Annotated in this window: 50 protein-coding genes and 2 tRNA genes (2 of these 52 cut by a window edge); 13 read left to right on the forward strand and 39 right to left on the reverse strand. The window is 67.2% G+C overall.

All coding sequences use genetic code 11. The features are described from left to right. The 6 genes in view from ACP7A3_RS14700 to ACP7A3_RS14725 are tightly spaced (at most 12 nt apart) and all read right to left on the reverse strand, a layout consistent with a single transcriptional unit that may run on beyond the window. Positions 1-523: the 5' portion of an XrtA system polysaccharide deacetylase gene (locus ACP7A3_RS14700; protein ID WP_426256376.1), read on the reverse strand. 332 nt of this gene lie to the left of the window's left edge; only the first 523 of its 855 coding nucleotides appear in the window; it begins with the start codon at positions 521-523; its stop codon lies beyond the left edge, outside the window. Then, positions 513-1943, reverse strand: coding sequence for an AAA family ATPase (locus tag ACP7A3_RS14705; RefSeq protein ID WP_426256375.1), 1431 nt, complete (start codon positions 1941-1943; stop codon positions 513-515). The genes ACP7A3_RS14700 and ACP7A3_RS14705 overlap by 11 nt, the downstream gene beginning before the upstream one ends. A gap of 12 nt (positions 1944-1955) precedes the next feature. Next, positions 1956-3557: a hypothetical protein gene (locus ACP7A3_RS14710; protein WP_426256374.1), complete on the reverse strand. Its 1602-nt coding sequence runs from the start codon at positions 3555-3557 to the stop codon at positions 1956-1958. Then, positions 3557-4588 carry an AAA family ATPase gene (locus ACP7A3_RS14715; RefSeq protein WP_426256373.1) on the reverse strand — a complete coding sequence of 344 codons (1032 nt, stop codon included), beginning with the start codon at positions 4586-4588 and terminating at the stop codon, positions 3557-3559. The genes ACP7A3_RS14710 and ACP7A3_RS14715 overlap by 1 nt, the downstream gene beginning before the upstream one ends. A gap of 10 nt (positions 4589-4598) precedes the next feature. After that, positions 4599-6110 carry an XrtA system polysaccharide chain length determinant gene (locus tag ACP7A3_RS14720; RefSeq protein ID WP_426256372.1) on the reverse strand — a complete coding sequence of 504 codons (1512 nt, stop codon included), beginning with the start codon at positions 6108-6110 and terminating at the stop codon, positions 4599-4601. Positions 6111-6114: 4 nt separating this feature from the next. After that, positions 6115-6762, reverse strand: a complete 648-nt coding sequence (locus tag ACP7A3_RS14725) for an XrtA/PEP-CTERM system exopolysaccharide export protein (RefSeq protein ID WP_017978189.1) — start codon at positions 6760-6762, stop codon at positions 6115-6117. 161 nt (positions 6763-6923) lie between these two features. Between ACP7A3_RS14725 and ACP7A3_RS14730 the strand changes: the two genes are divergently transcribed. Next, the gene (locus tag ACP7A3_RS14730) at positions 6924-7361 is read left to right on the forward strand and encodes a DUF4879 domain-containing protein (RefSeq protein ID WP_043059922.1); all 438 of its coding nucleotides are present in this window, start codon (positions 6924-6926) and stop codon (positions 7359-7361) included. 187 nt (positions 7362-7548) lie between these two features. Here ACP7A3_RS14730 and ACP7A3_RS14735 read toward each other — a convergent pair whose 3' ends face one another. Then, positions 7549-8763, reverse strand: a complete 1215-nt coding sequence (locus ACP7A3_RS14735) for a pyridoxal-dependent decarboxylase, exosortase A system-associated (RefSeq protein WP_426256371.1) — start codon at positions 8761-8763, stop codon at positions 7549-7551. Beyond that, the gene (locus tag ACP7A3_RS14740; RefSeq protein ID WP_426256370.1) at positions 8760-10253 is read right to left on the reverse strand and encodes an AMP-binding protein; all 1494 of its coding nucleotides are present in this window, start codon (positions 10251-10253) and stop codon (positions 8760-8762) included. Before ACP7A3_RS14740 ends, ACP7A3_RS14735 begins: the two co-directional genes overlap by 4 nt. 85 nt (positions 10254-10338) lie before the next feature. On the opposite strand from ACP7A3_RS14740, the gene ACP7A3_RS14745 reads away from it, so the two are divergent. From ACP7A3_RS14745 to ACP7A3_RS14755, 3 genes are read left to right on the forward strand one after another with little or no spacing between them, the layout of a single operon-like run. Further along, positions 10339-10611 carry an acyl carrier protein gene (locus tag ACP7A3_RS14745; RefSeq protein ID WP_017978185.1) on the forward strand — a complete coding sequence of 91 codons (273 nt, stop codon included), beginning with the start codon at positions 10339-10341 and terminating at the stop codon, positions 10609-10611. An 11-nt stretch (positions 10612-10622) separates the two neighbouring features. Then, on the forward strand, positions 10623-11333 hold the full coding sequence (locus ACP7A3_RS14750; RefSeq protein WP_426256369.1) for a hypothetical protein: 711 nt from the start codon (positions 10623-10625) through the stop codon (positions 11331-11333). After that, the gene (locus tag ACP7A3_RS14755) at positions 11321-12085 is read left to right on the forward strand and encodes a hydrolase 1, exosortase A system-associated (protein ID WP_426256368.1); all 765 of its coding nucleotides are present in this window, start codon (positions 11321-11323) and stop codon (positions 12083-12085) included. The genes ACP7A3_RS14750 and ACP7A3_RS14755 overlap by 13 nt, the downstream gene beginning before the upstream one ends. A gap of 131 nt (positions 12086-12216) precedes the next feature. On the opposite strand, the gene trxB is transcribed toward ACP7A3_RS14755, so the two are convergent. Then, positions 12217-13185: a thioredoxin-disulfide reductase gene (gene trxB / locus ACP7A3_RS14760; RefSeq protein ID WP_147034968.1), complete on the reverse strand. Its 969-nt coding sequence runs from the start codon at positions 13183-13185 to the stop codon at positions 12217-12219. An 89-nt stretch (positions 13186-13274) separates the two neighbouring features. Beyond that, positions 13275-16337, reverse strand: a complete 3063-nt coding sequence (locus tag ACP7A3_RS14765; RefSeq protein WP_426256367.1) for a TonB-dependent receptor domain-containing protein — start codon at positions 16335-16337, stop codon at positions 13275-13277. A 359-nt stretch (positions 16338-16696) separates the two neighbouring features. On the opposite strand from ACP7A3_RS14765, the gene ACP7A3_RS14770 reads away from it, so the two are divergent. The 3 genes from ACP7A3_RS14770 to fdhD are packed head-to-tail and all read left to right on the forward strand — an operon-like array spanning position 16697 to position 20273. Next, positions 16697-18985 (forward strand): FdhF/YdeP family oxidoreductase, encoded by a 2289-nt coding sequence (locus ACP7A3_RS14770; protein WP_426256366.1) that lies wholly within the window; start codon positions 16697-16699, stop codon positions 18983-18985. Then, on the forward strand, positions 18892-19485 hold the full coding sequence (gene mobA / locus ACP7A3_RS14775; protein WP_426256365.1) for a molybdenum cofactor guanylyltransferase: 594 nt from the start codon (positions 18892-18894) through the stop codon (positions 19483-19485). Before ACP7A3_RS14770 ends, mobA begins: the two co-directional genes overlap by 94 nt. Beyond that, entirely contained in the window at positions 19482-20273 is a 792-nt protein-coding gene (fdhD, locus tag ACP7A3_RS14780; protein ID WP_426256364.1) for a formate dehydrogenase accessory sulfurtransferase FdhD, read from the forward strand. The genes mobA and fdhD overlap by 4 nt, the downstream gene beginning before the upstream one ends. Here the strand turns inward: fdhD and ACP7A3_RS14785 are convergent. The 5 genes from ACP7A3_RS14785 to ACP7A3_RS14805 all read right to left on the reverse strand — a co-directional run bounded on the left by ACP7A3_RS14785 (position 20270) and on the right by ACP7A3_RS14805 (position 23854). Continuing rightward, on the reverse strand, positions 20270-20563 hold the full coding sequence (locus ACP7A3_RS14785) for a hypothetical protein (RefSeq protein ID WP_426256363.1): 294 nt from the start codon (positions 20561-20563) through the stop codon (positions 20270-20272). The two genes, fdhD and ACP7A3_RS14785, sit on opposite strands and share 4 nt — an antisense overlap. Before the next feature lie 97 nt (positions 20564-20660). After that, positions 20661-20737 (reverse strand) — tRNA-Met (locus ACP7A3_RS14790). Positions 20738-20781: 44 nt separating this feature from the next. Beyond that, a complete protein-coding gene (locus tag ACP7A3_RS14795; protein WP_294212134.1) occupies positions 20782-21291 on the reverse strand; it encodes a 2'-5' RNA ligase family protein in 510 nt (169 codons plus the stop codon). Next, positions 21288-23210 carry a potassium transporter Kup gene (locus ACP7A3_RS14800; protein WP_426256362.1) on the reverse strand — a complete coding sequence of 641 codons (1923 nt, stop codon included), beginning with the start codon at positions 23208-23210 and terminating at the stop codon, positions 21288-21290. Before ACP7A3_RS14800 ends, ACP7A3_RS14795 begins: the two co-directional genes overlap by 4 nt. A 200-nt stretch (positions 23211-23410) precedes the next feature. Further along, the gene (locus ACP7A3_RS14805) at positions 23411-23854 is read right to left on the reverse strand and encodes an Lrp/AsnC family transcriptional regulator (RefSeq protein WP_017978174.1); all 444 of its coding nucleotides are present in this window, start codon (positions 23852-23854) and stop codon (positions 23411-23413) included. 123 nt (positions 23855-23977) lie between these two features. Between ACP7A3_RS14805 and ald the strand changes: the two genes are divergently transcribed. Further along, a complete protein-coding gene (gene ald, locus ACP7A3_RS14810; protein WP_147034962.1) occupies positions 23978-25084 on the forward strand; it encodes an alanine dehydrogenase in 1107 nt (368 codons plus the stop codon). 38 nt (positions 25085-25122) lie between these two features. Beyond that, positions 25123-25341 (forward strand): DUF3072 domain-containing protein, encoded by a 219-nt coding sequence (locus ACP7A3_RS14815; protein ID WP_017978172.1) that lies wholly within the window; start codon positions 25123-25125, stop codon positions 25339-25341. Positions 25342-25483: 142 nt separating this feature from the next. Here the strand turns inward: ACP7A3_RS14815 and ACP7A3_RS14820 are convergent, their stop codons facing one another. Further along, positions 25484-26872, reverse strand: coding sequence for a carboxylesterase/lipase family protein (locus ACP7A3_RS14820; RefSeq protein ID WP_426256361.1), 1389 nt, complete (start codon positions 26870-26872; stop codon positions 25484-25486). Positions 26873-26939: 67 nt separating this feature from the next. Here ACP7A3_RS14820 and ACP7A3_RS14825 point away from each other — a divergent pair, with 67 nt between their 5' ends. Further along, complete coding sequence (locus tag ACP7A3_RS14825; protein WP_426257157.1) at positions 26940-27269, forward strand: hypothetical protein; 330 nt, start codon at positions 26940-26942, stop codon at positions 27267-27269. Here ACP7A3_RS14825 and ACP7A3_RS14830 read toward each other — a convergent pair. The 10 genes from ACP7A3_RS14830 to ACP7A3_RS14875 all read right to left on the reverse strand — a co-directional run bounded on the left by ACP7A3_RS14830 (position 27266) and on the right by ACP7A3_RS14875 (position 42807). Then, on the reverse strand, positions 27266-27655 hold the full coding sequence (locus tag ACP7A3_RS14830; protein ID WP_043059996.1) for a response regulator: 390 nt from the start codon (positions 27653-27655) through the stop codon (positions 27266-27268). The two genes, ACP7A3_RS14825 and ACP7A3_RS14830, sit on opposite strands and share 4 nt — an antisense overlap. Before the next feature lie 58 nt (positions 27656-27713). Beyond that, positions 27714-30149 carry an ATP-binding protein gene (locus tag ACP7A3_RS14835; protein WP_426256359.1) on the reverse strand — a complete coding sequence of 812 codons (2436 nt, stop codon included), beginning with the start codon at positions 30147-30149 and terminating at the stop codon, positions 27714-27716. A 1-nt stretch (position 30150) separates the two neighbouring features. Next, on the reverse strand, positions 30151-31443 hold the full coding sequence (locus ACP7A3_RS14840; protein WP_426256358.1) for an EAL domain-containing protein: 1293 nt from the start codon (positions 31441-31443) through the stop codon (positions 30151-30153). 414 nt (positions 31444-31857) lie between these two features. Continuing rightward, positions 31858-33342 carry a flavin-containing monooxygenase gene (locus tag ACP7A3_RS14845; protein WP_426256357.1) on the reverse strand — a complete coding sequence of 495 codons (1485 nt, stop codon included), beginning with the start codon at positions 33340-33342 and terminating at the stop codon, positions 31858-31860. Positions 33343-33397: 55 nt separating this feature from the next. Then, a complete protein-coding gene (locus ACP7A3_RS14850) occupies positions 33398-37654 on the reverse strand; it encodes a translocation/assembly module TamB domain-containing protein (protein WP_426256356.1) in 4257 nt (1418 codons plus the stop codon). Beyond that, entirely contained in the window at positions 37654-39837 is a 2184-nt protein-coding gene (locus tag ACP7A3_RS14855) for a BamA/TamA family outer membrane protein (RefSeq protein ID WP_426256448.1), read from the reverse strand. Before ACP7A3_RS14855 ends, ACP7A3_RS14850 begins: the two co-directional genes overlap by 1 nt. Positions 39838-39988: 151 nt before the next feature. Then, positions 39989-41404, reverse strand: coding sequence for a coniferyl aldehyde dehydrogenase (locus ACP7A3_RS14860; RefSeq protein WP_426256355.1), 1416 nt, complete (start codon positions 41402-41404; stop codon positions 39989-39991). Beyond that, positions 41401-41844: a hypothetical protein gene (locus ACP7A3_RS14865; RefSeq protein WP_426256354.1), complete on the reverse strand. Its 444-nt coding sequence runs from the start codon at positions 41842-41844 to the stop codon at positions 41401-41403. The genes ACP7A3_RS14860 and ACP7A3_RS14865 overlap by 4 nt, the downstream gene beginning before the upstream one ends. Next, the gene (locus tag ACP7A3_RS14870) at positions 41841-42593 is read right to left on the reverse strand and encodes a prepilin peptidase (protein WP_426256353.1); all 753 of its coding nucleotides are present in this window, start codon (positions 42591-42593) and stop codon (positions 41841-41843) included. Before ACP7A3_RS14870 ends, ACP7A3_RS14865 begins: the two co-directional genes overlap by 4 nt. A gap of 1 nt (position 42594) precedes the next feature. Further along, positions 42595-42807 (reverse strand): hypothetical protein, encoded by a 213-nt coding sequence (locus ACP7A3_RS14875; protein WP_331361318.1) that lies wholly within the window; start codon positions 42805-42807, stop codon positions 42595-42597. Between the two features lie 151 nt (positions 42808-42958). Between ACP7A3_RS14875 and ACP7A3_RS14880 the strand changes: the two genes are divergently transcribed. Next, positions 42959-44143: an acetyl-CoA C-acyltransferase gene (locus ACP7A3_RS14880; RefSeq protein WP_426256352.1), complete on the forward strand. Its 1185-nt coding sequence runs from the start codon at positions 42959-42961 to the stop codon at positions 44141-44143. Between the two features lie 46 nt (positions 44144-44189). Here the strand turns inward: ACP7A3_RS14880 and ACP7A3_RS14885 are convergent, their stop codons facing one another. The 8 genes from ACP7A3_RS14885 to ACP7A3_RS14920 all read right to left on the reverse strand — a co-directional run bounded on the left by ACP7A3_RS14885 (position 44190) and on the right by ACP7A3_RS14920 (position 52098). Continuing rightward, a complete protein-coding gene (locus tag ACP7A3_RS14885; protein ID WP_426256351.1) occupies positions 44190-44732 on the reverse strand; it encodes a GNAT family N-acetyltransferase in 543 nt (180 codons plus the stop codon). 46 nt (positions 44733-44778) lie between these two features. Next, positions 44779-45906 carry a calcium:proton antiporter gene (locus tag ACP7A3_RS14890; RefSeq protein ID WP_426256350.1) on the reverse strand — a complete coding sequence of 376 codons (1128 nt, stop codon included), beginning with the start codon at positions 45904-45906 and terminating at the stop codon, positions 44779-44781. A 249-nt stretch (positions 45907-46155) separates the two neighbouring features. After that, positions 46156-46692: a hypothetical protein gene (locus tag ACP7A3_RS14895; protein WP_426256349.1), complete on the reverse strand. Its 537-nt coding sequence runs from the start codon at positions 46690-46692 to the stop codon at positions 46156-46158. Positions 46693-47002: 310 nt separating this feature from the next. After that, positions 47003-48274 (reverse strand): ATP-dependent Clp protease ATP-binding subunit ClpX, encoded by a 1272-nt coding sequence (gene clpX, locus ACP7A3_RS14900; protein ID WP_426256348.1) that lies wholly within the window; start codon positions 48272-48274, stop codon positions 47003-47005. Positions 48275-48386: 112 nt separating this feature from the next. Further along, positions 48387-49076 (reverse strand): ATP-dependent Clp protease proteolytic subunit, encoded by a 690-nt coding sequence (locus ACP7A3_RS14905; RefSeq protein WP_426256347.1) that lies wholly within the window; start codon positions 49074-49076, stop codon positions 48387-48389. Positions 49077-49131: 55 nt separating this feature from the next. After that, complete coding sequence (locus tag ACP7A3_RS14910; protein WP_426256346.1) at positions 49132-50073, reverse strand: glycosyltransferase family 2 protein; 942 nt, start codon at positions 50071-50073, stop codon at positions 49132-49134. Between the two features lie 177 nt (positions 50074-50250). Next, positions 50251-51942 carry a trigger factor gene (gene tig / locus ACP7A3_RS14915; RefSeq protein WP_426256345.1) on the reverse strand — a complete coding sequence of 564 codons (1692 nt, stop codon included), beginning with the start codon at positions 51940-51942 and terminating at the stop codon, positions 50251-50253. Positions 51943-52013: 71 nt separating this feature from the next. Then, positions 52014-52098, reverse strand: a tRNA-Leu gene (locus tag ACP7A3_RS14920). A 152-nt stretch (positions 52099-52250) separates the two neighbouring features. Between ACP7A3_RS14920 and ACP7A3_RS14925 the strand changes: the two genes are divergently transcribed. Together ACP7A3_RS14925 and ACP7A3_RS14930 are read left to right on the forward strand one after the other, a co-directional pair. Continuing rightward, complete coding sequence (locus tag ACP7A3_RS14925; RefSeq protein WP_017978150.1) at positions 52251-52412, forward strand: hypothetical protein; 162 nt, start codon at positions 52251-52253, stop codon at positions 52410-52412. A gap of 1 nt (position 52413) precedes the next feature. After that, positions 52414-52653 carry a hypothetical protein gene (locus ACP7A3_RS14930; RefSeq protein WP_426256344.1) on the forward strand — a complete coding sequence of 80 codons (240 nt, stop codon included), beginning with the start codon at positions 52414-52416 and terminating at the stop codon, positions 52651-52653. Between the two features lie 56 nt (positions 52654-52709). Here ACP7A3_RS14930 and ACP7A3_RS14935 read toward each other — a convergent pair whose 3' ends face one another. The 5 genes from ACP7A3_RS14935 to gatA all read right to left on the reverse strand — a co-directional run. After that, on the reverse strand, positions 52710-53303 hold the full coding sequence (locus ACP7A3_RS14935; RefSeq protein WP_426256447.1) for a peptidylprolyl isomerase: 594 nt from the start codon (positions 53301-53303) through the stop codon (positions 52710-52712). A 182-nt stretch (positions 53304-53485) separates the two neighbouring features. Then, positions 53486-53884 carry a GFA family protein gene (locus tag ACP7A3_RS14940; protein WP_426256343.1) on the reverse strand — a complete coding sequence of 133 codons (399 nt, stop codon included), beginning with the start codon at positions 53882-53884 and terminating at the stop codon, positions 53486-53488. Beyond that, positions 53884-55350, reverse strand: a complete 1467-nt coding sequence (gene gatB, locus ACP7A3_RS14945) for an Asp-tRNA(Asn)/Glu-tRNA(Gln) amidotransferase subunit GatB (RefSeq protein ID WP_043059947.1) — start codon at positions 55348-55350, stop codon at positions 53884-53886. The genes ACP7A3_RS14940 and gatB overlap by 1 nt, the downstream gene beginning before the upstream one ends. Then, entirely contained in the window at positions 55347-55763 is a 417-nt protein-coding gene (locus ACP7A3_RS14950) for a hypothetical protein (protein WP_241769117.1), read from the reverse strand. Before ACP7A3_RS14950 ends, gatB begins: the two co-directional genes overlap by 4 nt. Then, on the reverse strand, positions 55757-57054 hold the 3' portion of the coding sequence (gene gatA, locus ACP7A3_RS14955) for an Asp-tRNA(Asn)/Glu-tRNA(Gln) amidotransferase subunit GatA (RefSeq protein WP_043059949.1). Its footprint extends 184 nt past the window's final position; the window shows 1298 of its 1482 coding nt (coding positions 185-1482); its start codon lies off the right edge, out of view; the stop codon is at positions 55757-55759. The genes ACP7A3_RS14950 and gatA overlap by 7 nt, the downstream gene beginning before the upstream one ends.

Below are 57054 nucleotides of genomic sequence, written 5' to 3' on the forward strand. Positions count from 1 at the left end.
CCTTCAGCGGGCGGAAGGCGTAGCGCGGCGCATCGCGCCAGCCGTAATGATCGTGGGCGACCGGCGCGACGCTGGACGAATAGGCATAGCCCGCCTCCGCCAGCACCGGAAAGGCCCACAGGTTGCGGGGGTCGATCGAGAAACTGGGCGCACGATAGCCGGTCACCGCCTGCCCGCTCGCATCCTCCAGCGCCGCACGCGCCTTCGCCAGATCGGCACGGAAGGTCGCGGCATCCATGGTGAAGACGCGCTGATGGTCCCAGCCGTGGCTCGCGATCTCATGCCCCGCATCCGCAATGCGGCGGATCAGTCGCGGATGGCGATCGGCGACCCAGCCAAGCGTAAAGAAAGTCGCCTTCACCCCGCTTTCGGCGAACAGGTCGAGCACCGCGCCGGTGTTCGCTTCGACGCGGCTCGCGATCGTGTCCCAGTCGGCGCGGTCGATCGTGCGTTCGAACGCGCCGACCTGAAACCATTCCTCGACATCGACCGACAGGCCGTTGCGGAGCGGCTCAGGCGGCATGGTCCCACGCGGCGGGCGAGCGGATGGGGACGGCATCATGGCCGTGGTGCAGGTCGGCGACGCCGGCGACCATCGCGGTTGCCGCCGCCTCGCTACGGTCGGCCTCGACCCAGTCGACCAGCAGCGTCAGCACACGGCGCAGCGCCTCTTCCTGTTGCGCGATCCGCGCCTCCAGCGCCGCGATGCGCTCGGCGTCGCTCGACGCGGGGGCCGCCGGTGCCGCTTGCGGTTCCGCTTCGGCCGCGGCCGGCGCGTCTTCGGTCGTCGTTTCTTCCACCAGTGGCTCTGACGTAACGTCGTCGGACGCATCCGCGACGATCGGCGCAAACGCAGGCGCTTCGGCCGGTTCGTCCGCAGGCTCCGCCACGATCGGCAGCGGATCGCGCGGCGCATCGGCGACGGGTTCGAGCCATTGCGGCGTCCGCGGCACGAAGCGGCGGATCGGCGTCACATCCTCATTGGCCGGTTCGTCAACGGTGGTTTCCGGTTCCGCCTCGACCGTCACGACCTCGGGCTCGATAGCAACCGGCTCTGGCGTGACAGCCGTCTCGGCCACGGGTTCGGGCTCAGGGGCCGGCTGCATCACCGACGGCGTAAAGCTCGCCGGCAGGTCCGCCTCCAGATCGCGTACCACCTGGCGCACTAGCCGGCCGTCAATCAGTTCATGCCCTTCCAGCGCCGCCGCCAGCATCACGCGCGCGGCAAGCTGATTGAGCCGCCGCGGCACGCCGCCCGACCCGCGATACAGCGCCTCGAACGCATCGTCCGCAAAGTCCGGCCGCCCTTGCCAGCCGACCACCGACAGGCGGTGCGCGACATAATCGGCGACCTCATGCGGCTCCATCGGATCGAGGTGGTGGATGGCGATGACGCGCTGGCGCAATTGCTCCAGCCGCTCCGATCCCTGCAACCGCTCGCGGAACTCGGGCTGGCCGAGCAGCAGGATCTGCAGCAGCGCATGCCCGCCCGCCTGGAAGTTGGACAGCATGCGCAGCTCTTCGAGCGAATCGACGGGCAGCGCCTGCACCTCGTCGACGATCAGCAGCGTCCGCCGGCCGGAGCGCTTCACCGCATGCAGTCCGCGTTCGATCGCGGTCAGCAGCTGCGCCTTGGTCAGGTTGGCCGGATCGACGCCCAGCCCGGTCGCGACGACGCGCAGCAGGTCGTCGGCGGCGATTGCGGTCGACACGATCGTGATGACGTTCAGCGCGGCGGGATCGAGCAGGCCGGTCAGATGCCCCACCAGCGTCGTCTTGCCCGCGCCGATATCGCCGGTCACAACGATGAACCCCTCGCCCTGCGCAATGCCATAGCCGAGATAGGCCATCGCCTTGCGATGCGTCGCCGTCTCATACCAGAAGCGCGCGTCTGGCGTGAGTTGGAAGGGGCGTCCGGTCAGCCCGAAATGGTCTTCGTACATCCTGTGCGGCCCCTAGAAGGAATAGCGCGCGGCGATCAGCGCCTGCGCGGACCAAGTGGTGTCCAGATCGCCCGTGTCGAACGCATAAACGCCCGCACTGGCCGAGGTGGTGATCCGGCCGAAGCTGTGCCCATAGCTGGCGGTGCCGCCATAGGCCCAGACGCCCGCCGCCTGCGCAACGCCCGATTCGTAATAATTGACGAACAGGTTGCCGTCGATGGTGGAGACGGGCGACAGCTGGCGGTTGAGGAACAGCTGGCCATAGGCGCTCTGATCCTCAATCCCGTACAGCGTCACGCCGGGCACGTCGTCGCGGTTGAACAGCTTGCGATTGGTATAGCCGATACCGCCGCCATAGGTGGTGCGACCGCGCGTGACCGACAGCACCGCGTCGACGCCGCGCGCGCGATAGCTGGCGGTCTGGATCGACTGGAACACGTCGTTCAGACAGCCGCCCGGCGTCGCCCCGCTGGTCGAAAAGACGCAGCCGTTGAACTGCTGCGTGAAGGCATCGCGGGCGGAGATGAAGCTGGTCGGCAGCTGTTGCAGCCCGTTACGCAGCTGCTGGCCGAAGGTCGTGACACTGTCATAGACGCTCGCCGCCATTCCGACATGTTCGGACGCTTGATAGGTGGCAAGGCCGCTGTAGCTGATCGACCCGAAGCGCTTGCCGACGCGCGCCTCCGCCGACACGCGGCGGTTGGGGCGCCAGACGACACCGGCGTCATAATAGACGCCGTCGGTGCGATAGGCGATCTGACGCGGCGCCGCGCTGTTGGTCACGAATCGGCCATCGCCGTCGACAACGGGCTGGCCCGCCGCATTGGTCAGCGCCGGGCGGTTGCTCGTTTCGATCCGTTCGTAGCCGACACCTGCGGTCAGCGCGACATAGGGCGATACCGGCATCAACGCGTCACCGCGCACGCGCCAGCCCTCGTAGCGGCCATCGAGCTGGCCCGCATCCTCGCGATCCCAGCCGGCGCTGGCGGTCAGGCCGACGGGCAGGATCTGCCCCGGCCGCACGCCCGCGCTGATCCCGGCGGACTGGTTGAAGGCGGTATCGTAATAATCGAAGCGCGGCTGGCCGGGGCCGACGCCCACGAAGCTGGGGCTTTCGACCTTGGTGTAGCCCGCCAGATAGCTGGCGGCGACCGCCACCGGGCCGACGTTGGTCGCATAGCTGGGGCCGGCATAGACCGAATAGATCTGGCTGATGTTATCGACATTGCCGACCAGCACGCCCGGCGCCGCACCGCGGATGTCGGCACGCGCGCGCGTCGCGATACCACCCGCTTCCAGCGTCAGGCCGCGCGCGACCTTCGCGGAGACGCGTGCCAGGCCGGTGTGGACGTCCGAATCCCCGATCCGGTCGTCCCAGGCGATCCGCCGTTCGTAGCGATAGGACAGCTGCCCGTTCACCCGCGGCGTGCCCGCGGCCAAATCGATCCCGGCCGCGATGGTCGAATAGGTCAGCACATCGCCGCTGTTGAGGTCGGCGTCGAGCACCTGCCCCAGTTCGATATAGGGCGTCGCGGTGACGCGCCGTCCTTGCGCCTCGGCCGATCCGGCGACCGCACAGGCGCCCAGCGCCAGCCCGAGAGAGATAGACCGCATCACTTGCCCCCCTCCTGACCGTAATAGGTGCCGTAGCGTCGTCCGCCGGGCACGAACGACACGGCGTTGAGCACCAGCGCGATCTCGTCGCAGCCGTCGAGCCGCTGCACCGCCTCGCGCAGTTCGTTTTCGGGTGTGTCGTCGGCGCGGACGACCAGCATGACCTGCCCGACCAGCATCGCCAGCACCGCCGCGGGCGAGGCGGCCAGCGCGGGCGGCGAATCGAAGATCACGATGCGGCGCGGATTGGCGTCGAGCAGGCGCGACAGCACCGTCCGCGTACGCGCGGAGGCGAGCAGCTCGGTATCCGTCGCCGTCTTTGTCCCCGCGGGCAGGATCGACAGGCCGCCGATATCGGTGCGGATGACGAGATTTTCGACATCGATCCGGCTGTCGGCCAGTGCGTCGAGCAACCCCGGCTGTTCGGCGAGGCCAAGGCGCGCCAGCACGTCGGGCTTGGCGAAATCGGCATCGACCAGCAGCACCTCGGTATCGCGCTCCATCGCCATGGAGAGCGCGAGATTGACCGCGCAGAAGGTCTTGCCGTCGCCCGGTCGCGCCGAACACACCAGCACGGTCCGCGCCTTGTCGCCCTGATGGCCCTGCGCGATGCGTTCGCGCGTGATCAGCAGCTGGCGCTTGATGAGGCGAAATTCCTCGGCCAGCGGCCCCACCGGCGCGCCGGGCACGATCATCCCGGCTTCGGCCAGCATACCGCGATCGATGCCGGCGATGTCGCTCAGCTCGGGCGTTTCGTAAAAGGCCGGCGGCAGCTCCTGCCCCACGGGCGCGCGCAATTCGGGCGGGATGGCGAGGAAGGTCGGATCGTCGACCGGCGCCACCGCCTGCCATGCCGGCTCTTCGGCGACCGGTGCCGGCCCGACGTCGGGCGCGGGCATGGGCGCCGAGACGGCGTCGTCCTGCACCGGATCACCGGCATCCTTCACCGGCGCCCGGAACCCCGCACCGAAATCATACGCGCGCGCGGCCCGTTCGAGCAGCGAGTCGCGGCGGATGGGTTTGTGCATCATATCGTCCCCGTCACGCCGCCAGCCCGCGTTGCAGCACTTCGACGCCGAGCAGCAGCACATAGGCCGCCACCAGCCCTGCGGCACCGCCCGCGAAGATTTTCAAGCGCTTCGCCCGCTGCTCCGCCTGAACGCGTGTCACGACTTCGCCGATCGCACCGATCACCGGCATGCCGGTCGCCTTTTCCAGCCGCGGTGCGGTGGCAAAGGTCGCGCGCAGCTGACCCATCGCGAACGCCGCACCGATGCCCGCGCCCAGCCCCGCAATGAGGACGCCGGTGAGCAGCAGCATGCGGTTGGGCGCGGTCGGCGCGCGCGGCACCGTCGGCGGGTCGATGACCGAGAATTTCACATTGTCCGTCCGCGTCGCCGCCTGTCCGCGCAGCGCGACCTGCTGGCGCTGGGTGAGCAGCTGATCGTACTGATCCTTCAGCACCTGATAATCGCGGTCGATCTGTCCTTGTTCGGCGGCGACCGCCGAGTCCTGCGACAGTTTCGCGGTCAGTTGGTCGAGATCGCCCTGCAACTGCGCCTTGCGCATCCGCAGCCCCGCGACCGCCGATTGCTTGTCGGCCAGCATCGATTGCAGCGACTGGTAGACGGGGTTGGGCGTGCCCGCCGGCCCGGCACCCGCCGGCTCCCGCTGCGCCGCCGCCTGCGCGACGGCAAGCTGGCGCTTCAACGCGATCACGTCGGGATGCTGGTCGGTATAGCCCCGCGCCCGCGCATCGGCGAGCTGGCCCTGGATGGCCGCCAGCGCCGCACGCGCCGGCCCCGCGGCGATGCCGCCGGTGCCCGCAACCGTCTGCGGCGTACCCGCCATCTGCGCCTGCAACGTTGCGAGGCTGGACTGCGCGGTGGCGAGATCGCCGTCGACCTGCGCCATCTGCGCGCGCGACGCGCCGATCCGGTCGGCGACCGTACCGGTCCCGGGCAGCGAGCCGAGGTAGCGCGTCTGGAAATCGGACCGCTTGGTATCCGCGTCCGACAGCCGCTTCTGCAACTGCGCCAGCTGCGCATCGAGGAAGTCGAGGCTCTGCGTCGTCTGGCTGCGATCGCGGCCCAGGTTGGTTTCGACGAAGATGTCGATCAGCTTCTGGGTAATCTGCTGCGCCAGCTTGGGGCTGGCCGCGGTGGTGGTAATCTGGAACAGATTGTCCTGCTGGCTTTCCACCTTGATCGCCTGCGCGAGGCCCGCGACGCGATCGGCGACGTCGCGGTCGCTCGACACGGTCTGCGCAAGGTCGGTGCCGCGCACCACCTTTTCCAGGTTCACCGCGCTGACCAATGTCTGGCGGATCGTGTCGACGTCCTTCTGCTGCGTCTGGGGGGCGGCATCCATCGACGCAGGCAGGATCGACTGCATCTGCACGAACACGCGCGCCCGCGATTCGTAGCGGCTCGGGATCTGGCTCACCACGAACCAGCCGAGCACGCACACGCCCCAGGCGACCGCCAGCGCCAGCCAGCGCCGGGTCCAGATCGCATGGAGCGCGAGACGCGCTTCGTCGTAGAGGCCGTTCATCCGATCAGAACATCGATTCGGGGATGATGATGACGTCGCCCGGCTGCAGGCTGACGTTGGCGCTCGAATCGCCGCGCTTCAGCAGATCGGCGATGTGCAGCTGATATTCGTGCTGTTCGCCGGTATCGCGGTCGTGCCGGATCAGCTTCGCCTTGTTGCCGGCCGCATATTGGCTGAGGCCGCCGACCGCGATCATCGCATCCAGCAGCGTCATGTTGGCGCGATAGGGAATCGATGCAGGCTTTTCGGTCGCGCCGATCACGCGCACCTGCTGGCTGTAGGTGCCCGAGAAATTCTCGACGATCACCGACACGCGCGGGTCGGTCACGTACTGGCTCAGCGCCTTCTTGATATCGGCGGCGAGCTGCGCGGGCGTCTTGCCGACCGCGGGCATGTCGTTGATCAGCGGCGTGGTGATACGGCCATCGGGGCGCACCTGCACCTTCGCGGTCAGTTCCGGCTGACGCCAGACGAAGACGTTGAGCTGGTCCAGCGGGCCGATGACATATTCCTCGCCCGGCTGTTCCTTCGATGCGACATAGCTGGCGGGCGGCAGTTCGGGATGGCTGGCGCCGCCTCCGACGCATCCGCCGAGCGCGCTGGACGCGGCGCCGATGGCGAGCAGGACACGGACGGACTTACCGGAACGCATGCAATGTCTCCTGACGCCCATGGACCGCCACGCACACGTGAGATCAAGGGCTTGAGCGATGGCTATGGCGCGAGAGAGGTGAAGATAGCGTTAGTGACGCTGCAGGGAAGGCCACCGTCGTCCCTCTCGCAACAGAACGACGGCGCGGGTATGATGGCCGGATGACACGGCTTTTCCTGGCCGCCGGCCTCATGCTAGCGCTTACGCCGGTGGCGGCGGGCGCGCAATCCGCCCCGCCGTTGACCGGCCTTCAGATCGTTGCCGTCAGTTCCGCGACGCAATCCGAACGGATCGCCCCCGACCAGACGCACACCAACCGGCCACATACCGGGCCCATCAGCGTCGTCGTGCAGGAAACCGGCATCGGCCGGGCGCGTGTCGTCCGCATCGACGGCGCGGTCGCGGCCCCGCCCTCCACCCAGCGCCCCTTGTGCGGCAGCGCGGTGACGGCGGGCGCCTGCCGCCCAGGCGAGCCGATGACGGGCGTGGAGATCACCTACCATCTCGGCCCGTTGCGCAAGGGCGCGACGGTCGCGTTGCAGGATACTTCGGCCAACCTGCCCGCGGTAACGCTCGACACGACGATCACGATCGACTGATCCCGTTCAGATCAACGGCGACGCTGTAGCACCCATTCCTTCCCCGCCAGGGGGAGGTGGCATGCCGAAGGCATGACGGAGGGGGAGGAAGCACAATCCGATGTATCGCCCCCCCCCTCCTTCACAGCTTCTCCGTCCCCCTGGCGGGGGAGGAATTGGCGGCGGCATACCTGAATGCCGATTTCCCCTAACCCGCGACGATCTCCACCGCGGGCGGATGACCCAGAAAGCCGGACGGACTGGCGCTGGCACCATAGGCCCCCGCCATGAAGATCGCGATCAGGTCGCCCGCGTCGGCATGCGGCAGCGCGATCCGGTCGCCCAACCGGTCGAGCGGCGTACACAGCGGCCCCACCACCGATACCGTCTCGTCACCCGCGCCGCCCACGTCACGGGCCAGCGCTAGCGGATAGTTGCGCCGCACCACCGTACCGAAATTGCCCGACGCGGCGAGCTGGTGATTGAGGCCGCCATCGGTGACCAGGAACGTCTCGCCCTGGCTCTCCTTGCGATCGACGATCCGCGTCAGATAGACGCCCGCCTCCGCCACCAGCCAGCGCCCCAGCTCGATCGCGAAGCGGGCCTGGCCCAGAACGGCGGGCCGCGTGGCCAGTGCCTCGCTCAATGCCGCGCCCACCGCCTCGACATCCAGCGGCACGTCGCCGGCAAAATAGGGCACGCCGAACCCGCCGCCCAGATTGACCAGCGGCGGCGCAGCGCCCGCCTCGTCGGCGAGTCGTGCAGCGAGCGCCAGCGTCGCGGCCTGCGTCTCGGCGATCGCGCCGGCATCCAGCGCCTGACTGCCGGCATAGATGTGAAAGCCCCGCCAGTCCGCCCCGCTCGCGACGATCGCGCGGACCAGCGCCGCCGCACGCGCCGCGTCGACGCCGAAGGGCGACGGTCGCCCGCCCATCCGCATGCCCGAACCGCGCAATTCGATGTCAGGATTGACCCGCACCGCCAGGCGCGGCGCGATGCCCAGGTTTTTGCCCAGCCGCAGCGCCCGCGTCGCCTCGCCCTCCGATTCGACGTTGAGCGTCGCGCCCGCCCGGATCGCCGCACGCAGCTCGACATCGCGCTTGCCCGGCCCGGCGAAGCTAATCGCCGACGCGGGCTTCACCGCCAAAGCCTTTTCCAGCTCGCCCCCCGACGCGACGTCCAGCCCGTCGACGAGCGGCGCGACCCGATCGAGCAGCGCGGGCAAGGGGTTGGCTTTGATCGCATAATGCAGATCCACGTCGGGGAAGGCCGCCCGGAACCGCGCCACCCGCGCCGCGACGATGCCGACGTCATAGACGAAGACGGGCGTCGCCTCCGCCCAGTCGTCCGCAGGCCGCCCCGCGATCGTCAACCTGCCGCACTGCCCGGCAAATTCGGGCGGCAGCGCCCCCATCGGCTTCATGCTCTCGTCTCCGCCCGGATCGCTGCCCGGTCCAGCTTGCCGTTCGCGTTGCGCGGCAATTCCTCGCGCCAGTCGTAGCGCGCCGGCTGCATGAAGCTCGGCAGCAGCCCGCGCAACCGCGCGCGCAAGGCGTCTTCGCCCGTCGGATCGCCCGCCAGCACCACCACGATCGCCTGACCGGAGCGCGGATCGGGTACGCCGACCGCCACCGCCTCGCGCGCCTCGCCACCGGCGAGTACCGCTTCCTCCACCTCTAGCGGGCTGATCCGGTTGCCCGCGCTCTTGATCATCTCGTCATCGCGCCCGACGAAGCGCAGCAGGCCGTCCGCGCCCTCCAGCACCGTATCGCCCGACCAGACCGCCGTGCCGCCGCTCGCCATCCACGCGGGCGCCGGGCGAAAGCGCTGCTCGGTCCGCTCCGCATCGCGCCAATAGCCCTGCGCGACCAGCGGTCCGGCGTGGACGAGTTCGCCCGGCTCGCCGACCGCGCGCGTCCCGTCCGCCTTCACCACCGCCACCTCGGCAAAGGGGATCGCCCGGCCCATCGCATCGGGATGCGCATCGATCAGCGCCGGGTCGAGCCATGTCGACCGGAACGCCTCGGTCAGGCCGTACATCGCCACCAGATCCGCCTGCGGGAAGCGCGACCGCAGGCCGCGCACCAGCCGCTCGGTCAGCGCGCCGCCCGAATTAGTCAGCCGCCGCAGCCGCGCCGCCGTCTCCGCCGGCCAGTCCGCTTCCAGCAACTGCACCCACAAGGGCGGTACACCGGCGAGCGTCGTCGCCCGCGTGCGCTCGACCGCCTTCACCACGTCGCGCGCGGTCAGATAATCGAGCGGCGCCACCGCAGCCCCGGCATACCAGCTCGAAAGCAGCTGATTCTGCCCGTAGTCGAACGACAGCGGCAACACCCCCAACACGCGATCCGTGGGCGACAGGCGCAGATATTGCGCGACCGACACCGCCCCCAGCCACAGGTTCGCATGGCTCAGCATCACGCCCTTCGGCCGCCCCGTCGACCCGGAGGTGTAGAGGATCGCCGCCAGCGATGCCGGATCGCGGTCCGACCGCCCCGGCCCGGCGTCCGCCATCGGCACCGCGTCCGCCTCGACCAACCGGCAATCGTCGGGACGATCCCCAGCCTCCAGCGTCGCGGCGCGCGACGCCTGCGTTACGATCAACGCCGCGCCACTGTCCGCCAGGATATGCGCGACCTGCGCCCGGCGCAGCGCCGGATTGACCGGCACATGCACCAGCCCCGCCCGCGCCGCGGCGAGCGGCATGACGCACGCCAGCGCCGTCTTGGGCAGCCATGTCGCGACCCGCGCGCCCGGCGCCAATCCATACGCCGCAAGCCAGCCCGCGACGCTCGCCACAGCCGCCTCCACCTCGGCGAAGTGCCACGTCCGCGTGCGCTCAATCAGCGCCGGGGCGGCGGGGTCTCCCCGCAAGAGATGGTCGATCGGAAACGGTGTCGGGTCTGGCGCCATATCCCCTCATAGCGTCACGTTATTGCCGAATGCAGCCCCAGCCTCTAACGCAGCCGCGCACGTCCCCGATCGAAGGCCGAACGCTTTGCTTCCCGAAGGCTACACCCAGGTCGAAACCACCGTTCGCGCCGTCCTCGCCGACGTGCTGGGCCTGTCGCCCGAGCGGGTCGCGGACTTCCGGGCGACGACGCCGCTGTTCGGCGCGCTGCCGGAACTCGATTCGATGGCGGTCGCGGGCGTGCTGACCGAGATCGAGGATCGACTGGGCATCCTGATCGAGGATGACGAGGTCGATGGCGACATGCTCGAAACCTTCGGCGCGCTCGTCGAATTTGCCGCGGGCAAGGCGCTGGTCTAGCGTCGCGCGGCATGGCGCCGCGCATCGACCATTACGACTGGAGCGGCGGCCGCGAGGCGCTGCTGCGCTTCGGCCCCGATACCGGGCCGGTCGCGATCCTGGCGCTGCCGCTGTTCGAGGAAGCCAACCGCACGCGTACCTTCGCCGTCGGCCTGTTGCGCCGACTGGCCGAACGCGGGATCGCCGGCCTGCTGCCGGACGTGCCGGGACAGGGCGAGAGCCTCGTGCCGCTTGTGGGACTGTCCCTGCCGCGCATGGCGGAAGCACTGACGGCCTTAACCCATCGTTGCCTCGAAAAAGGCCGTCGCACCTATGCGGTCGGCATACGCAGCGGCGCCCTGCTCGACACCCTCGCGCCGTGTAGCGGCCGATGGCATCTTGCACCCCAGGACGGAGACTCGCTGCTACGCGACCTGCACCGGACGTGGCGGGCGGCGGGTAACGACGGCGATCAGCCGGCAATGATGTACGGCGCAGATGCCGTCGAGATTGCAGGCAACGTCCTGTCGCCGGAGCTGCTCGCGTCGTTGGCCGCCGCCACCCCCTTCGATCAATCCGACACGCCCCGCCGCAACCTGCGCCTGTCGTCCGATCCCGCACCCGCCGACCGTCACATCGACGCCGCCCCGCTCTGGCGGCGCGCCGAGCCGGGCGACGACCCTGCCCTCGCCGAGTTGCTCGCCGACGACATCGCCGCCTGGATCGCCGCATGCGAAGCCTGATCGCCTTCCCCTGCGCGGGCGACACGCTGATCGGTACGCTCGACGCCGCACCCGGCACGACCGGTCTGCTGATCGTCTCCGGCGGCAACGAAATCCGCTGTGGGGCGCATCGCGGCATGGCGCTCCTCGCACAGTCGGTGTCGGCGGCGGGCCATCCGGTGTTCCGCTACGACCGCCGCGGCATCGGCGACTCGACCGGCGAAAATCGCAGTTTCCTAAGCGCTCAAGACGATCTGATTGCCGCAGCCGCCGCCTTTCGCGTCCACGCCCCACAGCTCGACCGCATCGTCGGCTTCGGCAATTGCGACGCGGCGAGCACGCTTGCCCTGTTCGGCCGCGACGCCGGCATCGATCGCCTGCTGCTCGCCAACCCCTGGACGATCGAGGACAACGACGCCCTGCCCCCTGCCGCCGCGATCCGCGCGACCTACCGCCAGCGCCTCACCGACCCCGCGGCATGGCGTCGCCTGCTTACCGGCCACATCGACCTCGCCAAGGCAGTGAAGGGCCTGCGCAAGGCCGCCGCCCCGTCGCCGCAAGCGCTTGCCACCCGCGTCGTCTCGGCGATCGAAAGCTGGGGCAACGCGGCGACCATCCTGCTCGCCAGCGGCGACGCCACCGCGCAAGCCTATGCCGCCGCCGCGCGCCACCTGCCCGCGACGCGGATCGACACCGCCTCGCACAGCTTCGCCCGACCAGAAGACCAGCGCGCGCTCCGCAACGCCGTCCTCTCCGCCCTCACTAAACTCTGAGCACAACGCCGGCCACTCGACGTCATCTCAGCGCAGGCTAGGACTTCTTGGTTCGATCGCACGTCACGCGCCTCAAAAGACCCCAGCCTGCGCTGGGGCGACGTTTCGCGGCGGGAGCAGCAGCGAAGCGCTTACTCCGCCGCCTCTGCCATCTCGGCGAACTCTGCCGCCGCCAGGAACCGCTCGGCATCCAGCGCCGCCATGCAGCCGGTGCCCGCCGCCGTCACGGCCTGTCGGTACACCTTGTCCGCCACGTCGCCGCACGCGAACACGCCCGGCACGCTGGTGCGCGTCGAGCCGGTCTCCACCGCGATATAGCCATCGTCGTCGAGCGCCAGATGGCCGCGGAACAGCTCGGTCGCCGGATGATGGCCGATCGCGACGAAGCCGCCCTGCACGTCGAGCCGCGAATGCTCGCCGGTCTGCGTATCCTCCAGCTCCAGCGCGACGAGGCCCGCGGTGCCGCCACCGTCGACGAATTCGCGAACTTCCTTGTTCCACAGCACCGTGATGTTGGGATGCGCGTGCAGCCGCTCCTGCAGGATGCGCTCGGCGCGCAACGTGTCGCGGCGGTGGATCAGCGTCACGTCATCACTGTGGTTGGTGAGGTAGAGCGCCTCCTCGACCGCAGTGTTGCCGCCGCCGATCACCGCGACCTTCTTGCCGCGATAGAAGAAGCCGTCGCAGGTCGCACAGGCGCTGACGCCCTTGCCCTTCATCGGCTCCTCGCTCTCGATGCCCAGCCACTTGGCCTGCGCGCCGGTGGCGATCACCAGCACCTCGCCCTCATAGACGTCGCCGCCGTCGCCGATCAGGCGGAACGGGCGCTTCGACAGGTCGACCTCGACGATCGTGTCCCACATCAGCCGCGTGCCGACATGTTCCGCCTGCTTCTGCATCTGCTCCATCAACCAGGGCCCCTGGATGACGTCGGCAAAGCCCGGATAATTCTCGACATCCGTCGTCGTGGTCAGCTGACCGCCGGGCTGGATGCCCTGCACGACGATCGGCTGCATCCCCGCCCGCGCGCCATAAATGGCAGCGGATAGTCCCGCAGGCCCCGAACCGAGGATCAGCATGCGGGTGGTATGAGTGGTCATGGGAAAGTGCCTGTCGGATGAAAGAGTCGTGGACCGATCTAGGCGATCGGCCCACGATTTTGAACCGTCCGATAGGCAAAGGCGCGCTATTAGAAGCGCGCGGTCGCCCCCACGACGATCTGTCGACCGAGCAGGTCGTAGCGGAACAGCGTATTGCTACGCAGCAGGCCCAGCACGTTGCGCGAGTCGGGAAGCAGCGGCGGGTCGCGGTCGAACAGGTTGTTCACCGACACGCGCAGCGAGAACCGCTTGGCGATATCGAAGCTGGTGGACAGATCGATGTAATCGTACGTCGGCACGCCCGTGTAGAACCGGCGGAACTGCGCCGTGTTCGCCGGAATGCCAGTGTCGGCCGGCGCGTTGTAGCTGATCGTCATGCCCGAGATGTGCCGCCAGTTGAGCGATACGCTCGCCACCTTGTCGGCGCTGGTCCAGGTGGTGCGCAGGCCGTGCGACCAGCGCGGCATGCTTTCGCCACAGCCCGGACCGTAATAGCCGACGCAATTGCGCGGCGTGGCATCGGGCGTATCCTGGCTGCCGACGCGCGTCGTCAGCGTCCCATTGAACGACGTGTCGAGCGACCCCGCCCCCGCCAGGCCCAGCGTATACTGCCCCTGGAAGTCCCAGCCGTGCGACTGGGACTTGTAGCTGTTGCTCGTCCCGCGCGCATAATAGCCGGTCGTCGGATTACCGCCCGGCGCGCTGTTCAGCGTGTAGGTGCCGGGGTTCCGCACGATACCGCGGCAATAATATTGCAGCCCCGTGGTCAGACACCCGTTGAGGAAGTCATTGACCTGGAAGAAGTTGATCGAGTCATTCAGATTGATGATGAATCGATCCGCCGACACCGTCAGCCCACGAACGAAGCGCGGGCGCAGGATCACGCCGAACGTCTTGGTATAGGCGGTTTCGGGCTTCAGATTGAACCCGCCGTTGCGCACGGTGCAGCCGGTGTTCAGCGCCGAACAGTCCAGCGTCGCGCTGCCGTACAGATTGTCGGGCAGGCCGGTGCGACGGCATTGCTCGATCGACGCCGTCGGTGCGACCCGCACGTTGGGGTTCGACGAATTGGGATCGCGGGTCGATGCGCACGGATCGTTCGGACCCGACGTCGTATAGTTGACGTTGCTCGCCTGATCCGCCTCGATCACCGTCGGCGCGCGCTGCGCCTTGTTGAACGACGTGCGGAAGCCGATGTCCGCGATCGGCGCCCAGATGCCTTCCACCTTCCACGTGTTGAAGGTGCCGTTCAGCCGGTTGTACTTCGACACACGATAGCCGCCGTTGACCTGCAACAGGTCGGTGTACGGCTTGTGCTCGATGAGCGGCGCCTGCACCTCGACGTTCGATTCGACGACGTTCTGCGTGAAACGGGCATCGGTGCCGCCGTTGGTGGCGCGGAATTGGGCATCGGCGCTACGCTTGAACATCTCGGCGCGGAACTCGCTGGCGAAAGCGACCGCGACGCCCTGCTCGGCGAGCGGCGAGGTGATGCCGTACTTGCCAAGGTCACCGTTCAGGACCGCGAGCGCCTGCCACATCAGCGACGTGCTGTTCTCCGACCCGTCGGTGCTGGTGAACAGATAGTCGTTCAGCGCCAGGTTGCTGTTACCGGGGATGAAGGCGTTGAACGGCACGCAGGCGCGGTCGACACCGCTGACCACCGACGCGCAGGTCGGCGTGCCGTTGACGTTCACCACGTTCAGCGACCGGTTGACTCGGTCGTAATCCGGCTGCGACGGGTAGATCGTCTTGGCGCGCATCATCGAATAGACGCCCGCGATGTCGTACCGCCAGGCATCGTCGAGCACCTTGCCGCGCAAGCCGCCCGCAACGCGCACGCCGCGGTTCTCGAACCCCGTCTCGACCAGCGGCAGCGCATCGAAGCGATAGCGGACGTCGAGCGGCACGAGCCCGGTCGTCTGCGTACCGCACAGCGTCGTGCGCTGCGACGCCGACAGGAACGGATTGTCGCAGTTGGTCTGATACGCCGGCGCACCATAGGCGCTGTAAGAATAGACGCGGTTGGGCAGCGTGTTGAACGACCGGTCGCGATAGAACATCGCGGTCGAGTACAATTCGATGTCGCTCGAAATCCTGGCGTTCAGGAAGACGCCGGTGTTCAGGCGGTTGAACGGCCGCTGGAAGGCCAGTTCGTCGTACGGATTTGTCGAGGTGCCCGGACCGGAGTTATACGGTACGAACCGGCCCGACCCGCTGGGATCGTTGACCAGCGTGCTGCCCACACCGATCCCGCCCGGGACGATCGTGCCTGCCTGGGTATAGGTGCTGCGCGTGCAGTTGAGCACACCCGTCGCGATCGTCTGGGTCACTTCGCACGCCGACAGCGACCGGTCGCCCAGGTTTACCTGGTCCGACTGGCGATAGTTGAGGTAGCCCGACAGGCTGACCGCCCCGTCTAGGAAGGTCTTGCCCGCGGTGAGCGTCACGTTCGCCCGACCGCCGTCGTTGGTCCAACCCTGCTTGGCCGGGAAGAAGGCCCGGCCGGCCGCTTCGGTCACCGGATTGGCGCGATTGTCGTGGTTGAAGAAGCTGTAGTTGCCGGTCAGCGCAATGCCGTTGAAGTCCTTCTTCAGCACGAAATTGACGACGCCTGCGACCGCGTCCGATCCATAGACCGACGACGCACCGCCCGACAGAACGTCGATCCGCTCGACCAGCTCGTTGGGGATCAGGCTGACGTCCATGCCGTTCTGGATGCCGAGCCGCAGCCCGTCGACCAGCGTCAGCGTACGTTCGAAACCCAGGCTGCGCAGCTTGATACGCTGGCGGCCGTCGGAATCGGCGTAATTCTGTTCGGCGTTGGCCTGCACTTGCGGCAAACGGTTCATCACCTCTTCGATCGTCGTCGCGCCCTGGGCAGCGATGTCGGCGACCGTGACGGTGGTGATCGGCGCAGCGGAGCGGTTGTTCGGCCGCGCGATGCGCGTGCCCGTCACGATGATGTCCTGCGATTTGTCTGCGTTGACCGAATCGTCGCGCGCCCGATCGGCGGCGAGCTTCGCCGAAGCGACAGGATCGCCGATCTGGGTCGCAGCGTCCTGATCAATCGTGACCTGGGCGTGCGCCGGCATGGCGAGCAACGCCGCCAGACAACAGGTCGAGGCGAGTATCCCCTTGTACATCATCATATTCTTTCCCCTTCGTGATCCGGGGATGATTGCATTTCGCCGCGACCGATCAGCGCGAATGTCCGTGTGTCATCGCCACGGATCACCCGGTTACGGCCGATAATAAAGGACAGCATAGCGCCCCTTATTTGTTTGCGGTTTGTTTGAAACCACCCCTCAGAACCATCGTGGTCTCATTCCTTTCAGATCAATACAATACCAATTTGCGCTAAGCTGCTTCAAATTGTGGGGGTTGGCCATGCGCCGGCCGGCAGGCGTGTGATAAGATATCGGATGGCGTGTACATCAGCCGTGGCATGCGGCATGCATCCAACCGCCGGGCGGGACGTTGGCGTCCGGACGAGCGGAGGGACTGCGACGTGAGCGACGACCAGACGATCAGCACCGAACCTTACACCGGTCCCGCCGGTGGTTGGGGATCGATGAAGTCGGTTGCGGAGATCAACCTTCGCGAGAAGGTGCGGCCGGAAACCGCGCGCGAGCTGACCCGGCTAAACAAGCCCGGGGGCGTCATGTGTGTCTCGTGCGCTTGGGGGAAGCCGGCGCATCCGCATATCGCCGAATTCTGCGAAAACGGCGCGAAGGCCACCGCGTGGGAGCTGACCACCTATCGCACCACCCCGGAATTCTTCACGAAGCATACCGTCAGCGACTTGCGCGGCTGGAAGGATTACGATCTGGAACAGGCCGGGCGCCTGACGCATCCGATGAAATATGATGCCGCCACCGATCGCTATGTCGCGGTCAGCTGGGCGGAGGCGTTTGCCGATATCGGCACGCATCTGAAGCGCTACGACCCCAAGAAGGTGATCTTCTACGCGTCCGGCCGCGCGAGTCTGGAAACGAGCTACATGTGGGCGTTGATGGCGCGCCTGTACGGCAGCCAGAACCTGCCGGATTCCTCCAACATGTGTCACGAGACGACATCGGTCGGCCTCAAGTCTGCAATTGGTTCGCCCGTCGGCACGATCCATTTGTCGGATTACGACCAATGTGACGCTATTTTCTATTTCGGCCAGAATCCGGGGGTGAACTCACCCCGCTTTCTCCACCCCTTGCGCAGTTGCGCCAAGCGGGGCGTCGAGATCGTGGTGTTCAACCCGCTGAAGGAACGCGGCCTCGAACGCTTCACCGACCCGCAGAACCCGATCGAGATGGCGACGCGCAAGTCGACGCCGATCGCCACGCAATATCACCAAGTGAAGGCCGGCGGCGACATCGCCGCTTTGGTCGGCATCTGCAAATACGTCATCGAGGCGGACGACCAGTGCCAGCGGATCAACGCCCCCGCGATCCTCGACCACGCCTTCATCGCCGAACACACGACGGGGTTCGAGGCGTTCGCCGACATGGTCCGCGCGACCGATTGGTCAACGCTGGAGCATGAAAGCGGCATCACCCGTCAGGACATGGAAGCCGCCGGCGCGGTCTACGCCAAGTCGAAGCGGGTCATCTGCGTCTACGGCATGGGCCTGACCCAGCACGTTCACGGCATCGACAATCTCCACACGCTGGTGAACCTGATGCTACTGCGCGGCAACGTCGGCAGGCCCGGCGCCGGCTTCGGCCCGGTTCGCGGCCACAGCAACGTGCAGGGACAACGCACCGTCGGCATCACCGAAAAGCCCGAACTCGCCCCACTCGACCGGCTGCAGCAGCTGTATGACTTCGATCCCCCGCGCGACAAGGGCTGGGACACGGTCGAGGCGTGCGAACATATCATCGACGGCAGCGCGCAGGCGTTCCTGGGCCTGGGCGGCAACCTCGCCCGCGCGGTGCCCGATACCGCACGGATCGAGCCCGCTTGGCAGACGCTCGACCTCACCGTCAGCATCGCGACCAAGCTTAATCGCACGCATCTGTTGCCCGGCAAGACCTGCTACCTTCTCCCCTGCCTCGGCCGGATCGAGACCGACGAACAGGCGACCGGCCCGCAGGCGGTGACGATGGAGGACAGTTTCAGCCGCATCTACGGCAGCCGCGGCCGCGCGACGCCGGCGGCAGACACTCTGCTCAGCGAACCTGCGATCCTCGCCGGCATCGCCAAGGCGACGCTTGATCCCAACCCGAAGGTCGATTGGGACGCGTGGGTCGGCGATTACGGCCTCGTCCGCGATGCGATCGAGGCGACCTATCCGGACAAGTTCGCCCGCTTCAACGAGCGGATGTGGATCCCCGGCGGCTTCTGGAAGGGTGTGCCCGCCGCCCACCGCCAATGGCTCACCGATAGCGGCCGCGCCGAATTCAACGTGCCGAGCGCCTTGAACGCCACCGGTTTCAAGGACGCCCCCGGCCGCTTCCGCCTGATGACGCTGCGCTCCAACGACCAGTTCAACACGACCGTCTATGGCTATCACGACCGGTTCCGCGGCATCAAAGGCACACGCGACGTCGTGCTGATGAACCGCGCCGACATGGCGGAGCTGGGCCTGGCCGAGCACGACAAGGTCGATCTGGTCGGCGACGAGGGCACGAATGGCGACAAGCGCGTCGATGGCCTGCTGGTCGTGCCCTATGACATCCCGCGCGGCTGCCTGGGCGGCTATTACCCGGAATGCAACATCCTGATGCCGGTCACACACAAGGCCGAACAAAGCCATGTTCCGGCGGGGAAATCCGTGCCGGTGCGAGTGGAGAAGGCGGCCTGATCCTCGCCGCGATCCTCGCCGGCGGCCAGTCGAGCCGCTTCGGCAGCGACAAGGCCGCCGCACTGTGGGACGGGCGGCCGCTGCTCTCGCACGTCCGCGACGCCTGCGCACGCTGGGCCGACGCGGTGGTCGTCGTGGGGCGAGAGGGCGGGATCGCGGATCGCCCCGCCCCCGGCCTCGGACCGCTCGGCGGCATCGCGGGCGCGCTGCACTATGCATCGACGCAGGGCTTCGACAGCGTCCTGACAGTGCCTTGCGACACGCCGTACCTGCCCGAGGTGCTCGTCGCCGCGCTGCTGCGCCGCACGCCCAGCTATTGCAGCGATGCGCCGGTCATCGGCCACTGGCCCGCCGACCTCGCCGACGCGCTCGTCGACCATATCGCGCGTGATGCCCGACGCTCGGTGCGCGGCTGGGCGCAGCAGATCGGCGCGCTGCCGATCGCCACCCCGGAACGGATCGCCAACGTCAACACGCCCGAGGATCTCGCTGCGCTGTGAGCGTATCGCGGCCCGAGCCAATCCGGGTGCTCCACGCCGATGGCCGGGCGACGACGGGTCTGCGCGACGTCGCGGTCGAGGCCCCCGTCGCGATCGAGGTCGATGGGCTGGGCTATGCGGTGATGATGATGACGCCGCGCGATCTCGACGTCTTCGCGCTCGGCTTCATGTTGACCGAACGCCTCGCCGACACCGCCGCCGACGTCGAGGATATCGACGTCTTCGCGGCAGAGGCGGGATGGATCGTCCGCGTTGCGCTCGCCGCGCACTGCCGCCCCCGCATCCACGATCGCGTCCGCCATCGCAGCAGCGATACCGGATGCGGCCTGTGCGGGATCGCCAGCCTGGAGCAGCTAGCTCGGCCGGTGCGCCAGCGGCCGCCCTGCCCTGTCGTCGAACCGTCTGCGATCTTTGCCGCGCTGGCGGCGATTCGCGCGCACCAGCGCCTCAACGCCGCGACTGGCGCCGTCCATGCCGCCGCCGCCTGCACCGCCGATGGCGAGATCGCCGCGATCTTCGAGGATGTCGGCCGCCATAATGCGCTCGACAAGCTGATCGGCGCGCAGGCGCGGGCGGGCGCAGGCTCGGCCTTCACGCTCGTTACCTCGCGCATCAGCTTTGAAATGGCGGACAAGGCGCTGGTCGCCGCAACGCCGCTGCTGGTCGGCATTTCCGCCCCCACCAGCTTTGCGCTGGATCACGCCCGCGCGCACGGCCTGACGCTGATCGCGCTCGCGCGGTCCGACGCGATGCTGGTGATGAACGATCCGTTCGGCGCGTTCGCCTAGGCGCGCCAGTCCCAGACGTGGTCGGACCAATATCGCACGCTCGCGATCCAGTCGGCGATGCCGCCCGTCACCATGTGGCGATATGCTCCGTCGAGCCATACGCTGTCGGACAGGATCAGCACCATCAGAACCGCCGCCCACAAGACGCCGCGATGCATCGGCTGCGGCTTGCGGACGAGCTTCACCTCGGTCGCCCGGCGCTCCGCCAGACGACGCTCGGGCCCCGCATGGGGCTGCTTGGCGACCCGCCGATCAGCGGTCCGACGTTCATTGGAAAAGTGATAGGGCATCGACGCGACCCGAACCGACCAGCGCCTGCCATCGCACGGCAATGGTGAACAAAGCGTTCCGGCTGTCGATGGTGTCACACGCGCGGCGCTACCGATGTGGTAGCGGAGGAGGGACTTGAACCCCCGACCCCAGGATTATGATTCCCGTGCTCTAACCAGCTGAGCTACTCCGCCCCGCCGTGTGGAGGGGCGCCTATAGGAGCGGGATGCGGCCCTCGTCAAGCGAACATGTGACGGGAAAGTGCTTCCCATGGACCGCCACGATACCACCATGCCGCCAGCCCCGCGATTTCGACGTCGCGGGGGGCGAAATCGCGAGACAAAGCGGTCAGCAGCAGCTTCGCGATATTGGGCTGAACCTTATTCTGGATGGTGACGTGCGGGCGCCAGCCGCCAGCATCCTGCGGCGTCAGCAGGCCCGCGAAGGCGTCGGCTAGATCGCGCCGGATGGCGACCAGGTCGGGCGATTCGATCCGATAGGCGACACCGCGGCCCAGCGACATCAATCCGCCGACGCGCGCCTGCGGCGCCCGCACGCCGCGGGTCAGGCCGTTCAGGCGATGCTTGATCTCACCCTCTGCCGAGGGCGGCAGGTGATGGAAGAGCGTCAGATGCGCGGCCAGCACGTTGCGTTCGGGCGGGAAGTGCGCCGCCCGCTGCGCATCGAACCAGCCCTGGTCGCGCCGCCCGAACAGGGCCGTCACGATGATGGGCGCCGGCTCGGTCAAATCTCCACCTGGCTGCCCAGCTCGACCACGCGGTTCGTCGGCAGGCGGAAGAATTCCATCGCGCTTTCGGCGTTGCGCAGCATCCAGGCGAACAGCTTTTCGCGCCACAGCATCATGCCTGGCCGTTCGGAGGCGAGCAAAGTCTGGCGCGACAGGAAGAAGCTGGTGTCCATCATCTTGAAATCGGTGCCGCAGCCATGGACGCGCTTCAGCGCCGCCGGCACGTCCACCTCCTCCATGAAGCCGTATCGCAGGACGAGGCGGTAGAAGCCGTCGCCCATCTCCTCGCGCGTGGCGCGGTCGGTTTCCGGCCAATAGGGCTGCTGGACGATCTTCACCGTCAGCAGGATGATCCGCTCGTGCAGCACCTTGTTGTGCTTCAGATTGTGGAGCAGCGCGTGCGGGACGCCATCGGCGCTGGAGGTCATGAACACCGCCGTCCCCGACACGCGGCTCGCCGAATTGATCGCCGAGGTGATGAACACCTTGGTCGGCATCGCCGCCTCGCGCAGCCGCTCCATCATCAGCGTCCGCCCCTTCGACCAGGTCGTCAGGAAGGTGAAGACGATCAGGCCGATCATCAGCGGGAACCAGCCGCCATCGGGCACCTTGGTCAGATTGGCGGCGAAATAGGCGCCGTCGACCAGGAAGAACAGGCCGAGCAGCGGCGCGGCGGCATAGAGCGGCCAGTTCCACAGCCGGGTTAATGCAACGCCGAGCAGGCACGTATCGATGAACATCGCCCCCGTCACCGCGATGCCATAGGCCGATGTGAGGTTGGACGAGGTGCGGAAGAACAGGACCAGCAGGATCACCATCGTCATCAACAGCCAGTTGATGAGCGGGATATAGATCTGCCCCACCGTCGCCGCGCTGGTATGTTCGATGCGCAGCCGCGGCATGAAGCCCAGCTGGATCGCCTGTTGCGTGACAGAGAAGGCGCCCGAGATCACCGCCTGGCTGGCGATGATCGCCGCCATCGTCGCGAGGAGCACCAGCGGCAGCTGCAGGCTGTCGGGGGCAAGCATGTAGAAGGGGCTGCGCAGCGCCGCTTCGCCCTCGCGGAACAGCAGCGCCCCCTGCCCCAGATAGTTGCACATCAGCGCGGGCAGCACGAACACCAGCCACGACAGGCCGATCGGCTTGCGCCCGAAATGCCCCATGTCGGCGTACAGCGCCTCCGCCCCCGTCACCGCGAGCACGACCGAACCGAGCGCCAGGAACGCGCGGACCGGGTCGGCGAGGAAGAAGTGGATCGCGTGGTGCGGTGAAAAGGCCCACAGGACATGCGGCGTCTGGACGACGCTGAGCAGCCCCAGCACCGCGATCACGCCGAAATAGACAAGCATGATCGGCCCAAAGATCAGCCCGATTCGCGCGGTGCCGCTGCGCTGGACCCAGAACAGGGCGATCAGGATGGCGAGCACGATCGGCAGCACGAGCCCCGAAAAGGCCGGCGCCGCGATCGCCAACCCCTCGACCGCACCCAGCACGGTCACCGCCGGCGTGATCATCGAATCGCCGTAGAAGAGCGAGGTCGCGAAGACGCCGAGCAGCACGATGCCGGTCGACCATCGCTTGCTCTTCGTCCGCCCCGACACCAGGGCGAGCAGCGCCAGGCTGCCCCCTTCCCCATTATTGTCGGCGCGCATGATGATGGCGACGTATTTGATCGTCACCACGATCATCATCGACCAGAACATCAGGCTCAGCACGCCCATGATGTGCAGCGGATCGAGCGCGAGCTTGTGGTGCCCCGCGAATGTTTCGCGAAAGGCGTAGAGCGGGCTGGTGCCGATATCGCCGAAGACGATGCCGATCGCACCGACCGCCAGCTTCAGCAGGCCATCGCTGTGGTGAACGGGGGTTTCATCCTCCGCGCGGGCGTCGGGAGGGGCTGCCGGTACGGGGCTGCTCACGAGCGGCTCGATCGGTCCGTCGGTACGCGACCGGCGTTGTTCGCAAGCTGTTGCATCGGCGCTGCCTTAGCATGGCCTGAACGGCGGGAGCAACGGCAGCGGAAGGCGATGAGCCGCCCCGAGACAGGGCATGAAGCGTCACCCGACATCGCGCGTCGCCCGGCCGCGCAAGCGCATACCGCATTGGAAGCAAACGCGGGTTAGGGCCTGCGAAAGACCTCACGAATCACGAAATGCGATGCCAGCCGGGTGACGCCGGGCAGCCGCGACAGCGTTTCGCGGTGGATGCGTTCGAACGTATCGTCGCGCCGCACCTCGACGTGGAGCATATAGTCCGCCTCGCCACTCATTAGGAAGCAGTCGCGGATTTCGGGGACGTCGACGATCTGGCGCTCGAACGCGGCCATCGTCTCCTCGCGCTGGTCGCGCAGCGTCACGTTCACCATCACGACGCTGGGATTGCCGCGCGCCGCCTTGCTGAGAACGGCGCGGAAGCCGGCGATCAGCCCGCGGTCCTTGAGCGATCCGACGCGCCGATGCGCGGCGCTGGGCGACAGGCCCACCTTCTCTCCCAGTTCGGCGCTGGTGAGGTCCGAACTGACTAGCAACTGGCCGAGGATCTTCTGGTCTAGGGCGTCGAGCATGATCCTCGCTCTACGACACCCATTCACGCAAGAAAATCCCGCAGTGGCCGCCGATAGGCAATGACATTGCAAGCCTCTCCCGCCCTGCGCGTAGTAAGAGCGCCGTTGGAAGAGGAGATTCCCATGCGCATCGGTGTTCCCAAGGAAATCAAAAACCACGAATATCGCGTCGGCCTGACCCCGCCGTCGGTCGCCGAACTGGTCGCCGCCGGTCATGAGGTCGTCGTCGAGACGAAGGCCGGCTCCGGCATCGATTTCGAGGATCAGGACTATATCGACGCGGGCGCGACGATCCTGGCCGATCCCGCCGCGGTCTTCGCCGCCGCCGACATGATCGTGAAGGTGAAGGAACCGCAGGCGAGCGAAATCGCGCTGCTCGAACCGCGCCACCTGCTGTTCACCTACCTCCACCTCGCCGCCGACAAGGCGCAGGCCGAGGGGCTGGTGAAGTCGGGCGCGACCTGCATCGCGTACGAAACCGTCACCGCAGCGCGCGGCGGCCTGCCGCTCTTGAAGCCGATGAGCGAGGTCGCGGGCCGCATGTCGGTGCAGGTCGGCGCGCATTACCTCGAAAAGGAACAGGGCGGTCGCGGCGTGTTGCTGGGCGGCGTCCCCGGCGTGGCGCCGGCGAAGGTCGCGATCCTGGGCGGCGGCGTTTCGGGCGTCAACGCCGCGCAGATGGCGGTCGGCATGCGCGCCGACGTGACGATCTACGACATTTCGAACGATCGCCTCGCGGAACTCGACATGTTCTTCTCCAGCCAGATCAAGACGGCCTATGCGTCGAAGGCGGCGATCGCATCGGCGGTGAAGAACGCCCACCTCGTCATCGGCGCGGTGCTGGTGCCGGGCGCGGCGGCGCCGAAGCTCGTGACGCGCGACATGATCAAGACGATGAAGCGCGGCGCGGTGATGGTCGATATCGCCATCGATCAGGGCGGCTGCTTCGAAACCAGCCATGCCACCACCCACGAAGACCCGGTGTTCGAAGTCGACGGCGTGATCCATTATTGCGTAGCCAACATGCCCGGCGCGGTCGCGCGCACCAGCACCTTCGCGCTCAACAACGCGACGCTGCCATTCGCGATCAAGCTCGCCAACATGGGCGCGGAAGCGGCGATGAAGGCGGACGCGCACCTCGCCAACGGTCTCAACGTCTATCATGGCAAGATCACGCATCATGCGGTGGCCGAGGCGCTGAACATGCCGTTCACCGGCTGGAACGGATAAGGAACAGGAATGTTGGGGTCTTCTGAAAGGAAGACCCCATGTCCACGACTGAGAATCCCAAGGACCACCCGACCGGCAACGCCGAAAAGAACCCCGACGACTGGACGACCGGCGACGAGGCGATGACCGGCGCGCAGGCGAGCTACCTGAAGACGCTGAGTGAGGAAGCCGGCGAAACGTTCGACGACACGCTGACCAAGGCAGAAGCCTCGAAGCGCATCGATGCGCTGCAGGAAGCGACCGGCCGCGGGAAGTAACGCGCCGCTTGCCTCGGTTAGCTCGGCAGTCGGCTACCGCGAGACACAGGATATCGTCCCGTCGCCTGTCATCGCGACCGTAGCGACCAGACACGACGAAATTCGCGCTCGCCTCTCAAATAACGGAGGCGAGCGCTTCCTTTCATTGGCGAGCCAGCATCGCCCCGCCGCCGCGCGTCATCGTCAGCATCGCCGGGTCCGCCGCGTCATAGCGCCGCCATGGCACGGCGCCCTTGCCGTTGGGGTCACCCGTCTTGACGAAATTGACAAGATAGCGGCTCGCCACGGTCGCCGCGGCGCGATCGGTCGATGTGGTCGCCGCGCCATATTTGACGTCGGCCGTGTCGAAGAAGAACGGGATGTCGGTCGCATGCCCCGCCCCCGCACCGTCCGGCGTCGCCGCCGACGTCGCGACATAGTCGAAGCGGTAGTAATAGAGCGGCACGCCCTGCTTCGCGAGCAGCCCTGCGACGTCGCGTGCGCCCCCGATCATGACGCCATCCGGTCCGCCGATATCGTCGCTGGTCGCCCCCACCATCACCGGAACGTGCGCGAAGCGACCGGCGCGATAGGCCTCGCGGCCGTCGATGAAGGTGCGGCCGTCTGGCACCGGCCCGCTGTATGTGCGCCCCTCGCCCTGCTGCTGCCCCAGGGTGGCGAGATTGAGGCCGTCGACCACCTGCTCACCGGACAGAGCATGAAGCGCTGCCGAGGCCGCGGGGCCTGTACCGCCGATGCCCTTGGCGCGCGCAAAGGCGGTCGCCGCCGTCTCTGCGGTCGCTACGCTGGCGCCCTTGTACGATCCGTCGCCGCCAGACTGAATCACCGCAGCGCGGAACAGGCCCCGCGCTGCGGGCGAGGTCAGCATGGCGTGGACGGACATGCCGCCCGCGCTTTCGCCGATGATGGTCACCGCATCGGGATCGCCACCGAAAGCCGCGACGTTCCGCTTCACCCAGCGCAGCGCGGCAAGTTGGTCGAGCAGGCCGAAGTCCACCTCGCGCGGTGTGGTCGCGAGGGCGGGATGCGCGAAGGTGCCGAAGCGTCCCAGGCGATAGTTGAAGCTCACCATCACGATGCCCTGCCGCGCCAGCGCAGCGCCGCTGTAGGTCGGCGGCGAGGACCCGCCGTTGACGAAGCCTCCGCCGTAGATCCACACCAGAACGGGCAGCTTGGCCCCCGCCTTGACGCCTGCGGGCCGCCACACATTGGCGTAGAGGCAGTCTTCGGCTGGAGCCGTGCCGAGCGGCGCGGCATCGCTGGGGAACGGCAGCTGCATGCAATCCGCCGCATAATGCGTGGCGTCGCGCGGCGCCGTCCAAGCCTGGACCGGCTGCGGCGGCTGCCAGCGCAACGCGCCCACCGGCGGGGCCGCGAACGGAATGCCCTTGAACGCGTCCACGCCCGCGTCTGTCGCGCCGCGTACCGGCCCACTGGCGGTGCGCGCCTGCGGCACGGCTTGCGCCAGCGCGGTGCCGCTCGTGCCGGCGATCGCCAGGGCCAAGACAAAACGAAGGGGATTCAAGTTCATAGGGCGCTCCGGGTCACATCGCGGCGAGCGAGCCTCGCACGGCATGACCGGGCGGGCAACAGCACGGGTGCAGATCGCCGCAGCGAGCGTTCGCGGCAGCGGGCCGCAGCCAACGGTCCGTCGCAAATCATCCACATTGGTGGTTAATGTCGGAACGGCTCCATTCCTGACCAGTTGGACGCGGATGAGCGAGACACCCGAAACGTTGTTCGCCCTTGTCGAGGCGGATCATCTGACCCGCATCCACCTGAAGCTCGGTCTCGAAGACGTGGGCTTCGCGGTGAAGGAGCAGGACGACACGATCGCCCTTGTCGGAACTGCCGACCCGACTGTGGCCGAAGACAGCCCGATCCTGCCCACGCGACCATCGACTGCCGACGACAGCGGTGCGGCTTAGCCGATCGTCGCGCCGCCGGGATCCTGCGCCAGGATCCGCCCCATGGCCTCGAACAGCGCATCCATCGCCACTGGCTTAAACAGGACCTCGTTGGCGCCTGCGGCCAGGCAGCGTTCGCGCAGGTCCAGCGCCGTGTCCGCGGTGATGACGATGATCGGCACGTTGGCCTTGTCGTCGGGGCGCGCGCGAATGTGCCCGATCGCGGTGATGCCATCCATCCCCGGCATGCGCAGATCGATGAGCAGCATATCGAAGGTTTCGGCCTCGATCGCCGCCAGCCCCGCCTCGGCGTTCTCCGCCTCGACCATGCCGACGCCGGCAACGTCCAACATGTCGCGGACGACGCGGCGATTCATCCGGTCGTCCTCGATGAACAAGACGTTCATCGCACCATGGTCCGGCATCCGCGAGGGCAATGGGTCAACATGGCTGCGCGTCTACGCCTCATGCCGCCTGCGACACAAGCGTTGCGTCGCGGCTGGCGAACAGGACGGCGAGCAGATCGCTCGCCGCTATCGGTTTGAGAAGGTGCAGGACTTCGATTTCGGGATCGAAGGCCGCATGCGCCACGGCGGCATCCGCCGGCCACAACAGCAGCACTGTCGCTTCGCGGCCCGCCGCTGCGACCAGACGCCGCACCTCGGCATGGGGGGCGTCGCACGCGCGCAGCGCCGCAACGTCGACGACGATCCGGTCGACGGGGTCGGCGGCCAGCCGGTCGAATGCCTCGTCCAGCGACGCGAGCGGTACGACGTCCGCCGCCCGCGTCGCGATCACCGTCTTCAGCATCGCCCGCGTGATCGGATGCGGGTCGACGACCAGGACGCCTGCCTGCGCTTGATCCTTCGGCTGCTCCGGCCGGTCGGCATGACGGAGCGGCAGGTCGACCGTGAAACAGGCGCCCTGCCCCGGCACGCTCGCCAGCGTCACCTCGCCGCCCATCGCGCGTGCGAGGTTGCGACAGATCGACAGGCCCAGCCCCGTGCCGCCGAAGCGCCGCGTGGTGCTGGTGTCCGCCTGGGTGAACGATTCGAAGATCGCCTGCTGCTGTTCGACCGCGATGCCCGTACCCGTATCTGTCACCACGATTCGGATGCGCTCGCTTTCGCCCGTCGCCGCGATCGCTTCGACGGTCAGCGTCACGCTGCCGCTCGCGGTGAACTTCAACGCGTTGGACATCAGGTTGAACACGATCTGCCGCACGCGCAACGCATCGCCGACGATCCAATCCGGGCAGCGCGACAGATCGGCGTGGAAGACGAGGCCCTTCGCCGCCGCCTGATCCTGCCACAGGCGCAGGCAGTCCCGCAGCATCGCAGCGAGATCGAACGGCGCGTCTTCGATCGTCAGGCGACCGCTTTCGATCTTGGCGGCATCGAGGATGTCGTCGACCAGTGCGCGCATGGTCACGCCGGCCCCGTGGACGACGGTCAGTCGATCGCGCAGATCGCCCGCGACGCTGCCATCCGCCAGCATCACCTGCGTCATACCCAAAATGCCGTTCAGCGGCGTGCGAATTTCGTGGCTGGTCGTCGCAAGGAATTCGGACTTGGCGGCCAGCGCCTTTTTCAGGTCCGCGTTGACGGCACGCACACGATCGCGACTCCGCCGCAGCGTGATGACGCCGATGCCGAGCATCAGCAGCACCGCCAGCACGCCGACGGCGAAGCCGACGAACACGGTCTGCTGCGTACGGACACGCGCCTTTTCGAACGCGACGCTCCGCCGGGCTTCGTCGCGTTGCAGGTTGGCGATTCGCAGTTCCTGGTTCGCGAAATCGAAGCGCGCCGCCATCAGCGCGGCATTGGTTGACCGGGCAAGCGTGGTCGCCTCGTCGTCCAGCCGCTTCAGCGCCATCAGATGCTGTAGCGCAAGGTCGGGCGCGCCGCTCGCGCGGTAGATCGTATATGCGGTCTGGTGCGCCTCACGGTCGATCAGCGTCGATTTGGCAAAATCCTGGCCGGCGAACCGCTCTCCGATCAGCCGCGCCGCCGTTGCCAGATCGTGGCGCTGATACGCCGCCTGCGCCGCCAGCCCGATTAAGACCGTGCGATAGGGCTGACCGGCGCCGTCCTGCCCCGACAGACGCAGGCCTTCGTCGATCGCGCGCTGCGCGCCCGCGACATTGCCCATCGCCAGCCGCGTCTCCGCGATATTGCCGAGTACCAGCGATCGCAGCAGCGGGCTGCGCATCTGGGCGGTCAGCGCCAGTGCCTTGTCGAACTGCGCCTCCGCCTCGCGCAGCCGTTTCAACTTTTTTAGTGCGCCGCCGCGATTGTTGTACAGGGAGAGCGCCAGCATCGGATCGCCGCGGTAGGTCGCAAGTGCTTGGTCGAAATAGCGTAGCGCATTCACATGGTCGTTCGCGCCGCTGTACAGCGCGCCGATCGACTGCAACGCCTTGGACTGGCTGCGCACCTCGCCCTGCCGGCGGAAGATCGCATAGGCCTTCTGATAGTCGCTCAGCGCATCGGCGACATCCACCTGCGCGGTGTTGATCCAGCCCCGTGCCAGCAGGGCGTCGCCATGCAGCATCGCATTCGGCGCCAGCCGCGCCGACACGCGCACCGCATGTTCGATCAGCGGACGGGCGCCATCGACGTCGTTCAATCGCAGCAGCGCCTCACCCCGCAACCACTGTGCCGTCGCCTGCATCATCGCACGTTGCGATGCGGTCTCGGCGCCCGCCGCCATCCGTTCGGCTTCGCGCGCACGGGTCACGGTTTGATGCGGATCGGTGAGCATCGCCGCGCGAGCGTCTGCGATCAACGCATCGAAGCGGTCGCCGGTCTGAACCGCCGCCGCGGGCGTCGCCAGTATCAAGGCAAGGGCGGCGAGCATCATGCGGCCCGGCCGCGACACGGGCCGGTACGTGGCCATGTCAGCGCCGCTGGACCTGCAAGCCACCGAAGGCGGCGAGCGGCTGCGGTCGGACGAGGCGATGAAGTCCGTCGTCCATATATTGGACCAGTGCGTCGAGCGGCACCGGCCGGCTGAGCAGGAATCCCTGCACCATGTCGCAGCCCATCACCGTCAGCAGCGCGAGCGCGGCATGCGTCTCGACGCCCTCCGCCACCACCTCCATCTCCAGCGCATGGGCCAGATCGATGGTGGATCGCACGATCAGCGGATCGCGGTTGGAGCTGGTGAGCTGCGTCACGAACAATTTGTCGATCTTCAGCTCGCGCGCGGGCAATTGCTTCAGATAGGCCAGCGAGGACAGGCCGGCACCATAATCGTCGATCGAAATGACGATGCCGAAATCCGCGAATATCTGAAGGTTGGCGATCGCGCTGGCAGGATCGCGGATCACCGACGTTTCGGTGATCTCGAACCCCAGCCGGGCATCGCTGTCGCCCACCAGCACGCAGGCTTCGCGCACGAAGGCGTCGTCGGCCAGCAATTGACCCGAGATGTTGATGAACAACCGCAGATCGTGGCCGCGCGATACGAGGTCACGCTGATCGGCGATGGCACGACGGATCGTCCACAGCGTCATCGCGCCGATCAGATTGCACTGCTCCGCCGCCGCAATGAAATCATTGGGCATCACCAGCCCGCGCGTCGGATGGCGCCAGCGCACCAGGGCCTCGGCACTGGTGATCTCCTGCCGCCGGACGTGGACCTTGGGCTGATAGTGGAGGATCAGTTCGTCGCAGGCGATCGCCCGCTCGAATTCGTCACCCAGCGCGATCAGCTCCGCGGGCAGCGCGGATGGGGCGAGATCGCGCGACAGGCGGGTGCGGGCGAGCGCCGCCTCGGCCGCTTCGACCAGCGCCACCTCGTCGACGGTCGATGCGGGCGCGGAGGCGGCACCGAAATCGAGCGAGAACAAGACACTGGCATCGCCGATCAGGAACGGTTCGCGAAACCCCGCGGCGATGGCGGCGGTCCGCATATCGATCGCCGCAGGATCGTCGTCGAGGAACGTACAGGCCAGTTGATCGCGGCCGATGATCGCCACCGAGGCATCGGGCAGTAACCGACTGATTCGGGCCGCAGCGATCGACGCGATCCCCTCCGCGCGCGCGCAGCCGACCCGGCGGCGCAAATCGGCGAAGTTGGCGATGGCGACCAACAGGTGAAAGCGCTGCGAAACAGCCGCTGGCGTGGGCGCGCTGACCGCCCTATCCTTCGGAATTTGCTCGTTTTTCGTGCGGGGCGCGCGCGTCATGACGGGTCCGGGCTACGCCAGATCGCTGAAGATAGCGTTAATCCTCGCGATGCCCCTAAATGCCTGAATGCCAGATTGAGTAATCCTTAATGTACTGTTAAGGTTAACGGGCATCCTCGCGGTGCGACCATAAGGGAGATAAGCATGTTGGAACTGTTCTTCGCGATCGTCGCCGCTGCCATCACCGTCGACATCAAGCCCTGGTAATCACGACCGGTTCGGGATGGCGGCGGGCTACGCCTCCAGCCATCCCGAACCGGATCCGTTGCGGCGCCCCATCGCGCCGGCATTTCTCTATCGATTGTACCGAACCTCGCCCCTGTTGGGTGACATCACGGCGCCGGCGCATCGTCCGCCAACAGCCGCCCTCCTTCATCCCATCGGCACGGCCCGACACAGGCCAGCGCACCGCGCTCAAGCCGCGATGCTGTCCGTCCCCCTGCGCTCACGCGCCGGATTGCTGAACACCATATCGTCGTCCACCGACCCGAAGCGCAACGCCAGCACGTCCAGCGCGTAATTCTGGTTGAGCTTCCACGGCTTGCGTGAGCCCTGCTTGGGCAGATCGCGTTCGGCGCGCTGGATATAGCCCGAGGTGAAATCGACGAACGGTTCGGTCGTCATCGTCGTATCGTCGGTATGCGGCGTCGCCTGGCGCACCCCGCGCTTTGTCATCGTGTTGAGCAGGCGGCAGACATAGGTCGCGACCAGATCCGCCTTCAGCGTCCATGAGGCATTGGTATAGCCGAACGTATAGGCCAGGTTCGGCACGTCCGAGAACATCATCCCCTTATATTGCAGCGCCTTGCTGAGATCGATCGGCATGCCGTCCTGGCTGAAGCGCACCCCGCTGAGCAATTGCAGTTCCAGCCCCGTCGCGGTGACGATGATGTCGGCGGGCAATTCCTTGCCCGATGACAGCCGGATACCCGTCGGCGTGAAACGATCGATCGTCCCCGTCTCGACCGACGCATCGCCGCGCTTGATCGCATCGAACAGATCGGCATCGGGCACCAGGCACAGCCGTTGGTCCCACGGATTGTAGCGCGGGGTGAAATGGGTATCGACGTCATAGTCCGGCCCCAGATGCTCGCGCACCATGCCGATCAACCGCTCCTTGAACTTTTGCGGCCGCTTCTTGGCGATGCGGTAGAAGATCATGCCGGTCAGCACGTTCTTCCAGCGCGTGGTGCCGTAGGCGAGCTTTGCCGGTAGCCGGTCGCGCAGCCAGTTGGCGAAGCGATCCTCCGCCGGACGCGACACGACATAGGTGGGCGAGCGCTGCAGCATCGTGACGTGGCCGGCGCGCTTCGCCATTTCGGGCACCAGCGTCACCGCCGTCGCGCCACTGCCGATCACGACGACGCGCTTGCCGTCATACTGCAGGTCTTCGGGCCAGAGCTGTGGGTGGACGATCCGCCCGCCGAAGCTGTCCACGCCTTCGAAATGCGGCGTGTAGCCGTTGGCATATTTGTAATAGCCCGAACACATGCACAGGAAATTGCAGGTGAAGGTCAGCGGCTCGCCGTCCGGTCCGGTCGCCTCCACCGTCCAGCGTGCATCAGCGGTCGACCAGGACGCCGCGGTGACATGGTGCCGGAAGCGGATATGGCGATCGATGCCATAGGTCTGCGCCGTTTCCTCGACATAGGCCCGGATCGAGGGGCCGTCGGCAATCGACTTGGCCGCGCGCCACGGGTGGAAGGCGAAGCCCAAGGTGTGCATGTCGCTGTCGGATCGGATACCGGGATACCGAAACAGGTCCCACGTACCCCCCAGCGCAGCCCGCCCCTCCAGGATCACATAGCTGCGGTCAGGGCAGCGTTTTTGCAGGTGATACGCCTGCCCTACCCCGGAAATTCCCGCGCCCACGACGACGACGTCAAAATGCTCGGCCACCGCTCTCTCCGCATACCCGTTATTCGGATTTGCGGAGAAGCTACCGTAGGTCGCGTCAATAGTCTCGCGAATATTTCAGGCGGACGTCCGATCCGCCCTGCGAGCCCGTCGCGGTCAGCAGGCTGAGCGTGCGGGTCAATGCGATCTCCAGCTGCGTCGCGGTATAGCCACGCGCGTCGGTGACGATCTCCACATAGATGTTGTCGGTGATGTATTTGCCCGCGGCGAGGCTGGTGCCGCGTCCGGTCGCCTGATCGGCGCCGAGCACGCGCAGCCGGTCGAAGCCCGTCGCCGAGCGCAGCTTGCCGAGCGGGTTGAGTCCACCGCCCGAGCCACGCAGCGAATTGAGCGCGCTCGCCAGCTGGATCGCCTCCGTCGCCGACAGGTTTTCGGGGTTAGTGCCGAACAGCAGGCGGCTCAGCACCTCGTCCTGCGGCAAGGCGGGCGTCGAGGTGAAGGTGATCTGCGGGCGCTGGCCGGTGCCCGTGATCTGGATCACCGCGGTGATGCCATTGACTGTCGTGGTAGCCTGGATGTTGATGTCGGGATCGCTCAGCGCGCCGCCGTTGAAGCGGATCGTGCCGCGATTGACCTCGAACCGCTTGCCCGCGAACGAATAGGTGCCGCGGACGAGATCGAGCCCACCGGTCACCACCGGCGCCGCCGATGTGCCGCCGACATGCAGCTTCATCTGCCATTCGGATTCGAGGCCCATGCCCGACACGAACAGCTGGTTGGGCGCACTGACGTTGAGGTCGAGGCGGATCGTGCTGACCGGTGCCGGCGTCGGGCGGTCAGTGGGCCGCGGGGTGACGATCTGGCTCTTGCGCCGCACGCCCGTCAGTTCGGGCACCTCGGCCGCGCCCTGACGGATGATCTGATAGCGTGCCTCGGGAATGGTAAGATTCCCCTGCAACAGCCCGCCATCACGGCCGTGCGTGAAGCGGATCGTGCCCGACGAGGTCGCCGCGACCGCATCGCTTTTCGCGAGCTGCGCATTGTCCAGCCGCGCGCGCACGTCGACCGGGAAGCCGGCATCCGCTGCCAGGCCGATCGTACCCTGCGCCTGCACCGTGCCGCTGCCCGCCCGCGCGGTGAGGCCGGTGAGTTCGAGCCGGTCGTTGTTGAACCGCGCCGCGACCTTCATCTGCGACAGGCGCGTGCCGAAGGTTTCATTATCGTAGGTCAGATTGTCGGCACGGATCAGGCCGTTGAGCTGCGGTGCCGAGACGCGACCGGAGAAGTCCGCGGCGACTGCGATCGGTCCGGACAGCTGTTGGTTGGGCAGCGCGGCTAGGCTGAACAGCACCGCCGACGGGCCGTTATAGCGGATGCCGCCACCAAGCGGCGCCTGCATCAGCCGCGTCGTCCACGACCCCGCGCCCGGCGGCAGCGGCCGCAGCGTCGCGAGCAGGCGCCCGATCGCCATCGGCCCACGCTTTACGAGCGCCCGCATCTCGCCACCATCGGGCAGCAGCTTGCCGATCACCTGCACGTCGACCGGCTCGGACACGGCCGACAGGCCGGTGCGCTGGAAATTGGCGATCGTCAGCCGCGCATCGGCCGCCGGGATCGCCTGCCCCTGCTGACGATAGTCGAGGCTGCCAGTCACGGCGCCCGATACGCCCAGATTCGGCACGAACGCCGACAGGATCGACAGGTTGAGCGAGTCGAGTCGTGCCTGCGCCGCGGTGACGCCGCCGCCGAACGATCCCGCAAGGCGTGCCGAACCGGCGTTGGTGCCCTGGCCGAAATCGATCCGCGTCGGCGCGAGCGTATAGACACCGCGAGCCGCCGTGATCCGCGCCGGCGTTCCGGTGCGGAACGGGATGCCGTTCGCCTGCCCCTGCGCCGCGACCAGATAGGCATCGGGCGACAGCCGTGCGTTGATCGCCAGACGCAGCGGCACGCCGCTCGATCCGTTGAGCACCGCCTGCGCGGTGCCGCGACCGCCGGCATAGTTCACCTTGGCGCGCATCGCCTGGATGACGAAGGCATTGTAGCGCGTATCGCCCACCTGCACGTCGGCAACCACCTGCGGTGCCTTGGGGACCATCACGACGCTGGCGTTGACGATGGCGCGACCGATGGTGAAGTCCGACTGGCCGGGAATGGTGGCGTTGAATGCGCGTGCGGCGACGTCAGCGCGCTGATAGCCGCCCTGATCCGCCAGACGCACATTGCCGGTGATGCCACGGCCGGCGAACTGCAGCGCGCCCGCGAACGGCCCCGCCGGTGTGGCGGCGATCCGCCCCTGTCCGACGATCCCGGCAAAGACGAGGCGGTTGACGTCCACCGTCAGCCGCGGGCTGGGCCGCACGAGCACATCGGCGGTGAAGGGCCCATAATCGGTGCCGCCCTTCGCGGTCACGGCATAGGCGCCGCCGCGCCCGACGATCCGCGCATCGACATCGATCAAGCCAACGCCGAGCCCCGGCCGTGCCGCGTGCAGCACGAGGACAGGTGCATCGGCGGTGCCGGTGATACGTGCCGTGACGGGGCCATATTGCGCCGAATAGGCATCGGCATTGACCGCGACGGCCCCGGTGCCCGGGTCGAACCGTCCTTCGCCGCGGGTGATGCGGAACTGTGGCGCGTTCATCCGAAGGTTGCGGAAGGTGACGATGCCTTCTGGGCTATAGCCGATGTCGCTGCGGACGATCGCATTGCCGCCCAGGAAATCGCGCACGCCGCTGTTGAACAGCTGCTTGGTCTGCGCGACGACGCGGCCAGTGATGCCGAACCCGCCGCGCGCACCGGGCACCAGCTTGGCGTCGGTGGTCAGGTCGATGATGCCGATGCTCTCGACGCGGTAATTGTTGACCCGCCCCTTCAGCGCGCCGGTGTAGCGGCCCGTCTGCACGTTCGCGACGACCACCGCGGTCGCATCGATGTTATCGGACCGGATGCGCAGATTATCCGACAGGATATTGGGCATCGAAATGGCAAAATCGCCATTGATCCGCACATTGTTCGTCAGCCCACCGACGGCCGCATTCAGACCGGTCACGCGGCGCGCGCGCGCATTGACGGGCACCAGGATGCGATCGGCATTCACCCGCGCCAGCCCCTCGGCATAGACGGTCTCGACCGTCGTCGTGCCGAAGCCCAATGCCGCCGCGCTGACCTTATAATCCACCGTCGGCGTCGCAAAGGCGCCATCCAGCACCAGCCGCGCCATCACGTCACGACCGCGCAGGTTGGGTGCGATCGCGCCCGGCGTCAGCAGTCGTGCATTGACCGCGAAGTTGCCGAAGCGGCTGTTGGCCAGATCGAGCAGACCGCCTGCATCCACCGCCAGCGCGTCGGACTTCAGCGTCATCCGCGTGTCCGCCTTGCGGTCGTTCAGCGTCGTATCGATCGCAAGGTCCAGCCGCGGCGCCGTCAACCGCTCGACCGGACCGGTCAGGTACAGGCCCGGGGTGGCAAAGCCACGCAGCTCGATATGGCCATTCTTGGCCGTGATGCCGATGTCGGCGAGCTGCCCCTGCCCCAGCGTCGCGAGCGCGCGACCTTGCCACGTCTGCCAGCTTCCGCGCCCGTCGACGCTCGCGGTCAGCGGCGCCTTCAGCGACGCCATCGTGGCCACCACGCCGCCGACGGGTGCCGACAGTTTGGCGTTCACGTCGAGCATGTTGCGATCGGGGACCGCATTCAGCGTCAACCGCAAGCGGTCGCCACCGGCGATCCCCGGCCCGCGCAACGCCGCGGCGTCCGCCACCAGCTGCGCGCGGCGATCGGCGATATGCACTGCGCCATCGATACGCAGCACATGCGTCTCGCCCGTCACCGGCTTCGCCAGCACCAGCCGGCCGATGTGCAGCCGGTTCACATCGATATCCAGGTCGGGCAGCAGCGGCGCGTTGGGGTCGCTCGGCGTCGCCTTCAATTCCGGCCGGCGCGCGAGCGTGACGAGATCGGTCGACAGCCCCCGCACGTCGACATGGTTGCGGGCGAAGGCGAACGGCCGCCAGTCGACGTCGAGCCGCGGGCTGGTGAGGAACACGCCCTTGGGATCGGCGACGCGCACGTCGCTCAGCACCATCTTGCCGTAGAGCGACCCGTCGATGCGCCCGACCTTGATGTTGAGGCCGGAGGCGGTCGTATAACCGCCGATACGGTTGGCGACGAAGCGGCGGCCGGGATCGGTATTGATCCCCAGCACGACGACGCCGACCAGCACGACGAGCGCGAGGATGGCGACCAGCAGCCACTTCAGGATTCGCTGCCACAGCGGGCGCTTCGCAGCCACGATCACGGCGGGTTCGGCGACGGCAGGTTCGGTGGCAGGCACGGGCGTGTCGTCGCTCATCAGTATGCCTGCCCGATCGAGATGTAGAGCGCGACGCGGCCGTCGCCCGGACGCCGGTTGAGCGGCGTTGCGACGTCGATGCGCATCGGCCCGAAATTGGTGTAGAAACGGCCGCCGATACCCGCACCGAACTTCAGGTCGGTGCCCTTGGGCAGGCTCGATTCATAGCTGTTGCCGGCGTCGAGGAACGGCACGATCCCGAAATTGCCGAAGCGATAGCGCGCCTCGATCGAGAATTCGTTGAGCGAACGTCCGCCGACCGGATTGCCCTGCGGATCGAGCGGCCCGAGCCGTTGGTATCCATAGCCGCGCACCGACCCGCCGCCGCCGCCATAATAGCGGCGCGACGGCGCTAACGCATCGCGATCGATGCCCTGGATCGACCCGGCTTTGGCGCGGCCGGCGATCACCAAGCTGTTCGACACGGGATAATAGAAGGTCCCTTCGATCATCGTGCGCACGTACGGGCGCACGCCGTCGCTCACCGCGCCTTCGGGGCTGAGGTTCAGGCGCAGGCGATAGCCGCGCGTCGGGTTGAGCAGGCTGTTCGACGTGTCCCATTCGACCTGCGCCGGCAGCGCGACGATGCCATAGTTGCGCCGCACCCGGTCACCCCGCGCGAAGTCGAACACGCTCTCGTTGGTCGCGACCAGCTCGCCGCCGTAATAATAGGTGAAGCGCTTCTGCCAGATCGGCGTCGACACATAGCTCCAGCGGCCGGAGATGGTCGCGGTATACGCCTCGAACGCGTCGTAATTGTTGTGGTTGGCGCTGGCGAAGGCGAGGAAGGTCTTGTCGCGCTTGCCCGCGTTCGAGCGGCGGAAGGTCGCCGACAGACCCTGTTCCTGCGTACCGGCGACGATCGTCCCGATCACCGCGCCCTCTGGCGGGAACAGGTTGCGATGGGTCCAGCTGCCCTCGGCCTTGAAGCCCTGCCCGGTCGAATAGCCCGCGCTGCCCGCCAGGCTGCGGGCCGGCCCTTCGGTCTGCCGCACCAGCAGGTCGACCGCCTCGGTGCCGTCGGCGTTGACGCGCCCGGTCTTCTCCGGCTGCACCGACAGGCTGGAAAACAGCCCCGTCGCGACCAACGCGTCGCGCAGATCGTCGGTCTTGCGGCTGTCGTACAGGTCGCCGCTCTTGAAGCGCGGGAAGACGTTGAGGTGGTCGAGCCCGAAGACCGGATCCCCGGTGGTCACCAGTTGCCCGAAGCGCGCGCGGGGGCCGGTATCGACCGGCAGCGTATAGGCGCCGGTCGCCTTGTCCGACTGGTCGTCGAGCAGAATGTCGCGGTCGCCGACCTTGACGAAGGGATAGCCCTGTTGCGGCAGTACCAGGCTGACGTTCGCCTCCGCCGCCTGGATGCGCGCGGCCTCGATCGGATCGCCGACCTTCAGCGGCAGGTTGCGCGTGATGAGGTCGGCCGGGATGACCGGCTGGGCTTCGACCTTGATCGACGACAGGCGATACAGCCGCCCCGGGGTCGCCGTGACGGTGGCGCGCAGACGGCCCGAAGGTTTGCCGTCGGTGCCGGGCTCCGCCTCGATCAGCGAAATCGCGGTGCCGTCATAATAGCCGAGCGACTTCATCAGCCGCACCGCCAGCCCCTCGTCCTCGCGCGCCCGGGCCGCGACCTGGGTTGCATTCGCCGCCTTGCCCTTGCCCTCCTGCAAGGCGGACAACGACTTGAACTCGTCCTCCAGCCCCAGTTTCTGCAAGCCGGTCAGCACCGTGTCGTACCGGATTTCGGGCGCGTTGGCGCTCTTGACGTCGGCGGCGGTTTGCAGCGGCGTCGTATCGAATTGCGTCAGCGGGGTCAGCGGCTGCGCCAGTTCGGGATTTTCCGCCGCGGCGGGGGGCAGCGTCGCATCGCCTTGAACGGCGCCCGCCTGTCCAGCGACCTGAACCTGAGGTATAGCCGCCTTCGCGGCATCCTTCGGCATGGGTTCCAGCGGCGCGTTGATGTCGCCGCTCAGCGTCGGCAATGCGGCGTCGAACGCGGAATCGGGGATGATCGGCCCGGTGTCTACCGCGGGATCGTTCGCGGTCGTCGGGATCGCCTGATCCTTGACCTTCGGCGCATCGGGACCTTGCGCGGGCGCGGTGCCCTGCTGCTGGTTGAACTGAGCCGATGCCGGCGTCGCGGCGAGCAGCGCGACGGCAAGCCAATAATGTCGTCCGGTCAATACTCGCACGCGGTAACGTTCCCCTTTTCGAGAGCGTTCGCGTTCGAATACACCCCCAAGCGCTTGGACAACGCCGAAGCGCGGTTTTGGTTGCCCGGCCTGAGGTTCTTTCTGTCAGCGACCCAGACTTATACCGCCGCCCGCGATCCCATCAGGACCGGATTTGCCGCTTGATGGCCGCGGGGATCGCCTTGCCATACGGCGGCTTGATCCCGGCGAGCTTGGCGACATCGATCCGCGGCTGCCGCAGCACCGCCTTGGCGTGACTGAAGGTACGGAAGCCGTGGATGCCGTGATAGCTGCCCATGCCCGACGGCCCGACGCCACCGAACGGCAGATCCTCCATCGACACGTGAAAGACCACGTCATTCAGCGTCACCCCGCCCGAGATCGTCCGGTCGAGCACCTGCCGCTGTTCGGCGGCGTCCCCGCCAAAATGATACAGGCCCAGCGGCCGTCCCCCGCGGTTGATCCGGTCGATCGCGGCGTCGATCCCGTCGTACCGGATGATCGGCAGCACCGGGCCGAAGATCTCCTCCTGCATCAGGATCATGTCGTCGGTCACGTCCCGAACGATATGCAGCGGCATCTTGCGCCCGTTGGCGGTCGCGATGGCCTCGTTCGCCGGATTGACGACCTCGACGCGCGCGCCTTTGGCGCGGGCGTCCTCGATCCAGTCGGTCAGGCGCTGGTGATGCCGATCGTTGATGATCGCGGTGTAATCGGGATTGTCGAGCAGGGTGGGATACATCGCACTCGCCGCGCGGGTCAGGCCGTCGACGACCGCCTGCTCCTGCGCCTCGGGCACGAGCACATAATCGGGCGCGAGGCAGATTTGCCCGGCGTTCAGCATCTTGCCCATCGCGATCCGCTCGGTGGCGCGGGGCAGGTCGGCGCCCTTGCCGATGATCGCGGGGCTCTTGCCGCCCAGTTCCAGCGTCACCGGCGTCAGATTATCGGCGGCGGCGTGCAGGATGTGTCGGCCGATCCCGGTCGCACCGGTGAACAGCAGGTGATCGAACGGCAGCGCGGCAAAGGCTTGGCCGACATCGGCACCGCCGCTGACGAACGCCAGCTCGTCGGTCGCGAAATAGCGCGGCGCCACCTCTTCGAATAACGCCGCTGTGGCGGGCGTGAAATCGCTGGTCTTCACCATCACCCGGTTGCCCGCGGCAAAGGCGCCCGCGATCGGCCCCATCACCAGATTGACCGGAAAATTCCACGGCGCGATGACACCGACCACGCCCTTGGGCTGATATTCGATCCAGCCCCGCGCGCCCAACAGGCCCAGCGGGAATTCCAGCTTGCGCTTCTCGCGGCGCATCCACCGATCGACGTGTTTCAGCGCATAGGCGATCGGCGCGATCGAGCCGGCGATGTCGGTGACCATCGATTGATAGGGGCTGCGATGGCCGAAATCCTCGCTCATCGCCGAGCAGAATCGGTCGCCATGGTCGCGGATCATCGCGGCCGCGCGGCGCAGCCGATCCTTGCGGGTCGCGGCATCGATCGGCAACTCCGCGGTGAAGGCGCTGCGCTGCGCCGCGAGGATATCCGTCAGCGTCATGCCGCACATCCGATCAGGCCAGCGACCGGCACCACGACACCGTCGGCGCCGGGACGATCGATCTGCAACGCGCCGCTCGGCACGCGGGCGCCCGCGGTCAGTCCCTCCTGCTGGACCACGTCCATCGTCAGCCGCGCGCTCATTCCCTCACCCCGATATTCGGTGCTGGCCGCAAACCCCAGCGGCGCCGTGCCGCTGACCGCGCTGCGTGCCAGATCTATGGTCTTGCCCCCGACCGACACCCGCAACGTCGCACGGTCCACGCTCGCCATGGCGACCAATTGGCGATCGGCGGTGCTCCATAGATAGGCCGCACATCCCTTGGTGGGCAGCGCCTGCTGGCCGATCGGCCCCAGCAGGGGCGACGCCCCGGACACGATGGGCGGAACGGCCGGCGCGGCCGCCTGGAGTGCGAGGGCGAGCAACGGTGCGATCATCATGCCGCAAATGCTATCATGGCGAGCCACGCCGCGTAAGCCGCGACAGCGAGCAGCGCACCGAACGGCAGCGGCATATCCGCCGTGACCTTCGCCCCCCTCACCCGGGCAAACAGTGCGACACCGAGGCCGATCAGGCTCGCGATCACGAGCACCGCCGGCAGCATACGCCAGCCAAGCCACAGGCCGATCGCGCCCATCAGCTTCGGATCGCCTCCACCCATCCCGTCGCGCCCACGCCACCGCCGATAGCCCCAGGCGATCGCGGCAAGCGCACCATAACCGGCAACGCCGCCGATCAGCCGCTCGTCCAGCGCCGGCGCAACACCCGCCAAGCCTGCGGCAAGCCCCGCTACGGCAAGCAGACCGGTCAGTCGATCGGGCAGCCAGAAGGCGCGCACGTCGAGCGCCGCGAGCGCCAGCAGCAACCAGCCGAACACGGCACCGGCCACGCCATTCCACCCCGGCGCGGCGAACCCCGCCAGCACGCCGATCGCCACCGCCGCCAGTTCCACGCCCGGATGCCACGGATCGATCGGCGCCCCGCATCGCCGACAGCGGCCCCGCTGCACGATATAGCTCATCACCGGCACCAGCTCGCGCGGGGTCAGCGTCGCGCCGCAGGCGTCGCAGGCGGAGCGTCCCCGCATCACCGACCGCCCCTCTGGCCAGCGGATCGTAAGCGCCGCGATGAAACTGCCCAGGATTGCGCCGAGAACGCCCAGCCCCAGCGGCCACAGGGCCACGGTCACGTCAATCCTCCGCAGGCTCCGGACTGCGGAGGAGGTAGCGGTAGACCCCGAGCAGATCGATGCCGAGCAGCACGACATTCTGCGATCCCAGCGCCCAGTCGCGCATCAGCACCGCGCCGGTGATCCACGCGATCGCCGACAGGCAAAACAGCGCCATCGCCCAGCCGGTATCGCGCCGCCCCCAATCGAGCGCCACGACGGCCGCGGCGATCATCCCACTGATCGACGCAAACCACCGTAAAGGCTCGATAAATTCTTCCACCCCGCCACAAAGCGCCGGGCGGTGTTTGTATCCGTGCGGCGATCATTGCCCCCGATCCTCCCACCCTTTAGATCACCGGCCCAGTAGAAACGCAGGAGAGCCTATGTCCACCGATCCCGTCGTCATCCTCGGCTACGCCCGTACGCCGATGGGTTCGTTTCAGGGCGCACTGTCGGGTGCGACCGCCACGGAACTCGGCGCGGCAGCGGTGAAGGCCGCCGTCGAGCGCGCAGGCGTATCGGCCGAGGCGGTCGAGCGCATCTACATGGGCTGCGTTTTGCCCGCCGGCCTCGGCCAGGCACCCGCGCGGCAGGCGGCGATCGGCGCGGGCCTCGGCACGCATGTCGAAGCGACGACGGTCAACAAGATGTGTGGTTCGGGCATGCAGGCCGCGATCATGGGGGCCGAAGCGCTCGCCGCTGGATCGGTCGACCTGCTGGTCGCGGGGGGCATGGAGAGCATGACCAACGCCCCCTATCTGTCCAAGGCCCATCGCGGCGGCGCGCGCATCGGCCATGATCGCCTGCTCGATCACATGTATCTCGACGGGCTCGAGGATGCGTACGAACCCGGCAAGCTGATGGGCAATTTCGCCGAGGATACCGCGGCCGACTATCAATTCACGCGCGCCGCGATGGACGATTATGCGATCCGCTCGCTCACCCGCGCGCAGGCCGCGCAAACCTCTGGCGCGTTCGATCGCGAGATCGTCCCCGTCGAGGTGAAGGGGCGCAAGGGCTCGACCACCGTCGCGCTCGACGAACAGCCCGCCAAGGGCGACATCGCCAAGATCCCGACTCTGAAGCCCGCCTTTTCGCGCGACGGCACGATCACCGCGGCCAACGCCTCGTCGATCTCCGACGGCGCCGCCGCGCTGGTGATGACCCGCGCCAGCGTCGCCGAGCGGCTGGGGCTGAACCCGATCGCGCGCATCGTATCGCATGCCGCGCACGCGCATGCGCCGGCTTTGTTCACCACCGCCCCCGTCTTTGCGATGCGCAAGGCGATGGAACGCGCCGGCTGGAGCCGCGACGACATCGACCTGTTCGAGGTGAACGAGGCGTTCGCCGCCGTCTCGATGATCGCGATCCACGATCTCGGCATCGACCCCGAGCGGCTCAATATCCATGGCGGCGCCTGCGCGCTGGGCCATCCGATCGGCGCGAGCGGCGCGCGCATTCTCGCGACGTTGCTGTCGGCGCTGGAGACGACGGGCCAGAAGCGCGGCCTCGCATCGCTGTGCATCGGCGGTGGCGAAGCGACGGCGATGGCGGTGGAGCTGCTGTAACGGCGACGGTTTCGGGCGGGGCACGCCAGGCGCTTGCCCCGCCCCTTTACCGCCGATCGGCAGGGCGCAGCATCGACCAGAAGCGCGGACCGTCGCGTCCGACGCGCCATTCGTCGATCACCGCAAACCCCACGCTCGCATAGAATCCCAGATTACGTTCGGTCGCGGTCTCCAGATAGCAGGGCGTTCGCCCCGCCGCCCGCTCCAACCCGGCCACCAGCGCGCGTCGACCGTAACCCCGGCCCTGCGCCGCGGGATCGCACCCGGCGATGTGCAGATACCAGAAGTCACCCTTCGGCATATGCGCCTCTACCGCGCCGCTGACCTGCAAGGCGCGTGGTATGGCCGTCCCCAGGGCGCCCGCGAAGGGTAGCAGATGGCGGACGATCTCGCCCCACCCCATGGCGGCCCGCCCCGGTCCGCGCCACAGCGTCGCCGCCTCGCCGCCCTCGCTCACCAGCCGCATCCCCGCAGCACCGTCGCTGTCGTAGAGCAGCTTGAACAGCCGCGGCAGCTGCCGTGCCCGCGTCGCCGGATCGGGAAAGATATATCCGAATGCCGGATCGTCCTGAAAGGCGCGCGCCAGCATGCCGGCAACCGCACTCCGATCGCGTCCCGTCGCAAGCCGCATAACGTCAGGGCACCACTGTCGTGAACAGATAGGCGGCGAAGATGACGAGGTGGACGACCCCCTGCAAGATCGTCGTCCGCCCGGTCCCGAGCGAGATCGTCGTCACGAACAGCGACAGCGCCAGCAGCGTCATCGCCTTGGCGCCAATGCCGAGCGCCAGCGGCAACCCCAGCACCAGGCTGACGATCGCCACCGCGGGAATCGTCAGGCCGATCGTCGCCAGCGCCGATCCCAGCGCGAGGTTCAGGCTGGTCTGCAACCGGTCGCGCCGCGCCGCATTGAACGCCGCGAGGCTTTCGGGTGCCAGCACCAGTCCGGCGATCATCACGCCGACCACCGCCAGCGGCAGGCCCGCTGAGATCACCGCCTGTTCGATCTTCGCCGACAGCCCCTTGGCGAGCAACACGACGACGACCAGCGCGACGAGCAGCACGCCGAATGCCGCCCATGCGGCCTGGTCGCTGGGCGGCGCGACATGCGCCTCCGGCTCGACATCGCCGGCGGGCAGGAAATAGTCGCGGTGCCGCACCGTCTGCACCAGCACGAACGTGCCGTAGAGGACGAGGCTGACCACCGCGACGAAGATCAGTTGCGAGGGGGCATAGGTCGGCCCCGCCGCACTGGTCGTGTAATTGGGCAGGATCAGCGACAGGACGGTCAGTGCCGCCAGCGTCGCCAGCGCCGCGCTGATCCCGCGCAGCGTGAAGCGCTGCTCGCCGTGCATCACCCCGCCGGTCAGCAGGCACAGCCCGATGATGAAGGTCAGGATGATCATGATCGCGGCGAACACCGTGTCGCGCGCCAGCGCGGACACGTCGCCCGACCCCGACACCATCAGCGATACGATCAGCGACACCTCGATCACCGTCACCGCGACCGCCAGCACCAACGTGCCGAAGGGCTCACCGACACGGTGTGCGACGACTTCGGCCTGATGCACCGCGGACACGACCGCCCCGATCAGGATCACCGCAGCGGCGATCAGCCCGATCGTCCCCATGGCATAGAGCGACACGAGCACCGCCGGCACGCCCACGATCGGAAACGCCAGCGACCACAGGGGCAATCCCAGCCACCCCTTGCCACCCTGCGCCACCGTGCCGTCGTTCGCTGCTCCTGCCACGTCTGTCATCGCCTCCCGGATCGTTACGCAAAGCCAATGCTCCAGCGCCGCGAAAGCTCCCCATGACGAGCGCCTCGCGCGGAACGGCCTCACCTGCCGCTGCTCTAGGTTGCACCTCGCGATCGGAGGCAATCGCGCGCCCGGCCCGCGCTATCGGGACAGGCAGCTCAAGACGGCGACGGAGGAGATCGGCCATATCGTGATGCTGGCAACCGCCGTCGCCCTCAACCCCGACACGGCGCCTGCCTCGCTACACGGTCATTTGTCCATTACGATCAGAAGCGCTGGGAACAGGTTCTGCAGGATGTGGACCGAGGCGACGATGGCCATGGCGCGCCAGGCGCCGTGGGGGCGCCATGTGACGTAGAGTGTCGAGAAGATCAGGAACGGCCACCAGATCACCACGCCCCACCAGGGCGAGGACAGGCTATGCGCGATGCCCCATAGCAAGGCACTGGCGATCACCGCATGCCAAGGCCGCAGGAAGCGGAGCAGCAGGCCGAGGACGCCGGCCATGATCAGCGTCTCGACCACGGGGCTGAACAGCGCGATCAGGAACAGCTTGGTGGCGCCCGAGACATCGCCGAAGTCGGGGCCGCTATTGTCGGGCGCGATACGGGCGACGATCCAGCCGATCAGCGTGCTGCCAGCGATCGTCAGCAGCCAGCCGACCAGGATCGCCAACCACGGCCGTTCGTCGCGAAACAGCACGCGTGGCAGGATCGCGAGCGGCCCCGCACCGCCGCGCCAGCCGGGGCTCTGGGCCGGTGCCGTTTCGATCCGGGTTCCTACCACGCATTGCTCCTGTGTCGTCGGCGCCGGTTATGGCGGACGGGGCGTTAACGACGCGTGTGGGCGGCGGGTCCTTGGGGGGCGCGACATAGCCATCCCCGCCTCGTCACCCCGGACTGGTTCCGGGGTCCACCGAGCCGCAAGGGTGCCAATAGAGCCTCTGGCCTTCCCCTCGCCGCGGGGTGGACCCCGGACCAAGTCCGGGGTGACGCCGTGGGGAGGCAGCCCTCGCCCGACACACGCAACTGCTCACAATCTCTAACGAAAAAGGGCGCCGCTTTCGCGACGCCCCTTCCCTTGCCGTCTTACAATCTTACGCCGCCGCGCCGGCGCCGTCCTTCTTCTTTTCGGCATAAACGCGGATCGGTTCCTTGCGGCCCTCGATCACGTCCTTGTCGATCATCACCTCGTCGACGCCGTCCATACCGGGCAGTTCGAACATCGTGTCGAGCAATATACCCTCCAGGATCGACCGCAGGCCGCGGGCGCCGGTCTTGCGCTCGATGCCCTTCTTGGCGACCGCAACCAGCGCATCGTCGGTGAAGCCCAGTTCCACCTGCTCCATCTCGAACAGCTTCTGGTACTGCTTGACCAGCGCGTTCTTCGGCTCCTTCAGGATCTTGACCAGAGCCTCCACGTCGAGGTCTTCCAGCGTCGCGATCACCGGCAGACGGCCGACGAATTCGGGAATCAGGCCGAACTTGAGCAGATCTTCCGGCTCGGTCTGGCGCAGATACTCGCCAGTCCGCTTTTCTTCCGGCGCGGCGACATAGGCACCGAAGCCGATCGACTTGCCCTGCAGGCGGTCGCCGATGATCTTTTCGAGGCCACTGAACGCACCGCCGCAGATGAACAGGATGTTCGTCGTGTCGACCTGCAGGAATTCCTGCTGCGGATGCTTGCGGCCACCCTGCGGCGGCACGCTGGCGGTCGTGCCCTCCATCAGCTTCAGCAGCGCCTGCTGCACGCCCTCACCCGACACGTCGCGGGTGATCGAGGGGTTTTCGGCCTTGCGGCTGATCTTGTCGATCTCGTCGATATAGACGATGCCGCGCTGCGCCCGCTCGACATTGTAATCCGACGCCTGGAGCAGCTTGAGGATGATGTTCTCGACGTCCTCGCCGACGTAGCCCGCCTCGGTCAGCGTGGTCGCGTCGGCCATGGTGAACGGCACGTCGAGAATGCGCGCCAGCGTCTGCGCGAGCAGCGTCTTGCCGCAGCCGGTCGGGCCGACGAGCAGGATGTTCGACTTGGCGAGCTCGACGTCAGCGCCCTTCGCACCGTGGTTCAGGCGCTTGTAGTGGTTGTGGACCGCCACCGACAGGACGCGCTTCGCCTGCTTCTGGCCGATGACGTAATCGTCGAGGACGTTGCAGATTTCCTGGGGCGTGGGGACGCCGCCGTCCTTCTTGCTGACGAGTGCCGACTTCGTCTCTTCACGGATGATGTCGTTGCACAGCTCGACGCACTCGTCGCAGATGAACACGGTCGGTCCCGCAATGAGCTTGCGCACCTCGTGCTGCGACTTGCCGCAGAACGAGCAATAGAGGGTGCTCTTCGAGTCGCCACCGCTCAATTTCGTCATTCACACTTCCTTGTCGCGGGGCTTTCCCCGCTGGTGAGGCCGGTCATGGTAGACCGGCCGGTACGCATATCACAACGTCGAAAAGTCACTAAAGTCACGCCCAGGCGTGTTCTCAGGCCGCTTGGGCGACGTCTTCGGCCGGGGTCGGACGCTTGTCGAACACCTCGTCGACAAGGCCGAACTCCTTGGCTTCATTGGCTTCCAGGAACGTGTCGCGGTCCATGCGACGCTCGATCTCCTCGAGCGGCTGGCCGGTGTACTGCGCGTACAGGTCGTTCATCCGCTTGCGGATGCGCAGGATTTCCTTGGCCTGGATTTCGATGTCGCTGGCCATGCCCTGCGCGCCGCCCGACGGCTGGTGGATCATGATCCGCGCGTTGGTGAGCGCGACGCGCATGCCGGGTTCGCCGCTGGCGAGCAGGAAGCTGCCCATCGACGCCGCCTGACCGATGCACACCGTGCCGACGCGCGGACGGATATACTGCATCGTGTCATGGATCGCCATGCCCGCCGTGACGACACCGCCCGGCGAGTTGATGTACATGAAGATGTCCTTCTTCGGGTTCTCGGACTCGAGGAAGAGCAGCTGCGCGGTGATCAGGCTGGCCATGCCGTCCTCGACACCGCCGGTGACGAAGATGATCCGCTCGCGCAGCAGGCGGCTGAAGATGTCGAACGAGCGTTCGCCGCGGTTCGACTGTTCGATCACGATCGGCACGAGGCCAGCCTGGGTCTGCCGCAAGCCAAGGCCTGCGCGCCCCAGATGGTTCGCGAAATCGCCGGTCTCGAACGGATTGTGCATGAAAGTCTCTCTTATGCCCTTGAGGCCGCCAACATCGGCGCTCGCGCGGGGGAGTTCAAGCCCCGCTTTGGGGCGCCTTGTGTCCCAGATAGGCAAGCCGGCGCACCTCGCGCCGGCCGCGCACCACCGTGTCGAGGATCAGCCCCGCAAAGCCGCACAGCGCGGCGATGATCATCAGCCCAGTGATGAGCACCGCGGTGGGGAAACGCGGCACCAGATGCGTGTGCATGTACGTGATCGCCAGCGGTACGCCGAGAATGATCGCCACCGCCGCGAACAATGCGCCGATCGCGCCGAAGAACAGCAACGGCCGTTCGATCCGGTAGAGCGTCAGGATGGTGTTGAGGATGCGGAAGCCGTCGCCATAGGTGCTGAGCTTCGACGCCGACCCTTCCGGACGCGCGTAATAAGGCGTTTCGATCTCGGCACAGGGCATTTTGAGTTCGAGCGCGTGGACGCTGATCTCGGTCTCGATCTCGAAGCCCGACGACAGCGACGGGAAGCTTTTGACGAACCGACGCGAAAAGACACGATAGCCCGACAAGATGTCGGTGAAGCTGCGCCCGAACAGGCGCGCGAGCATGCCGGTGAGCAGCGCATTGCCGAAGCGATGGCCGCGGCGATAGCTTTCCTGCACCTGGCTCACCCGGCTGCCGACGATCATGTCGCATTGCTCGGACAGCAGCCGCGTGACCAGCGCCGGTGCCGAGGCCGCGTCATAGGTCGCGTCGCCGTCGGCCATCACATAGACGTCGGCATCGATGTCCGCGAACATCCGGCGGACGACGTTGCCCTTGCCCTGGATGCGTTCGGTGCGCACGACCGCGCCAGCCTCACGCGCGACGGCGATCGTCGCGTCGGTGGAATTGTTGTCGTAAACGTAGATGGTCGCATCCGGCAGCGCGGCGCGAAAGCCGGCCACCGTCTGTCCGATCGCGGCGGCTTCGTTGTAACAGGGCAGCAGGACTGCGATCGTCGGCTGCGTCACGATGCTCATGCCTCCACCCTCACGGAGCCGTATACCCAGATACTCGTCATCCCGGCGGACGCCGGGATCCATGGATACGGAACATCGGGAGCGGGTCCACCGCCAGCCGCGCGCGTCCATGGATCCCGGCGTTCGCCGGGATGACGAAGAAGGGAAGAGGGCCGCAGCCCCCTCCCCCGATCATGATCAGCCTTCGGTCTTCGCCGCGGCCTTCTTCGCGCGCGGCTTCTTCGCCGGCGCGTCGGCGGCTTCGGTTCCCTCGGCGGCTTCGGCCGCTTCCGGCGACGATTCGGTCACCGCGGTTTCGACCTCGACCGGAGCGGCAGCCTTCTTGGCGCGCGGCTTCTTGGCGGGAGCCGCCTCGTCACCGGCAGGCGCTTCGACCGCGCCGGCGTCTTCGCCCTTGGCGGCCGGCTTCTTCGCCGCGGCCTTCTTGGCGGGCTTGGCTTCGCCGCCTTCGTCCTTGGCGCCCGCGTCGGCCTTCTTCGCCGACTTGCGCGGCTTGTGGTTGTCGTGGTCGTGGCTGTGCGTGCCGGTGGCGAAGCCGTCTTCGCTCTCGATCGCGGCTTCCAGCTCTTCGCGGGTCGCGTCGCGGTCGGTCACTTCGGCCTTGCCGAACAGGAAGTCGACGACCTTGTCCTCATACAGCGGCGCACGCAGCTGGGCGGCCGCCATCGGCTCCTGCTGGATATACTGGATGAAGCGACGCTGGTCCTCGCCGCGATACTGCTGCGCGGCCTGACCGATCAGGCGGTTCATTTCCTGCTGGGTCACTTCGACGCCATTCGCCTGGCCGATTTCCGACAGCAGCAGGCCCAGACGCACGCGGCGCTCGGCGATCTTGCGGTAATCGTCGCGCTCGGCTTCCATCTCGGCCATCGCCGCGGCGGGGTCTTCCTCGTGCGTCGCCTCATGCTCCAGCTGCTGCCAGATCTGCGCGAATTCGGCTTCGACCATCGACGGCGGCACTTCGAAATCGTGACCTTCGGCGAGCTGGTCGAGCAGCTTGCGCTTCATATGCGTGCGGGTGAGGCCGTTATGCTCCTGCTCGATCTGACCCTTGATCAGGCCACGCAGCTGCTCCAGGCTCTCGAGGCCGAGGTTCTTGGCCAGATCCTCGTCGATCTTGCTCTCGCCGGCGACCTGGATCTTCTTGACGGTGATGTCGAACGTCGCGGGCTGGCCGGCCAGTTCCTTGGCGCCATAATCTTCCGGGAAGGTGACATTGAGCGTCTTTTCCTCGCCCAGCTTCACGCCGACGAGCTGGTCCTCGAAGCCCGGGATCAGGCGACCCGAGCCGAGCTCGACGCCCATATCGGTGCCGGTGCCACCGTCGAACGCAACGCCGTCGCTGGTCTTGCCGACGAAGTCGACAGTGACGAGGTCGCCCATCTCGGCCGCCTTGTCCTCGGCCGCATCGTCCCACTTCTTCGACTGGTCAGCGAACTTCTGGAGCTGCTCGTCCACCGCTTCGTCGGCGACGGGCACGGTCAGACGCTCCAGCTTCAGCGCGTCGATCGCCGGGGTCGGCACGGCGGGGAGCACTTCCATCTCGACGGTGACGACCGCGTCCTTGCCCGGCGCGTAATCGTCGTTCAGCGCGACCGAGGGCTGCATCGCGGGGCGCAGCTGCTTGTCGGCGATCAGCGACTGCACGCCTTCCTGGATCGCGCTGTTGAGCGCGTCGGCGGCCAGCGCCTCGCCGTGCATCTTGCGCACCAGGTTCACGGGCACCTTGCCGGGACGGAAGCCGGGCATCTTCACCTGCGGCGCGACGCGCTTCACTTCGGCATCGACCTTGGCATCGATGTCCTTCGGCGTGATGGTCAGCGTGTAGGTGCGCTTCAGGCCCTCGTTCAACGTCTCGACAGTCTGCATATCCGGCCTTCAATCTTGAGAAATCTGACGAAAAATCTTTAGCTGCCGTCCCGCGCTCGGAGCGGCGGGACTGGTGCGGGCGAAGGGACTCGAACCCCCACATCTTGCGATGGCAGGACCTAAACCTGCTGCGTCTACCAATTCCGCCACGCCCGCACGAAGGACCCGCCGATAGGAATCCCATCGAAGCGGTACTTCGAAGGGCATTCCCTTGGGCGCGCGTCTATACCAGCACGGCGCGTGCAAGCAAGGGGCGCCGCAACCCGCTGGGCTGCGGGACGTTTGGCGGGGTGAAGGAGAGTGTCACCATGGCCACCCAGCCCCCACCCGAAACGCCCGCCCAGCCCAGCCAGCCGGTCCAGCCGAGCGCACCGCCGCCCGAAATCACGCCGCCGACGCCCGACGTCGACATCCCCTCGCCCACCACGCCCGCCGGCGACCCCGGCACGTCGCAACCGGCGGAGATCTGATATGACCGATCGGCATAACGACACGGTCGAGGCGCTGCCGGACGATGCGCCCGAGAACAATCCGGACGCGCTGCGGGCAGACGAGCGCAGCGATATCGAACAGGCGGTCGAAGCACGCGCCGACGCGGTCGCGCGCGGCGAAGGCGGCCCGGAGCCGGTGCGCTTCACGGACACCGGCGAATTCGACGGCAACAGCGGCACCGGCGGCGAGGTCAAGAACCAGGACCTGACGCAACAATAACGCAACTGGGGCGGCCCACGTTTCGGCCGCCCCCTCGTTAGGTCACCGCCCCCGCCTCAAGGCTTGACCGCAATCCCCACCGGCACCCGCCGCGCGGTGATGACCTTCACCGCCGCCACAGGCACCTCGCCCTTGAACGATCCCTGGATCGTCGCGGTCGGCGATACGGGTGCGTCCATGATCTTCGTTACCACATCCATCCCCTCGACCACGTGGCCGAAGGCGGCATAGCCCAGATTGTCGCCCGGTTTCGACGGATCGGCGTCGAGCGAGGCGCGCTGATCGCCCACGCTGATCGTAAAGTCGCCGCGTGCGGTGCCGGGCGCGAAGCGCGCGACCGACAAAGCGCCATCGGTGTGATGCAGCCCGGTCTGCGTCGTGGGTTCATGTTTGATCGGCGGCAGCACCCGCTTGGGATCGCCGTTGGCGCCGAACTGCACGAAGCCGAATTTGTCCGCGACCTTGACCGCACGGTAGAAGACGACGCCATCCAGCCGCTTGCCGTCGACATATTTCAGGAAATTGCCGGCCGTGATCGGCGCAGCCCGCGTATCGGCTTCGATGACGATGCGGCCGGCCGTGGTGTCGAGCGCAACGCGCGGGAGCGGCGTGGAGGGTGCCGCCTCCTGTGCGATTGCGGGCACGGCCATAATCGCCAACGTCAGAAGCCAGGCCTTCATCACGAGTCTCCTCAACGCTCACTCCGTACGTGTTCCGGTGTTCATCGTCCCACGCATCTCTCTGCCGGTGATCCTGCCCAACAGTGGACCCCGGAACAAGTCAGGGGTGAGAAGGACCAGTGGCAACGGCACCGCGCCGCACCATGCGCAGATCAGGCGAAGTGCTCGATCCCCTCGCCGGCCACCGCGACCCACGCCAGCTTGCTCTCTTCGAAGATCGACAGCGTTGGGGTCGGCGCATCGTCATCGGCAAAGGCGCCGATGGGGATTGCCGGCATGTCCTCATAGCCTTCGTTGACGAACAGGACGGTCGCGCCGCAGCTCGGACACCAGCGAAACCAGGCGCGACGGCCGCTGTCGCCCACGCGTTCCCACGTTTGGAACGCACCCGCCAGCGTCACCGCTTCGGCGGGAAAGCGCGCCTGCGCGGAGAAGGCGCCGCCGGTCAGTCGCCGGCACCCGCGGCAATGGCACACCGACACCCGCACCGGATCGCCCGTGCAGGTCGCGGACAATTGTCCGCACCGGCACCGGGCGATCCGCGTGGCCATCAGCCGGCGAGCGCTTTCTTGAGCAGCTCGTTGACGACGCCCGGATTGGCCTTGCCGCCCATCGCCTTCATCGTCTGGCCGACGAAGAAGCCGAACAGCGCTTCCTTACCGCCGCGATACTGTTCCAGTTGGCCTGGGTTCTTCGCCAGCACCTCGGCGATCACCGCCTCAATCGCGCCGGTGTCGCTGGTCTGCTTGAGCCCACGGTCCTCCACGATCTTGGCCGGCGCCTCGCCCGTTTCCAGCATCACCTCGAACACCTGCTTCGCGAGGCTGCCCGACAGCGTCCCGTCGGCGACCAGCGCCAGCAGTTCGGCCGCCTGGGTCGGCGACACCGGCGATTCGGCGATACCCTTGCCGACGCGATTGAGCGCGCCGAACAGTTCCGACGTCGTCCAGTTCGCCGCCGCGACCGGCTTCGCGCCCGCGTCGAGCAGCGCGTCGAACCAGCGCGCCGCCTCCACCTCGGCGGTCAGCACGCCCGCCTGATAGGGCGAGATACCGGCGGCTTCGTAGCGCGCACGCTTGGCGTCAGGCAGCTCGGGCAGGCTGGCGCGGCAATCCGCCAGGAACGCCTCGTCCAGCTCGAGCGGCAGCAGGTCGGGATCGGGGAAATAGCGGTAATCGTGCGCGTCTTCCTTCGAGCGCATCGACCGCGTCGTGCCGGTGTCCGGATTGAACAGGCGCGTTTCCTGCACGATCGTGCCGCCGCTCTCCAGCACCTCGACCTGGCGCAGCGCCTCATGCTCGATCGCCTGCATCACGAAGCGCACCGAATTGACATTCTTCGTTTCGGTGCGCGTGCCGAATTCGTCGCCCGGCTTGCGGACCGAGACGTTGACGTCGGCGCGCATCGACCCCTGATCCATGTTGCCGTCGCAGCTGCCGACATAGCGCAGGATCGAGCGCAGCTTGGTGAGATACGCCCCCGCTTCGGCCGGCGATCGCATGTCCGGCCGGCTGACGATCTCCATCAGCGCGACGCCCGAACGGTTGAGGTCGACATACGACCGCGTCGGATGCTGGTCGTGCATCAGCTTGCCCGCGTCCTGCTCGACGTGGATGCGCTCGACGCCGATCGTCTTGGTCGCGTCCGGGTTCTTGTCGTCCGGCGCGATCTCGACCGCGCCCTCGCCGACCAACGGATGGTAGAGCTGGCTGATCTGATAGCCCTGCGGCAGATCGGCGTAGAAATAGTTTTTCCGGTCGAACCGCGACCATTTATTGATCTGCGCGTCGATCGCCATGCCGGTGCGCACCGCCTGGCGGATGCACTCCATGTTCGGCACCGGCAGCATGCCCGGCATCGCCGCATCGACCAGGCTGACCTGCGTGTTCGGCTCCGCGCCGAAGGCGGTCGCGGCGCCCGAGAACAATTTGGCGTTGGACGTGACCTGGGCGTGGACTTCCAGGCCGATCACGACCTCCCATTCGCCGGTGGCGCCCTGGATGCGATAGTCGCTCATGTTCGATTCCGATGATGAAGATAGTTGATCGCGGTCAGCGCGACGTTGCTGCCGAGCAGCGCGACGACCCAGCAGCCGGCCAGGATGCGCAGGATCGCGCCCTCGAAGCGCAGCACCGTGCCTTCGTGATGCGCGAAGACCGCGGCGATCAGCGCGAGGATCAGGAAGATCGCGCTCAGCCGGAATTCGCCGCGCAGGATCAGGCTGTTGCCGACCGACAGCCCCAGGATGAACACCGCCAGCGCGATGAAGAATCGCGCGAGCACGTGGTGGTCGAACGGATGGTTGTCGATCTCGGCGAGCGAGATCCCGACATAGGCGCTGAGGATCGCCCCGAACGCGACGTTAAGCGCGGCCTGCGCCTCGCGCAGCATCGCGACGTTGCGTGTCGTGAAGGTCCGGTCGGTTACCACCACGATCCCGGCCGCGCGACGAAGCCCGCACGCTCCTCGATCGCGAGCCCTGCGTTCAGCACGCCCTGCTCGTCCAGCGCCTTGCCGATGATCTGCAAGCCCAGCGGCAGACCGTCCTTGTCGAGCCCGCCCGGCACGCTCATCGCCGGCAGGCCCGCAAGGCTCGACGGCACGGTGAACACGTCGTTGAGGTACATCGCCAGCGGATCGGCCGACTTGTCGCCCAGCGCGAACGCCGCCGACGGCGCGGTGGGCGCCAGCAGCACGTCGCACTGCTGCCAAGCCCGCTCAAAGTCGCGCGCGATCAGCGTCCGCACCTTCTGCGCCTGCGTGTAATAGGCATCGTAGAAACCGGCCGACAGCACATAGGTGCCGATCATGATCCGGCGCTTCACCTCGGCGCCGAAGCCCGCGGCGCGGGTCGCGGCATACATGTCCTGCAACCCCGCGCCCTCGGGCAGGTCGCGCAGGCCGTAACGCACGCCGTCATAGCGCGCGAGGTTCGACGACGCTTCCGCCGGCGCGATGATGTAATAGGCCGGCAGCGCGTACTTGGTGTGCGGCAGCGACACTTCGACGATCTCGGCGCCCGCGTCCTTCAGCCAGTCGATCCCCGCCTGCCACAGCGCCTCGATCTCGGCAGGCATGCCGTCGACGCGATATTCCTTGGGGATGCCGACGCGCTTGCCGGCGAGGTTGCCGGTCAGCCCCTGCTCCCACTTGGGCACGTCGAGCTGCAGCGACGTTGCGTCCTTCGCGTCGAAGCCCGCCATCGCCTCCAGCATGATCGCGCAGTCGCGCACGTCACGCGCCATCGGCCCGGCCTGATCGAGCGAACTGGCGAAGGCGATCGTGCCCCAGCGCGAACAACGACCATAGGTCGGCTTGATCCCGCTGATGCCGGTGAAGGCGGCGGGCTGGCGGATAGATCCGCCCGTGTCGGTGCCGGTCGCACCCGGGCACAGGCCCGCCGCGACCGCCGCCGAGCTGCCGCCCGACGATCCGCCGGGGGCGAGCGGCGCGTCGCTGCCCGGCTTGCGCCACGGCGACACGACGTTGCCGAACGCGCTGGTCTCGTTCGACGAGCCCATCGCGAACTGGTCCATGTTCAGCTTGCCGAGCATGCCCGCACCCGCGTCCCACAGGTTCTGCGACACGGTCGATTCATAGGTCGGCGTGAAGCCTTCCAGGATGTGGCTCGCCGCGGTGGTGGCCACGCCCTTGGTGCAGAACAGGTCCTTCATGCCGATCGGCACGCCGGCCAGCGGCTTCAGCGTCTCGCCGGCAGCAC

The sequence above is a fragment of the Sphingomonas sp. DC5200-1 genome, assembly GCF_049897245.1.
Lineage (GTDB): Bacteria > Pseudomonadota > Alphaproteobacteria > Sphingomonadales > Sphingomonadaceae > Sphingomonas > Sphingomonas aquatilis.

Excerpts from the sequence above, each read along its gene's own strand:
- ACP7A3_RS14705 (WP_426256375.1), bottom strand. The coding sequence starts at position 1,943 with ATGTACGAAGACCATTTCGGGCTGACCGGACGCCCCTTCCAACTCACG.
- ACP7A3_RS14710 (WP_426256374.1), bottom strand. The coding sequence starts at position 3,557 with ATGCGGTCTATCTCTCTCGGGCTGGCGCTGGGCGCCTGTGCGGTCGCC.
- ACP7A3_RS14715 (WP_426256373.1), bottom strand. The coding sequence starts at position 4,588 with ATGATGCACAAACCCATCCGCCGCGACTCGCTGCTCGAACGGGCCGCG.
- ACP7A3_RS14720 (WP_426256372.1), bottom strand. The coding sequence starts at position 6,110 with ATGAACGGCCTCTACGACGAAGCGCGTCTCGCGCTCCATGCGATCTGG.
- ACP7A3_RS14725 (WP_017978189.1), bottom strand. The coding sequence starts at position 6,762 with ATGCGTTCCGGTAAGTCCGTCCGTGTCCTGCTCGCCATCGGCGCCGCG.
- ACP7A3_RS14730 (WP_043059922.1), top strand. The coding sequence starts at position 6,924 with ATGACACGGCTTTTCCTGGCCGCCGGCCTCATGCTAGCGCTTACGCCG.
- ACP7A3_RS14735 (WP_426256371.1), bottom strand. The coding sequence starts at position 8,763 with ATGAAGCCGATGGGGGCGCTGCCGCCCGAATTTGCCGGGCAGTGCGGC.
- ACP7A3_RS14740 (WP_426256370.1), bottom strand. The coding sequence starts at position 10,253 with ATGGCGCCAGACCCGACACCGTTTCCGATCGACCATCTCTTGCGGGGA.
- ACP7A3_RS14750 (WP_426256369.1), top strand. The coding sequence starts at position 10,623 with ATGGCGCCGCGCATCGACCATTACGACTGGAGCGGCGGCCGCGAGGCG.
- ACP7A3_RS14755 (WP_426256368.1), top strand. The coding sequence starts at position 11,321 with ATGCGAAGCCTGATCGCCTTCCCCTGCGCGGGCGACACGCTGATCGGT.
- trxB (WP_147034968.1), bottom strand. The coding sequence starts at position 13,185 with ATGACCACTCATACCACCCGCATGCTGATCCTCGGTTCGGGGCCTGCG.
- ACP7A3_RS14765 (WP_426256367.1), bottom strand. The coding sequence starts at position 16,337 with ATGATGATGTACAAGGGGATACTCGCCTCGACCTGTTGTCTGGCGGCG.
- mobA (WP_426256365.1), top strand. The coding sequence starts at position 18,892 with ATGCAACATCCTGATGCCGGTCACACACAAGGCCGAACAAAGCCATGT.
- ACP7A3_RS14785 (WP_426256363.1), bottom strand. The coding sequence starts at position 20,563 with ATGCCCTATCACTTTTCCAATGAACGTCGGACCGCTGATCGGCGGGTC.
- ACP7A3_RS14805 (WP_017978174.1), bottom strand. The coding sequence starts at position 23,854 with ATGCTCGACGCCCTAGACCAGAAGATCCTCGGCCAGTTGCTAGTCAGT.
- ald (WP_147034962.1), top strand. The coding sequence starts at position 23,978 with ATGCGCATCGGTGTTCCCAAGGAAATCAAAAACCACGAATATCGCGTC.
- ACP7A3_RS14815 (WP_017978172.1), top strand. The coding sequence starts at position 25,123 with ATGTCCACGACTGAGAATCCCAAGGACCACCCGACCGGCAACGCCGAA.
- ACP7A3_RS14820 (WP_426256361.1), bottom strand. The coding sequence starts at position 26,872 with ATGAACTTGAATCCCCTTCGTTTTGTCTTGGCCCTGGCGATCGCCGGC.
- ACP7A3_RS14830 (WP_043059996.1), bottom strand. The coding sequence starts at position 27,655 with ATGAACGTCTTGTTCATCGAGGACGACCGGATGAATCGCCGCGTCGTC.
- ACP7A3_RS14835 (WP_426256359.1), bottom strand. The coding sequence starts at position 30,149 with ATGGCCACGTACCGGCCCGTGTCGCGGCCGGGCCGCATGATGCTCGCC.
- ACP7A3_RS14840 (WP_426256358.1), bottom strand. The coding sequence starts at position 31,443 with ATGACGCGCGCGCCCCGCACGAAAAACGAGCAAATTCCGAAGGATAGG.
- ACP7A3_RS14850 (WP_426256356.1), bottom strand. The coding sequence starts at position 37,654 with ATGAGCGACGACACGCCCGTGCCTGCCACCGAACCTGCCGTCGCCGAA.
- ACP7A3_RS14860 (WP_426256355.1), bottom strand. The coding sequence starts at position 41,404 with ATGACGCTGACGGATATCCTCGCGGCGCAGCGCAGCGCCTTCACCGCG.
- ACP7A3_RS14865 (WP_426256354.1), bottom strand. The coding sequence starts at position 41,844 with ATGATGATCGCACCGTTGCTCGCCCTCGCACTCCAGGCGGCCGCGCCG.
- ACP7A3_RS14875 (WP_331361318.1), bottom strand. The coding sequence starts at position 42,807 with ATGATCGCCGCGGCCGTCGTGGCGCTCGATTGGGGGCGGCGCGATACC.
- ACP7A3_RS14880 (WP_426256352.1), top strand. The coding sequence starts at position 42,959 with ATGTCCACCGATCCCGTCGTCATCCTCGGCTACGCCCGTACGCCGATG.
- ACP7A3_RS14885 (WP_426256351.1), bottom strand. The coding sequence starts at position 44,732 with ATGCTGGCGCGCGCCTTTCAGGACGATCCGGCATTCGGATATATCTTT.
- ACP7A3_RS14890 (WP_426256350.1), bottom strand. The coding sequence starts at position 45,906 with ATGACAGACGTGGCAGGAGCAGCGAACGACGGCACGGTGGCGCAGGGT.
- clpX (WP_426256348.1), bottom strand. The coding sequence starts at position 48,274 with ATGACGAAATTGAGCGGTGGCGACTCGAAGAGCACCCTCTATTGCTCG.
- ACP7A3_RS14905 (WP_426256347.1), bottom strand. The coding sequence starts at position 49,076 with ATGCACAATCCGTTCGAGACCGGCGATTTCGCGAACCATCTGGGGCGC.
- ACP7A3_RS14910 (WP_426256346.1), bottom strand. The coding sequence starts at position 50,073 with ATGAGCATCGTGACGCAGCCGACGATCGCAGTCCTGCTGCCCTGTTAC.
- tig (WP_426256345.1), bottom strand. The coding sequence starts at position 51,942 with ATGCAGACTGTCGAGACGTTGAACGAGGGCCTGAAGCGCACCTACACG.
- ACP7A3_RS14925 (WP_017978150.1), top strand. The coding sequence starts at position 52,251 with ATGGCCACCCAGCCCCCACCCGAAACGCCCGCCCAGCCCAGCCAGCCG.
- ACP7A3_RS14930 (WP_426256344.1), top strand. The coding sequence starts at position 52,414 with ATGACCGATCGGCATAACGACACGGTCGAGGCGCTGCCGGACGATGCG.
- ACP7A3_RS14935 (WP_426256447.1), bottom strand. The coding sequence starts at position 53,303 with ATGGCCGTGCCCGCAATCGCACAGGAGGCGGCACCCTCCACGCCGCTC.
- ACP7A3_RS14940 (WP_426256343.1), bottom strand. The coding sequence starts at position 53,884 with ATGGCCACGCGGATCGCCCGGTGCCGGTGCGGACAATTGTCCGCGACC.
- gatB (WP_043059947.1), bottom strand. The coding sequence starts at position 55,350 with ATGAGCGACTATCGCATCCAGGGCGCCACCGGCGAATGGGAGGTCGTG.